At 66.9% G+C, this 56,803-nt stretch carries 50 protein-coding genes, 1 tRNA gene and 2 pseudogenes (1 of these 53 cut by a window edge); 28 read left to right on the forward strand and 25 right to left on the reverse strand.

The genetic code is table 11. The features are described 5' to 3' along the window. A partial coding sequence (locus tag V8324_RS11070) for a transposase (RefSeq protein WP_336419995.1) occupies positions 1-382 on the reverse strand: 382 nt, incomplete at its 3' end. A gap of 274 nt (positions 383-656) precedes the next feature. Between V8324_RS11070 and V8324_RS11075 the strand changes: the two genes are divergently transcribed. The 3 genes and pseudogenes from V8324_RS11075 to V8324_RS11085 all read left to right on the forward strand — a co-directional run bounded on the left by V8324_RS11075 (position 657) and on the right by V8324_RS11085 (position 2,080). Further along, positions 657-730 (forward strand) — tRNA-Arg (locus V8324_RS11075). Positions 731-935: 205 nt separating this feature from the next. Then, a pseudogene (locus tag V8324_RS11080) lies at positions 936-1,413 on the forward strand (hypothetical protein); the annotation flags it as partial. 37 nt (positions 1,414-1,450) lie between these two features. Next, the gene (locus tag V8324_RS11085; protein ID WP_336420053.1) at positions 1,451-2,080 is read left to right on the forward strand and encodes an IS630 family transposase; all 630 of its coding nucleotides are present in this window, start codon (positions 1,451-1,453) and stop codon (positions 2,078-2,080) included. Positions 2,081-2,408: 328 nt separating this feature from the next. Here V8324_RS11085 and V8324_RS11090 read toward each other — a convergent pair whose 3' ends face one another. Beyond that, positions 2,409-4,613 (reverse strand): tetratricopeptide repeat protein, encoded by a 2,205-nt coding sequence (locus tag V8324_RS11090; protein ID WP_336419996.1) that lies wholly within the window; start codon positions 4,611-4,613, stop codon positions 2,409-2,411. A 227-nt stretch (positions 4,614-4,840) separates the two neighbouring features. Here V8324_RS11090 and V8324_RS11095 point away from each other — a divergent pair, with 227 nt between their 5' ends. After that, on the forward strand, positions 4,841-5,857 hold the full coding sequence (locus tag V8324_RS11095; RefSeq protein WP_336419997.1) for a VPLPA-CTERM sorting domain-containing protein: 1,017 nt from the start codon (positions 4,841-4,843) through the stop codon (positions 5,855-5,857). A gap of 495 nt (positions 5,858-6,352) precedes the next feature. Here V8324_RS11095 and V8324_RS11100 read toward each other — a convergent pair whose 3' ends face one another. The 3 genes from V8324_RS11100 to V8324_RS11110 all read right to left on the reverse strand — a co-directional run bounded on the left by V8324_RS11100 (position 6,353) and on the right by V8324_RS11110 (position 10,875). Further along, complete coding sequence (locus V8324_RS11100; RefSeq protein ID WP_336419998.1) at positions 6,353-7,603, reverse strand: OpgC family protein; 1,251 nt, start codon at positions 7,601-7,603, stop codon at positions 6,353-6,355. Between the two features lie 36 nt (positions 7,604-7,639). Then, on the reverse strand, positions 7,640-9,016 hold the full coding sequence (locus V8324_RS11105) for a tetratricopeptide repeat protein (RefSeq protein ID WP_336419999.1): 1,377 nt from the start codon (positions 9,014-9,016) through the stop codon (positions 7,640-7,642). Positions 9,017-9,255: 239 nt separating this feature from the next. Further along, positions 9,256-10,875, reverse strand: coding sequence for a thiamine pyrophosphate-binding protein (locus V8324_RS11110; RefSeq protein WP_336420054.1), 1,620 nt, complete (start codon positions 10,873-10,875; stop codon positions 9,256-9,258). A 218-nt stretch (positions 10,876-11,093) separates the two neighbouring features. Between V8324_RS11110 and V8324_RS11115 the strand changes: the two genes are divergently transcribed. The 6 genes from V8324_RS11115 (at position 11,094) to V8324_RS11140 (ending at position 14,925) form a co-directional block, all read left to right on the forward strand. Further along, complete coding sequence (locus tag V8324_RS11115; protein ID WP_336420000.1) at positions 11,094-11,705, forward strand: ribonuclease D; 612 nt, start codon at positions 11,094-11,096, stop codon at positions 11,703-11,705. Between the two features lie 2 nt (positions 11,706-11,707). After that, positions 11,708-12,334, forward strand: coding sequence for a hypothetical protein (locus tag V8324_RS11120; protein ID WP_336420001.1), 627 nt, complete (start codon positions 11,708-11,710; stop codon positions 12,332-12,334). Positions 12,335-12,339: 5 nt separating this feature from the next. Beyond that, the gene (gene lptA, locus V8324_RS11125; protein WP_442970515.1) at positions 12,340-12,846 is read left to right on the forward strand and encodes a lipopolysaccharide transport periplasmic protein LptA; all 507 of its coding nucleotides are present in this window, start codon (positions 12,340-12,342) and stop codon (positions 12,844-12,846) included. Beyond that, the gene (gene lptB, locus V8324_RS11130) at positions 12,843-13,607 is read left to right on the forward strand and encodes an LPS export ABC transporter ATP-binding protein (RefSeq protein WP_336420002.1); all 765 of its coding nucleotides are present in this window, start codon (positions 12,843-12,845) and stop codon (positions 13,605-13,607) included. The genes lptA and lptB overlap by 4 nt, the downstream gene beginning before the upstream one ends. A gap of 239 nt (positions 13,608-13,846) precedes the next feature. After that, positions 13,847-14,410 (forward strand): ribosome hibernation-promoting factor, HPF/YfiA family, encoded by a 564-nt coding sequence (gene hpf / locus V8324_RS11135; RefSeq protein WP_336420003.1) that lies wholly within the window; start codon positions 13,847-13,849, stop codon positions 14,408-14,410. 62 nt (positions 14,411-14,472) lie between these two features. Further along, complete coding sequence (locus tag V8324_RS11140) at positions 14,473-14,925, forward strand: PTS sugar transporter subunit IIA (protein WP_336420004.1); 453 nt, start codon at positions 14,473-14,475, stop codon at positions 14,923-14,925. Between the two features lie 16 nt (positions 14,926-14,941). Here the strand turns inward: V8324_RS11140 and V8324_RS11145 are convergent, their stop codons facing one another. The 5 genes and pseudogenes from V8324_RS11145 to V8324_RS11165 all read right to left on the reverse strand — a co-directional run bounded on the left by V8324_RS11145 (position 14,942) and on the right by V8324_RS11165 (position 20,463). Next, positions 14,942-16,369 carry a sulfotransferase family 2 domain-containing protein gene (locus tag V8324_RS11145; RefSeq protein WP_336420005.1) on the reverse strand — a complete coding sequence of 476 codons (1,428 nt, stop codon included), beginning with the start codon at positions 16,367-16,369 and terminating at the stop codon, positions 14,942-14,944. Between the two features lie 3 nt (positions 16,370-16,372). Beyond that, positions 16,373-18,079 carry a DUF5927 domain-containing protein gene (locus V8324_RS11150; RefSeq protein ID WP_336420006.1) on the reverse strand — a complete coding sequence of 569 codons (1,707 nt, stop codon included), beginning with the start codon at positions 18,077-18,079 and terminating at the stop codon, positions 16,373-16,375. 16 nt (positions 18,080-18,095) lie between these two features. After that, positions 18,096-19,086: pseudogene (locus tag V8324_RS11155) on the reverse strand (glycosyltransferase family 2 protein). 134 nt (positions 19,087-19,220) lie between these two features. Continuing rightward, positions 19,221-19,772, reverse strand: coding sequence for an ActR/PrrA/RegA family redox response regulator transcription factor (locus V8324_RS11160; RefSeq protein ID WP_336420007.1), 552 nt, complete (start codon positions 19,770-19,772; stop codon positions 19,221-19,223). Positions 19,773-19,839: 67 nt separating this feature from the next. After that, positions 19,840-20,463 (reverse strand): SCO family protein, encoded by a 624-nt coding sequence (locus tag V8324_RS11165; protein ID WP_336420008.1) that lies wholly within the window; start codon positions 20,461-20,463, stop codon positions 19,840-19,842. Positions 20,464-20,552: 89 nt separating this feature from the next. On the opposite strand from V8324_RS11165, the gene regB reads away from it, so the two are divergent. The 10 genes from regB to hslU all read left to right on the forward strand — a co-directional run bounded on the left by regB (position 20,553) and on the right by hslU (position 34,355). Beyond that, complete coding sequence (regB, locus tag V8324_RS11170; RefSeq protein ID WP_336420009.1) at positions 20,553-21,914, forward strand: sensor histidine kinase RegB; 1,362 nt, start codon at positions 20,553-20,555, stop codon at positions 21,912-21,914. Positions 21,915-22,010: 96 nt separating this feature from the next. Continuing rightward, positions 22,011-23,528 carry a PAS-domain containing protein gene (locus tag V8324_RS11175; RefSeq protein ID WP_442970516.1) on the forward strand — a complete coding sequence of 506 codons (1,518 nt, stop codon included), beginning with the start codon at positions 22,011-22,013 and terminating at the stop codon, positions 23,526-23,528. Between the two features lie 41 nt (positions 23,529-23,569). Beyond that, positions 23,570-24,040, forward strand: a complete 471-nt coding sequence (gene tsaE, locus V8324_RS11180) for a tRNA (adenosine(37)-N6)-threonylcarbamoyltransferase complex ATPase subunit type 1 TsaE (RefSeq protein ID WP_336420010.1) — start codon at positions 23,570-23,572, stop codon at positions 24,038-24,040. Continuing rightward, positions 24,033-25,043: an aminoglycoside phosphotransferase family protein gene (locus tag V8324_RS11185; protein ID WP_336420011.1), complete on the forward strand. Its 1,011-nt coding sequence runs from the start codon at positions 24,033-24,035 to the stop codon at positions 25,041-25,043. Before tsaE ends, V8324_RS11185 begins: the two co-directional genes overlap by 8 nt. Next, the gene (locus V8324_RS11190) at positions 25,031-25,717 is read left to right on the forward strand and encodes a nucleotidyltransferase family protein (RefSeq protein WP_336420012.1); all 687 of its coding nucleotides are present in this window, start codon (positions 25,031-25,033) and stop codon (positions 25,715-25,717) included. Before V8324_RS11185 ends, V8324_RS11190 begins: the two co-directional genes overlap by 13 nt. After that, a complete protein-coding gene (gene addB / locus V8324_RS11195) occupies positions 25,710-28,649 on the forward strand; it encodes a double-strand break repair protein AddB (RefSeq protein ID WP_336420013.1) in 2,940 nt (979 codons plus the stop codon). The genes V8324_RS11190 and addB overlap by 8 nt, the downstream gene beginning before the upstream one ends. Continuing rightward, complete coding sequence (addA, locus tag V8324_RS11200) at positions 28,646-32,017, forward strand: double-strand break repair helicase AddA (protein ID WP_336420014.1); 3,372 nt, start codon at positions 28,646-28,648, stop codon at positions 32,015-32,017. The genes addB and addA overlap by 4 nt, the downstream gene beginning before the upstream one ends. Positions 32,018-32,074: 57 nt before the next feature. After that, complete coding sequence (gene trxA / locus V8324_RS11205) at positions 32,075-32,395, forward strand: thioredoxin (protein ID WP_336420015.1); 321 nt, start codon at positions 32,075-32,077, stop codon at positions 32,393-32,395. Between the two features lie 107 nt (positions 32,396-32,502). Then, positions 32,503-33,057, forward strand: coding sequence for an ATP-dependent protease subunit HslV (hslV, locus tag V8324_RS11210; RefSeq protein WP_336420016.1), 555 nt, complete (start codon positions 32,503-32,505; stop codon positions 33,055-33,057). After that, complete coding sequence (hslU, locus tag V8324_RS11215; RefSeq protein ID WP_336420017.1) at positions 33,054-34,355, forward strand: ATP-dependent protease ATPase subunit HslU; 1,302 nt, start codon at positions 33,054-33,056, stop codon at positions 34,353-34,355. Before hslV ends, hslU begins: the two co-directional genes overlap by 4 nt. Positions 34,356-34,376: 21 nt before the next feature. Here hslU and V8324_RS11220 read toward each other — a convergent pair whose 3' ends face one another. From V8324_RS11220 to V8324_RS11270, 11 genes are all read right to left on the reverse strand, one after another. Next, a complete protein-coding gene (locus V8324_RS11220) occupies positions 34,377-35,546 on the reverse strand; it encodes an acetate/propionate family kinase (protein ID WP_336420018.1) in 1,170 nt (389 codons plus the stop codon). Beyond that, the gene (locus V8324_RS11225; RefSeq protein WP_336420019.1) at positions 35,546-36,964 is read right to left on the reverse strand and encodes a bifunctional enoyl-CoA hydratase/phosphate acetyltransferase; all 1,419 of its coding nucleotides are present in this window, start codon (positions 36,962-36,964) and stop codon (positions 35,546-35,548) included. Before V8324_RS11225 ends, V8324_RS11220 begins: the two co-directional genes overlap by 1 nt. Further along, positions 36,951-37,712 carry an enoyl-ACP reductase FabI gene (gene fabI / locus V8324_RS11230; RefSeq protein WP_442970518.1) on the reverse strand — a complete coding sequence of 254 codons (762 nt, stop codon included), beginning with the start codon at positions 37,710-37,712 and terminating at the stop codon, positions 36,951-36,953. The genes V8324_RS11225 and fabI overlap by 14 nt, the downstream gene beginning before the upstream one ends. A 9-nt stretch (positions 37,713-37,721) precedes the next feature. Beyond that, complete coding sequence (locus V8324_RS11235; protein WP_336420020.1) at positions 37,722-39,458, reverse strand: PHA/PHB synthase family protein; 1,737 nt, start codon at positions 39,456-39,458, stop codon at positions 37,722-37,724. A 201-nt stretch (positions 39,459-39,659) separates the two neighbouring features. Beyond that, complete coding sequence (locus tag V8324_RS11240; protein WP_336420021.1) at positions 39,660-40,292, reverse strand: ABC-type transport auxiliary lipoprotein family protein; 633 nt, start codon at positions 40,290-40,292, stop codon at positions 39,660-39,662. Continuing rightward, positions 40,289-42,028 (reverse strand): MlaD family protein, encoded by a 1,740-nt coding sequence (locus V8324_RS11245; protein WP_336420022.1) that lies wholly within the window; start codon positions 42,026-42,028, stop codon positions 40,289-40,291. The genes V8324_RS11240 and V8324_RS11245 overlap by 4 nt, the downstream gene beginning before the upstream one ends. Positions 42,029-42,032: 4 nt before the next feature. Then, positions 42,033-42,812 (reverse strand): ABC transporter ATP-binding protein, encoded by a 780-nt coding sequence (locus V8324_RS11250; RefSeq protein WP_336420023.1) that lies wholly within the window; start codon positions 42,810-42,812, stop codon positions 42,033-42,035. Next, on the reverse strand, positions 42,812-43,945 hold the full coding sequence (locus V8324_RS11255; RefSeq protein ID WP_336420024.1) for an ABC transporter permease: 1,134 nt from the start codon (positions 43,943-43,945) through the stop codon (positions 42,812-42,814). Before V8324_RS11255 ends, V8324_RS11250 begins: the two co-directional genes overlap by 1 nt. Positions 43,946-44,052: 107 nt before the next feature. Next, entirely contained in the window at positions 44,053-44,622 is a 570-nt protein-coding gene (locus V8324_RS11260) for a pyridoxamine 5'-phosphate oxidase family protein (protein WP_336420025.1), read from the reverse strand. Between the two features lie 85 nt (positions 44,623-44,707). Beyond that, positions 44,708-44,911 carry a hypothetical protein gene (locus V8324_RS11265; RefSeq protein ID WP_336420026.1) on the reverse strand — a complete coding sequence of 68 codons (204 nt, stop codon included), beginning with the start codon at positions 44,909-44,911 and terminating at the stop codon, positions 44,708-44,710. Beyond that, entirely contained in the window at positions 44,908-45,033 is a 126-nt protein-coding gene (locus V8324_RS11270; protein WP_336420027.1) for a hypothetical protein, read from the reverse strand. Before V8324_RS11270 ends, V8324_RS11265 begins: the two co-directional genes overlap by 4 nt. A gap of 280 nt (positions 45,034-45,313) precedes the next feature. Here V8324_RS11270 and V8324_RS11275 point away from each other — a divergent pair, with 280 nt between their 5' ends. The 3 genes from V8324_RS11275 to V8324_RS11285 all read left to right on the forward strand — a co-directional run bounded on the left by V8324_RS11275 (position 45,314) and on the right by V8324_RS11285 (position 48,595). Beyond that, a complete protein-coding gene (locus V8324_RS11275; protein ID WP_336420028.1) occupies positions 45,314-46,630 on the forward strand; it encodes an MFS transporter in 1,317 nt (438 codons plus the stop codon). A 158-nt stretch (positions 46,631-46,788) separates the two neighbouring features. Then, positions 46,789-47,280: an Lrp/AsnC family transcriptional regulator gene (locus tag V8324_RS11280; protein ID WP_336420029.1), complete on the forward strand. Its 492-nt coding sequence runs from the start codon at positions 46,789-46,791 to the stop codon at positions 47,278-47,280. A gap of 172 nt (positions 47,281-47,452) precedes the next feature. Continuing rightward, positions 47,453-48,595, forward strand: a complete 1,143-nt coding sequence (locus V8324_RS11285) for a glycine cleavage T C-terminal barrel domain-containing protein (RefSeq protein WP_336420030.1) — start codon at positions 47,453-47,455, stop codon at positions 48,593-48,595. A gap of 86 nt (positions 48,596-48,681) precedes the next feature. On the opposite strand, the gene V8324_RS11290 is transcribed toward V8324_RS11285, so the two are convergent. Together V8324_RS11290 and V8324_RS11295 are read right to left on the reverse strand one after the other, a co-directional pair. After that, the gene (locus V8324_RS11290) at positions 48,682-48,843 is read right to left on the reverse strand and encodes a hypothetical protein (RefSeq protein WP_336420031.1); all 162 of its coding nucleotides are present in this window, start codon (positions 48,841-48,843) and stop codon (positions 48,682-48,684) included. A gap of 118 nt (positions 48,844-48,961) precedes the next feature. Continuing rightward, complete coding sequence (locus V8324_RS11295; RefSeq protein ID WP_336420032.1) at positions 48,962-49,222, reverse strand: hypothetical protein; 261 nt, start codon at positions 49,220-49,222, stop codon at positions 48,962-48,964. Positions 49,223-49,678: 456 nt separating this feature from the next. Here V8324_RS11295 and V8324_RS11300 point away from each other — a divergent pair, with 456 nt between their 5' ends. From V8324_RS11300 to V8324_RS11310, 3 genes are all read left to right on the forward strand, one after another. Beyond that, on the forward strand, positions 49,679-50,659 hold the full coding sequence (locus V8324_RS11300; RefSeq protein ID WP_336420033.1) for an ABC transporter substrate-binding protein: 981 nt from the start codon (positions 49,679-49,681) through the stop codon (positions 50,657-50,659). A gap of 99 nt (positions 50,660-50,758) precedes the next feature. Next, positions 50,759-51,790 (forward strand): ABC transporter permease, encoded by a 1,032-nt coding sequence (locus V8324_RS11305; RefSeq protein WP_336420034.1) that lies wholly within the window; start codon positions 50,759-50,761, stop codon positions 51,788-51,790. Between the two features lie 3 nt (positions 51,791-51,793). Beyond that, a complete protein-coding gene (locus tag V8324_RS11310) occupies positions 51,794-52,867 on the forward strand; it encodes a quaternary amine ABC transporter ATP-binding protein (RefSeq protein WP_336420035.1) in 1,074 nt (357 codons plus the stop codon). A gap of 369 nt (positions 52,868-53,236) precedes the next feature. On the opposite strand, the gene V8324_RS11315 is transcribed toward V8324_RS11310, so the two are convergent. Next, on the reverse strand, positions 53,237-53,635 hold the full coding sequence (locus tag V8324_RS11315) for a hypothetical protein (protein WP_336420036.1): 399 nt from the start codon (positions 53,633-53,635) through the stop codon (positions 53,237-53,239). A gap of 326 nt (positions 53,636-53,961) precedes the next feature. Between V8324_RS11315 and V8324_RS11320 the strand changes: the two genes are divergently transcribed. Beyond that, positions 53,962-54,684 (forward strand): hypothetical protein, encoded by a 723-nt coding sequence (locus tag V8324_RS11320; protein WP_336420037.1) that lies wholly within the window; start codon positions 53,962-53,964, stop codon positions 54,682-54,684. Here V8324_RS11320 and V8324_RS11325 read toward each other — a convergent pair. Next, entirely contained in the window at positions 54,666-55,571 is a 906-nt protein-coding gene (locus V8324_RS11325; RefSeq protein ID WP_336420038.1) for a LysR family transcriptional regulator, read from the reverse strand. The two genes, V8324_RS11320 and V8324_RS11325, sit on opposite strands and share 19 nt — an antisense overlap. 137 nt (positions 55,572-55,708) lie before the next feature. Between V8324_RS11325 and V8324_RS11330 the strand changes: the two genes are divergently transcribed. Beyond that, a protein-coding gene (locus V8324_RS11330; RefSeq protein WP_336420039.1) for an NAD(P)/FAD-dependent oxidoreductase crosses the window boundary here: on the forward strand, positions 55,709-56,803 show its 5' portion. 228 nt of this gene lie beyond the right edge of the window; only the first 1,095 of its 1,323 coding nucleotides appear in the window; it begins with the start codon at positions 55,709-55,711; its stop codon lies beyond the right edge, outside the window.

Below are 56,803 nucleotides of genomic sequence, written 5' to 3' on the forward strand. Positions count from 1 at the left end.
TCTGAACAAAACCGGCGCAGGTCTTGCGGATCGCGGCACCGTTGTCGCGCCGGAAATCGGCAATCGTCTTGTGGTCCGGGATCAGCCGGCCCATCGCCCACATCACCTCGACGTTGCGCCCGGCCTCCCGCTCCAGCGCGCGGCTGGACGGGACGCGGTTCAGATACCCGTAAATGAAAAGCTGCAGAAGGACTGACGGGTGATATCCCGGCCGTCCCGTCCGCGCATGCGACGCACGTGCGAAACCAAGATCAGCCAGATCAAGCTCGTCCACGAACAGATCAACAACCCTGACAAGACTGTCCCCGTCAATCCAGTCTTGCACACGGTCCGGAAACAGCGTGACCTGATCCCGATCCACCCCTTCAATGAAACCCGACATGGAATGCCCCCGCTATCGCAGAAAGCCTACCACATCTTGGTGTTTTTACACAGCCTCGGCACATTCGAGACATTCCGCCGGAGCGCGGCATCGCTGCGGCGTTATGATAACAACGGACGGCACGCTGGCACTCGCGGTCGGCAGCTCAAACGATGATTGATGGCTGCGAGCTTGGCGTCTTGCCAGTAACCCTCGCTTCTCCCCTGCCAGAAGGACTTTTCCTTCTGTTTTTAACTTCCAAGCCCCATGTCTTGATGGTACCAAAAACGCTCGTGGCCCGGTAGCTCAGCTGGATAGAGCAGTAGCCTTCTAAGCTTCTGGTCGGGGGTTCAAGTCCTCCCCGGGTCGCAATTGTAAGTATATGTATCAGATACTTGGGTGCAGCGGCCCACGATGTTCCTGAGACGGAATCGGCCCAGAACGCCCCCAGCCCTTCCGGCTTATGTGGTTCACCTTGACACTGGCGGCAGCTTGCAATGAATCTGAGGCTGACAAAAGGTCGGGTGTATCCAAGGGACTTGATATCGTTCCGTTAGCGTCGTGACCCCGCCCATTCTGTGTAACTTCTTCGCGTGTCCGAGAGAAGAAACGCCGGAGCCGCGAGGGGTTCCGTGCCGCTGTCGCATGCGCCGGGTCACGCCCGGGTGGATTTCGGCGAGGCACTCGGCGTGATCACTCGCCATTGTGCTCGAACCACTGGCGCAAAATGGCTCGGCGTCGAATGCAAGCTGCACTATGTCGCGATGGTCGCAATTGGGAGCGCCCTTGGTCCGGGCGACAATGGCGACGCCGCACTCGGATGCGTTTTTCATCAAGGCCTACCCTGCCGAGACGACAGAAGCGAAGCGTTCCGTGACGGCCACAACTCCGCGTTTGCCTTCTTCGGCGGCGTGCCCCAGTCGATTTTGTACGACAACACCACGATCGCGGTGGCGAAGATCTGCGGCGACGGCAAACGTGAGCGGACCCGAACCTTTGCCGAGTTGCAGTCGCATTGCCTGTTCGAAGACCGGTTCGGCCGTCCGGGCAAAGCCCCACGATATCGGTGACCCGCCGGACCGGGCCGTGGTGCTCTGCGTCACGCTAGGGGCATGCGTCCAGGATGACGCGAAATCCCGGATCCAGGCGCTGGATCGTACCCAGCCGGGCTTGCCGCTAAGGAAAGGGCGCGCGGCCACGTCGTGTCGGAGACACGCTTCCAGCGTGATGATGACCCATGATTACAAGCGCAACGGCACGGCCACACTGTTCGCGGTGCTCGACGTGAAATCGGGCATGGTCATCGGCGATTGCATGTCGCGCCCCCGAGCCGAGAAGTTCCTGATATTCCTGCGCAATATCGACAAGGCCGTGCCCGCGCGTCGCGATGTGCATCTGTTGCCCGATAACTACGCCGCCCACAACACGCCCGAGGTGAAGGCCTGGCTGGACAAGCACCCGCGCTTCAGGATGCACTTCACGCCCACCAGCGCCTCGTGGCTGAACCTTGTGGAGCGCGTATTTGCCGAGATCACGTCCAGGCGCATCCGACGCGGCGGCTGTTCCAGCGTCGGCTATCTGGAAGTCGCGATCCACGACTACCTCGCCCGGCGCGACGAGAAGCCCAAACCCTTCGAGTGGACCAAGAGCGCAGAAGACATCCTCGACCGACAGCGCCGCGCACTCGACGCACTAGATGAAATCCGTGGAAACAGGTAGCAAGTGTCAGACCCGGATCACTAGCGGCGCGTGTCCGTCATCTGCGTCGCCACCCGGGCGATTATCCCGGTCGCGTCGAGCGCTTCTCGCAGAAGCACTGCGCGAGGATCGCCGGTCAGGCGCTCGGCCCAAGTCTCGATCCAAAGATAGGGATTGAACCCGGCGGTGACGTTTCACCGATGCATGCGCCCGAAGCTGCTGGCGGATTGCGGTGTGCCAGCTTGAGACGACGGCGCTTTCAGGCGCATGCAACTTTCCGCGATCGATCCGGACGAAGAAACCGGGGCGAACCAACCCTGTCGGCAAAAAGTAGCCGTTCTTCGCGCGTTCATGGGCTTTGCCTTGTACCGCGCATGGCGTCAGCGTCTTTGAAGTCGGGGTCGAGACCCGCTGCCCGCTGCAATTCAGCGCGGCCTTCTTCCAGCGCCCCTCGCTCCACCAGGATGCGCCCCATACGATAGGCCGTTCGCGCCTCGTGTGGTTCGGTCTCTACCAGCGCGCGGTAGACGGCCTCGGCCTCATCGAAATCGCCGTTGTGGAAGAACGCCCAGCCCAAGGTATGGCGAACCTGTGCCACGTCAGGCGCGAGCTCCGCGGCCTGCGCTGCAAGGGTGACGGCCCGTCCGGGCGCATCCGTCATGAGAAGCGCGGCGAGGTTGTTGAGCGCGAGCCAATGCGTTGGATGCAGCGCCACCGCGCGTTCATATGCATCGACAGCGGTTGTCGTGTCGCCTTCGGCCTCGGCAATCCGCGCAAGCCAGACAAGGTCCTGCGGCACGGGACGTTCGGCGGCAGCCAGACGTTCGGCGCGGCGGCGCGCATCGGTCATATTGCCAGTCCGATAGGCAATCATCATCGCGCCGCGTTCGAGATCAGGACGTCCCGGTTCCAGGGCCAGTGCCTGAGTGAACGCGGCGGACCCCAGGTCATAAAGCTTCAAGGCGCCGTAGAGCCGCCCGAGCCGGGCAAGGGGGGCGACGGCATCTGGATAGGTCTCTTGCGCCGCTTCGAGGACATCCCGCGCGCGATCGAACTCTCTCGCCTCCAGGAGCTGATCGGCGATCGCGATGGCCGGGCCGGATGTCGGCGCCCCGTCTAGCGCCGCTCGGACCGCCGAGAAATCATCCTGCATGAGCGCTGAGCGCGCGCGCAGCAGGCGGACGGGGTCACTGTCCGGGGCAAGTCCGGCAAGGGCGTCGGAAATTTGCTCGGGACGGCCGGCCGCTAACAGCGCTCGGGCCAGCCGCAGCTTTGCATCGCCAGCCTGGCCGCCGTCGCCCGCTGCGGCGACAGCGTCGCGGAAGTGGCGCACGCTGCCCTCGGCATCTCCGGCAGCGTGCGCAAGCTCGCCAAGGCGCATATGCACGCTCGGGTCGTCTGGATCCAGGTCACGCGCCGCGGTCAGGGCCGCGCGCGCTGCGCCAAGTTCAGCGCGACGTTGCTCCGCGGTGGCCAGAGCCAGAAGGGCACGCATCGGGCTGTCGCTCTGCGCCGCCGCCCGCGCAAGCGTCTCGGCTGCGTCGTCATACGCGTCGGCCACGATCTGCATGCGTCCCAGCATGAGCAGCGCCTCGGCATCGTTCGGGTGCGCCGATGCAAACTCCGACAAAAGCGCCAGCGCAGCCTCGACATCGCCGGCAATCGCGATCGCCTGGGCCAATTCCACGCGCGGGTCCAGCCTGCCATCTGCCGCGGGTTCGAGCGTGGATATGGCATCGACCAGCGCGGCGCGCGCGCCTTCCGCATTGCCGGCTGCGGCGTGCGCGTTGGCCAGCCCTTGATGCGCCCGCCAATTGCCCGGATCCTGTCCGATGGCGCGCGCATAAGCGGCACGTGCTTGCTGGATATCTCCGAGCGTCAGCAGGATATCCCCCTGGATGATATAAGGTTCCGCGTTGAATGAATAGAGATCACCGGCTTCGCCAAGCGCCTCGATCGCGCCGCTCGCATCGCCCAGATTGGCAAGGGTCAGCCCCAGCAGATGCCATCCTTCGGCCGAAAGGGGATCTCGCGTGATGGCCTCCCGCGCCAGCCTTTCAGCCGTTTTGAGATCGTCGGAAAGCAGCGCCTGCCGGCCAGCTTGCAAGGTTTCGCCAAGAACGGATCCGGGTCCGGGATCGAACGGGCCTTTCAGCGTGTCGGTCGGCGGCGCGGGCGTGAACAATTCCTGAAGATCTAGGGTGGTCGCGCCGCTCGCGGTCGGCCAACCGGTCGACAGAGCAAGGGTGAGATACAGGAGAACGAAACGGCCGGGGAGGTGGGTCATTGCCTTGGCTCCGCACTTTCGAAGAACAAGCCCTTGATACCGGCGACCGTACTCCGTGTCCAGAAAATCGCTTTTCATTAGGGGTGATTCGTCGATCTCACGGATCATGTATCGAAGCGACGTTGAAGTGAGTTTTACTATTTTAGAAACAATAGTATTCAAAAATAAAAAAAGATAATTTTTATGAAACAGTCTTATTGTTTCTTTGGAAATGGTTAATATCGTGGTATCAAAGACTCGCTTGTATGAAATCCGGGGGCTGAACATTCGCTGAGGCGGTGCAAGAAATACTTATAAATCATCGCGGTGAATGTCGACGGAGTTGTCGAGCGATATTTGAAATAACTCCAAGAGGGAACACACCGATGCTCCGAACGTCTACATATCTCATCACGACCGCAGCAGTCGCTTTTGCTTTCGGCGGAACGGCCTATGCCGACTCGATCGATCCCACCACGTTCTCGGCAGACCTGGATGTCGGTGAAAGCGTCACGTTGCGCAAGACCGTCACGGTTGATGAGACCGGTCCGACCGATGCCACGCTCGATACCTTCTTCCTGATCGACACATCCGGATCGATGGGAGGGGTCATTGGTGCGGCAAAGCTTGCTGCCGATGACATCTTTACCGAGTTGAGGACAACGTTCGGCTCCGATGTGGCGGGCGGTGTCGGCGCGTATTCTGAAAACGCGGGCCTGCCCGGGGACACATGCGTTGGCTTCTGTGTCGGTGGCACCATCACCCCGCCGGGATCGGTTCTCAACCGGGATATCACAACGGTCGAGTCCGATGTGACGAATGCGATCGGTGACATCACCCTCAGCAACCCGGATGGGGGTGGGGATTTCCCTGAAAACGCAATCGATGCGATCAAGCTTGTTTCGGATAACGCGTCCTGGCGGACAGGATCCAACCGGTTCCTTTTCACCTTCTCCGATGCCAGCGTGAAGGGCCTCGACTTCACATCCACGGACGCGATCAGCGCGCTTCAGGCCGAGAGCATCAATCTTGTCGCGCTAAGTTTCTCCGGTGCGTCCCATAGTGGCAGCATGGCGTCGACATTCGGAAGCGACGTCGACCTGACGACCTTTCTGTCGGGGACGAGTGCTGCAGATATCGTGGCGGATATCTCTGCCGGGATCTCGGCCGGCTTCGAGGAATACAGCACCGTGACGGTCGGCGACCTTGGCGGCGGTGATCCAGAGATCGGCGTGTCGGTGACCTGTGTTTCAGCAGATATCGGCATCTGCATCGGTGCCGATGCCGAGGGTGAATATGATCGCTCGGAAACACGGAACTTCGAGTTCGACGTGACCTTCACGCGAAACGCCGACGGGGACACGGTCTTCCCGACATTCGCGCTGCTCGACGGTGGCATCGTCGCGCGTGAGATCGACACCTTCGACTCGACGACGGCACCGATCCCGCTTCCGGCTGCGGGCTGGATGATGGTCGCCGGCCTCGGCGCACTTGGCGCGCTGCGCCGCCGCCGCCGCGCGGCCAAAGCCTGACCGGGTAGGGCATACGCCCTTTCATACCCGAACGCCCTGAAGGGCCTCGGACTGGTGCCGGGGCCCGTCAGGTCGCTTTGCAGGATCCGCACCGCAACGGGTTCACATTTCGAGCTCATGTCGTCCTGCGCGCTCTCCGCGCAAGCGATCTCCGCGCCGCCTTGGCACCACGGGCCGGTCCGGCGACAGCGCTTCGCGGAGAAACCCGGTCTCTCTGCCGATCCGGATCGACAAGGAGATGGCCTGGCCCGCTCCAAGCGATGACCGCTGCGGGCGACCGCCGGTCACCTCCGACAATACCGTTCAGTTCCGCATGTCGATGGCGGCTTGTCAGGCGTGCCAAGGTCTCAGACGCCGGCGCAGAAGCATCTCTGCCCGGTGCTCAGAGATCGAGCACGATGTCCTGCGTGAGGGGGAGGACGTCGCTGTCCATGGCTGGCAGGGCGGCAAACGGGCCACGCCCTCGGATGACCGCATCGGCGGGGGCGGGGCGGGTTATCTCGGGGCGCCGCGCCAGGGCTGCGACTTGAACCACGCCACGCTGTAGGCCACCACGATCAGTGCGGTGAAGCCTACGAGGTTCGCCAGCGTCATGGTCCATGTCGTGCGCCCGACTTGGTCCATCACGAAGCCCGAAAACCGCGCGAAGACCATGGAAAAGACGAACACCGCCAGCGATTGCTGCCCGACCTTCAGAATCATCGCCAGCAACGTCTCCCAGGCCCGCACCAGCACGCCCGTGCCGACGGCCCGCAGCCGCGCGCCGCCGTCGCCCGCCGCGACCCAGCACAGGTAGGCCAGCGCCAGGAAATGCACGTAGCGCAGGATTCCGAAATCGGACTTGAAGAAAAGACCCCGGTTGGCGATCCGCCACTCGATGACGGCCTCGCGGATACCGGGGGCGTAGGGGCCGAAAATCTCGCGCATGCCGATATGCGACAGCGGGATCATGGCGATCACGATGACGGCGGAGACGACGACCAGCGCGGTGTTGACGGGCGGTTTCGGCAGCCAGCCGCGCATGAACGCGAAGCCGGTGAAGAAGATCAGTTGCCAGCCGAACGGGTTGAAGAACCACTCACGGTCCGACCAAGGCTCTGCGGGGAAGGCGAGATGCAGCGCGCCGAGGCCGAATTGTTCCAGCAGCGCGCCCTGCGCGAAGATCCAGATCAGCCCGACCGCCCCGGCGACGGCCCACAGGCCGAGGCGGCTCAGCGCCATCATCAGCGGCATCATCGCGAGGATCACCAGGTACATCGGCAGGATGTCGAAGTAGTTGGGCACGTAGGTCAGCGTGAACAGCCCCACCAGAAGCGGGCCGGGATCCTCGAAGAACTTCCACAGGTTCAGCGTGCCGATATAGGTGGTCTCGAAGGTGCCGAACTGGTCGAACGCCGACAGCATCGCGGCGATCACGAAGAACATGCCGAGATGCGCCCAGTAGACCTGCCAGACGCGGAACGCCACGCGCCCGGTGCCGATCCGCCACCCGGCGCGGTCGAAGCTGCGGCCAAAGGCGATGGCCGAGGCCATGCCCGAGCAGAAGACGAAGATCTCGGTTGCATCGGAAAACCCGAAACGCGCCGGGATCCAGCTGGTAAAGAAATTGTCCGGCGTATGCGCGCAGAGGATGATGAACATCGCCAGCCCGCGAAAGAAATCCAGCCGGATATCGCGGGTCGTGGCGGCGGCCGCCGCCGGCGCGCCGCGGCCTTGGGTGATGGCGGGATCGGCGGCACTTGTCATCGCGGCGCGCACTCCTTCTGGCGGCGGTCGCCGGGGTTACTCGGCAGGCAGGCTTTGCGCCGTCTTCCAGTTCCCGCGCGAGGACGAGATGAGATCCAGCCGCGTCGCGGCGAAGGTGTCGAGGGTGCCGGCGCGCTGATGCGAGCGCTCGCGCAGCATCGTCTCGGCCTCGTCGAGGAAGCCCGAGCGGATGCCCGCATCGATGGTCAGCCGCTCGAACACGTCGCGCTGCGCGTGGCTGCCGCCGATGCTCTGCATCGACCGCCGCGCCTGCGCGAGGTTGAGATACGCACCGCGGTAGTCGCCCGCGCCGAACGCCTCGAGCCCGGTCGCCGCCGCGAGACCCGGATGCGCCATGCGCGCCGTCATCTCGTCCGCGTCGCCGCGTTTGGCGTCGCGATGCAACCGCGAGATCATGCGCCCGACCGCCGCATTGCGGTCGCCGCCGATCAGCGCCAGCAGGTAGTGCAGATCGGCGAAGATCAGGCAGGCATCTTCGGTGCGCCGTTCGGCGATATCGGCCAGTTCCTCCCATCGTTGGCCCACGTCGAAGCCCTCCAGTTCCAGGCGCATCAGCAGCGAAGTGGCGTTCGAGATGTCGCGGAAATCATCGGTGTGATCGCGGCGGATCTCGGTGTCGTAAAGGTCGAACACTGCGCCTATCTGGCGCTGGTCGAGATGCATCAGCGCCTTGTGCCACCAGACATGGTAGCGGAAGTTGTTGCAATGCGCCCAGGCCGCTTCGCGCCCCTCCAGCCAGTCGAGGCCACCGCGCGAATCGGCCGTCATGTCATAGACATGCGCCACCGCGTGCAGGCCCCACGCGTCGTCGCCGGCGAGGCTGAGCGCTAGGCGCCCCGCGGTCTCGGCGCGGCCGTACTCGCCGGTTTCCTCCAGCGCGAAGGCGTGACAGCCCAGCAGGTAGCCGCGCGCCGGGTTCTGAGCGTCATAGGCGGGCAACAGCGCCTCGACCGAGGACCGCATGCCGTGCCGGTCGCCCAGGATGAAGCGCGTGGCGTGGCCGATCTTCATCGCCAGCGCGTCCTCGGGCCAGCGCGCAAGGATCTCTTCCAGCGCACGCACGCACTCCGACGGCCGCCCGTCCAGCCACGCGCCAAGCGCGCGGACATAGCCCATCTCGCGCGGCAGGGGCGCGCCCTGCCTGGCCGCGACGCTGGCCGTCTGGTAGGCCTCGCGCGCGGTTTCGGTCATCTCGGCGCGGCCCAGCATCAGGCAGAAGAGGCCCTTCACGGCATGGGCCATGGCAAACTCCGGCGCCTCGCGCAGGACCGCGCTTAGGTGGTCGGGCACGCTGGCCCCGTGGGCAAGAAAGCCAAGCACCATGCGGTCCCACGCCGCGGCAGCCGCGGGCGAGGACACCGAAATCTCGTACCCGAATTGGTCGTTGCGCATGGCCTTGATATCCTCTTGCCGGTCTGACCCCGATATGGGTGCTGCTGCTTTATCACACCAGCCAAGATCCGGGGGCGCCGATCACCAACAGTTTATCGGCACATTAGCGAATGTGAGGGCCGGGCGGCAGGGCCCGTCGCTCGCATCGACGCCCCGATCGGCGCAAACCTGCCCAAATGGTCAATATTGCCCATGGTTGCGGCACGCGTCCCGCGTCGCGGCCCTTCATGGGCATCGCCTCAGATACGGGCGTCGTAGGAGCCGCGGTCGATGTCCGCCGCGATCACGGTAAAGGTGTCGGCGGCCTGCGCGGCGGTGAGCGCCGCGCGCAGCTCGGCGCGGTTGGTCACGCGCACGCCGTGCCCGCCGAAAGCGCGCCCGATGGCGGCGAAATCGTGACGGGCGAAATCGACGCCAAGATTGGTCATCTGGCGTTCGCGCTGCTTCTTCTCGATCAGCGCGAGGCTGGCATCGACGAAGACCACGAAGATCACCGGCAGGCCAAGTTCGGCCAGCGTCGAAAGCTCGCCCACCACCATCAGGAAACCGGCATCGCCGGAAAAGCAGGCGACGGTCGCGCCGGGGGTGGCAAGCTTGGCGCCGATCGCCAGCGGCACGGCGCAGCCCATCGTGCAAAGCGCGGTGGATTGCAGCAGGGTACGGGCTGCGTGGGTGGTCCACATCTGCGACAGCAGGATCCGGTGCGCGCCGCTGTCGACGGTGGCGATGGTGTCCGCGGGCAGCACCGCGCGCGCCTCGGCGATCACGCCGGCCGCGCCCCAGTCATCGCTCGGTGGAAAGGCCCGCGCCAACGCCGCGCGCGCGGCGTCGATCTCGCCTGCTGTCCACGTGTCGCGCGGTGCGGCACCCTCGGCAATGGCCGCCAGCGCGGGGCCGCAGGGGCCGACGATGTTCAGCGTCGCCTGGTGCATGTACTGGTGATTGGGCACGGCGGCGATGTCGATGACGTTCACAGCCGCGGGATCCCAGATCTCGCGCCATCCGGGGCGCATCTCTATGGGGTCGTAGCCGACGCAGAGCACCAGGTCGGCTTGGCTCACGAAGGGCACGAGGATGCCGTCGGCCAGCGGCGACAGCCCCGCCCCGCCAAGCGCCAGCGCATGCGTTTCTGGCAGGATCCCCTTGGCCTTGTAGGTGGTGATGACGGGGATGCCGAACCGCTCGGCCACGTTGCGGATCGTGGCGCCCGCACCCTCGTTCACCGCATCGAGACCGACGATCATCACCGGGCGCACAGCATTATCCAGCCAGCCCCGCGCGCGGCCGAGCGTGGCCGTGTCAGGCACCATGGGGGACGCCTCGGGGCGGCGGCGCAGGCGGGGCAGGGTGACGGGCGTGTCGGCGACCGAAATCGGCACGTCGATATGCACCGGGCCGGGGCGGCCTTCGGTGGCGAAGCCCACGGCCTTGTCGGCGATGATGTCGCAGCCTTCGGCGGTCAGCCGGAATGTCGCCTTGGTGATCGGCGCAAGCACCGCCTCGTGATCGAGGATCTGGTGGGTGTAGGTCAGCGCCTCGTCGGCCTCGACGCAGCCCGAAAGCACGATCAGCGGTACGCGGTCCTGATGCGCGTTGGCGATGGCGTTGACGCCGTTCAGCACCCCCGGCCCCAGCGTGGCGATGAGGATGCCGGGCGCACCGGTGCGGTGCCACACGCCCTCGGCCATGAAGGCGGCGGCGTTCTCGTGGCGGGTCAGCGTCACCGCGATGCCGGCGCGGGACAGCGCGTCCATCACCGTCAGGACCTCGCCGCCGGGCATCCCGAAGGCGTGCCGGCAGCCGGCCTCGAACAGCCGCCGCGCAAGGTGATCGGCGGCGCGGATCCCGGTCTGGGTCAGTGGCGATTTCACCGGCAAGGTCTCCTGTCACACGTCACCTTCGGTTTGTGGCCGAGGCGCGCGGCCTGCGCAAGCGGCTTTGCCGGCCGTTAACGCGCCCGCGCGGCATGTAACGCGCCCGCGCGGCATGGGCTGGATTTCCCGCGCGGCACGGAATAGATCGGGTCACGTCCCGTGCAGGACAGACCGGCGACCGGCGGCCGAGGAAAGGATACCCGATGACCAACACGCTCTATCAGACCGATCTGCCCGATGGGCTGGATCTCGGCCCCGTCGTCGCCATCGATTGCGAGACCATGGGCCTCAACCCGCATCGCGACCGGCTCTGCGTGGTGCAGCTTTCGGGCGGCGACGGCCATGCGCATCTCGTGCAGATCGGCAAGGGCCAGACCCGCGCGCCCAACCTCGAACGGCTGCTGACCGACGGCTCGGTGCTCAAGGTTTTTCATTTCGGCCGCTTCGACATCGCAGCGATGTACAATGCCTTCGGCGCGCTCGCAGCCCCGGTCTACTGCACCAAGATCGCCAGCAAGCTGATCCGCACCTACACCGACCGGCACGGGCTGAAATACCTGCTGAGCGAACTGGTGGGCGTCGATGTCTCCAAGCAGCAGCAGACCTCGGACTGGGGCGCCGAGGCGCTCAGCCCGGCGCAGATCGAGTACGCGGCGTCGGACGTGCTTTACCTGCACCGGCTGCGCGAGGCGCTCGACGCGCGGCTGCTGCGCGAGGGGCGCATGGACATGGCGCAGGCCTGTTTCGAGTTCCTGCCGACGCGCGCGCGGCTCGATCTGGCGGGCTGGCCCGAGATCGACATCTTCGCGCATTGAGCATGGCGGGCGCGGACAACATCCATTCGCGGGTGGTGGCGGGGATGAAGGTCCTGCTGCCGCTGGTCGCGCTGGGGCTGTTGTCCACGCTTTTCCTGATCTCGAACACCGTCGATCCGTCGCAAAGCGTGTCGACCTCGGACATCGACCTGGAAAAGCGCGCGCGCGAGCTGGGCGCGACCAATCCCAGCTTTGCCGGCGTCACCCGGCAGGGCGACGAGATCCGCTTCGACGCGCGGATCGTGCGGCCCGATCCCGACACGCCCAAACGGCTGACCGCCGACCGGGTCGAGGCGCAGTTCCGGCTGGACGCGGGCACGCGGGTCGACGTGACCGCCCGCGCGGCCGAGTTCGACCAGGACGCGCTGACAGCCCAGCTGCATGGCGATGTGCGGATGACCACCTCGACCGGCTACGTGATCGAGACCGCGCGGCTGATCTCGCGGCTCGACGCGCTGCACGTGCTCAGCCCCGGGACGGTGACCGCGACCGGCCCGCTGGGCGAGCTGACGGCGGGGCGGATGCTGTTGCACAACGCCGCGCGGGACGCGGTCGGCGACGGCGCGGCGGAATTGCTTTTCAGCGCCGGGGTGAAGCTGGTATATCGACCGAAGGCTGTGGGGGATTGAGTTTCGTGGTGATAGTCAGGGTGTTCGTGGCCGGTCTGGTGCTGGCCTGTCTGCCGCTGGACGTGGCGGCACAGGAGGGGCAGGGCGCGCAGGTGGGCTTCGGCCCCACCGCGCAGGACCGCGACCAGCCGGTCGAGGTCACGTCCGACAGCCTCAATGTCGACCAGACCGACAACACCGCGGTGTTCGAGGGCGACGTCGTGATCTCGCAAGGTGCCATGCGGCTGTCGGCGCCGCGGGTGCTGGTCGTCTACCTTCCCGATCGCAGCGGCATCCGCCGCCTCGAGGCGACCGGTGGCGTGACCCTTGTCAGCGGCGACGACGCGGCCGAGGCGGCGCGCGCCGATTACGACATCACCACCGGGATGATCGAGCTGCGCGGCGACGTGCTGCTGGTGCAGGGCAGCAACGCCATCACCGGCGACACCATGCTGGTCGACACACAGGCCGGCACGGCGCGCGTGACCGGCCGCGTGCGCACGGTGCTGCAACCCGGCGGCGATGATCGATGACGCAGACCGACACGGCGGATGCGGCCGATGCCGGCGCGTCCGGCCTGCGGGTCGCGCATCTGCGCAAGAGCTACAAGAAACACGTGGTCATCCGCGACGTTTCGCTGTCGCTGGCGCGCGGCGAGGTGGTGGCATTGCTGGGGCCCAACGGGTCCGGCAAGACGACGACCTTCTACGCCATCGCCGGGCTGATTCACCCCGAGGGCGGGCAGATCTACATCGACGACCGCGAGGTCAGCGCCCTGCCGATGTATCGCCGCGCCCGTCTGGGCATCGGCTACCTGCCGCAGGAGATGTCGATCTTTCGCGGGCTTTCGGTCGAGGACAACATCAAGGCGATCCTCGACATCACGGAAACCGGGCGCAAGCGCCGGCGCGAACGGCTCGAACAGCTGCTGTCGGAATTCTCGATCGAACATCTCCGCCGTGCGCCCGCGATGGCGCTGTCGGGCGGCGAGCGGCGGCGCGTCGAGATCGCGCGCTGCCTGGCGGCCAATCCCCGATACCTGCTTCTGGACGAGCCCTTTGCCGGGGTCGATCCGATTTCCGTCATGGATATCAGGCACCTGGTCGCCGATCTGAAGAAACGCGGCATCGGTGTGCTGATCACCGATCACAACGTGCGCGAGACGCTCGAGATCGTGGACCGCGCCTATATCCTGCATGACGGGACGGTTCTGATGTCGGGCAGCCCGCGCGACGTGGTCGAGAACGAGGCGGTGCGCCGCGTCTACCTGGGCGACAGTTTCCGGATTTCGTGACCGCCCGCGACCGATGCCGGCGGAGGCCGGTGTCGCAAACCGGATTGACAAAACCGCGCGAACGCGCGTCAATCATGCCATGATACCCGGCGCCGCGCGCTGTCGTTGGACGGCTCGGCTCAACCATGGGGTGTATTGCGGCGCCGCGAAATCGTGTCATATGTCAGCGTCCGGGGGTCGATCCGTATGTCGGCCCGCGGGTCGCGCGGACCCTTGGTCTGTCAATAGAAGGAGACGAGATGCGTTATCAAATCAGCGGAAAGCAGATCGACATCGGCGAGGCCCTCCAGACGCATGTCCGCGAGGAGCTGGGCAACGTCATCGCGAAATACGCCGAACGCCCGACCGATGCCAATGTCGTGTTTTCGAAAAGCGCCAGCGAATACACTTGCGAGGCGATTGTGCATCTCTCCACCGGGCTGACGGCGCAGGCCAGCGCCAGATCGCACGAGATCTACGCCGCCTTCGACGGCTGCTGTGAAAAGATGGAAAAACAGCTGCGCCGTTACAAACGCCGTCTCAAGGACCATCACCGCGATCGGTCAGAGCCGGTTGAACTCTTCGGAGCATCCTCCTATATCCTCGCCGCCAACGGTACGGAGACGGAATCGGAACCCGACAGCCTGCAGCCGATCATCGTGGCCGAGATGGAGACGAAGGTGCCGTCGCTTTCGGTCGGCGAGGCGGTGATGCAGATGGAACTGGCGGGCGCCCCGCTTCTGGTTTTCCGCAAGGAAGGCAAGGAAACGGTCAATGTCGTGTATCGCCGCGAAGACGGCAATATCGGCTGGATTGATCCGTGATGGACACATTCTGACAGGCGGGCATCCCGTCTGCTCTGGTTGCGCGAGAATTGGATCGACCCATGATGCTGAAGCCCGAGGCGGTGCGCGTGATTGCGGGCACCTCCAGCAAGAAACGTCTGATGCAGGAGCTTGGGATGATCGCCGAGGCCGCCTACGGCGTCTCGCGCAGAGAGGCCGTCGAGGCGCTGCTCGAGCGCGAAGCGCTCGGTCCCACCGGCGTGGGCCACGGCGTGGCCCTGCCGCATGCGCGCCTCAAGGGACTCGACCAGGTGGTGGGCGCGCTGACATTGCTGGAAAAACCGATCGATTTCGACGCGGTCGACCGCCAGCCGGTTGACCTCGCCTTCGCACTTTTTGCGCCGATCGATGCGGGGGCAGCGCATCTCAAGGCGCTGGCGCTGGTCTCGCGCACGCTGCGCGACCCGTCGCTTTGCGCCAAGATGCGGGCCAACCGCGACCCCGCGACCCTGCACACCATCGTCACCGAGGCGAAGGCGGCGCAGGCCGCCTGAGCCCCCGGGGCCGCTCTCAGGCCCAGTCGCCGAACCCGAACATCCGGTAATCGCGCCGATAGGCCGCGCGCGCATGGCGCTCGATCTCGGCATCGTAGATATCCGCCAGCGCGAAAGGATGGCCGGGCTGCGCCGCCGCAACCACGGGCGGCGCGGCACGGCCCACCTGCCGCGCCAGCGACGGCAGCGCTTCGGGCAAATCCGTCTCGCGCAGGATCAGGTCGGGCGCGCCGAACTGCGCCATGCCCTCCACCGCGGCGGCTTGGCTGCACCAATGCGCATCGACGCGGATCGCGGTCTGCCCCGAAAGATTGGCCTTTAGAAACCGCAGGAACCCCAGGAAAGCCGCGCGGTGCGCCGCCGCGTCGTAGCCCGCGTCCGGCAGGCTGCCGGGCAGTGGCAGCTTGTGGAAATTGCGCAAGGTGCGGCGGATGTCGCGGTAGCATCCCGGGCCCTTCACGAGGATCTTGTCGCAGAACGCCGCATGCGCGCGCGCCACCGGGTGGCGCAGCACGGTGAACCGGCGGTGCCCGCGGCTGTGCGCCAGCCAGTCGCGCAGCGCTTTTCGGTCCAGTCGCGTGCGCAGCGCGTCCTCGGGCACACCGTCAAGGGCCGCCAGCCATGCGCGCAGCGCGTCCTCCGGCCCCGACCGGATCGGCATGTAGAGAAGCGGCACGTGCGCGGCGGCCACGAATCCCGGCACCGCGGCGCCGCGGCGCGGCTCGAAATCCGGGCTGCGCGTCAGATCATAGGGATCGCACCGCGCCAGCGCCAGCGCCATCTCGTCGAAATTCGCGACCTTGGTCTCCAGCGGGTCCGGGTTCTGCACCTTCAGCGACGCGTCCAGCGCGTCCAGCCGCGACCCGCAGCCCAGGTGGCGCGCCAGCCCGTTGATCACCTCGAGGCATTGCAGATCCTCGTAAGCCAGCTGGAACGCCGTCTGCCCGCTGGTCTGAAGCCGGTGACGCAAGGTGGCCTGAAAGCCTTTCAGGCGCGCAACATGGGCCTCGAATTCCGCCGCATCAAAGGTGATCGCCGTCTCGCGGCGGCGCTTCACGTTGGTCAGTTTCCACTGCCCGGTGGCCTGCGCGATCTTCTTCGACACGTAGCTGTCGAGCGGATTGCGCGTCAGCACGATCTTGGCGCAGCGCGGATCGTCGAGCACGGCGTTCAGCACCCTCGGGTCGTGATCGTGAAAGAACCGGAACCCGCAGATCCCCGGCCCGTGATGCCTGATCGCCGCAAGCAGGCGTGCGGGGTCGGCGTCACGTTCAGGCAGCGTCAGGCCCAGAAGCTCGCTCCGGTTGGGATAGCCGATGAAATGCGGGTTGAACGCCTCGCCGTGGCAGGTGATCCCCTCGAGCGCGTTGAGGTTGCTTTCGAGGAAGTTCGACCCGGTGCGCATCTCGGCGAAGATAACGAAACAGTCGAACCCGCCCGCCATGCGCTAGGACCGCACCAGGTAGGGTCTGGGGGTGTCGCGCAGCGCCGCCTTGGGGCCGTCCCCGACCGGGAAATCGCCCATCAGATGCGGATGCATGCCCTCGTTGCGCAGGTTCTGCAGGAACTGCCCGAAGCCCGCCAGATCGGCCATGCGCGGCGCCTCGACCAGCGCATGCGGATCGTCGCGCCCGATCTCGCCCAGGATGGTCTGCAGCGGCTCGACCGGGGCCTCGATGAAATCCGCCATGGTCCAGATGCGCACGCGGGCCTTGGTCCAGGGCGACCGCAGCACCTCCAGATGCCGGCTCTCTATGCGTTGCAGCCGCGCGGCCTCGCGCCGGATGTCGCCGAAATCGGCGTTCGACGTGAAAAGCGGCACCGCCCAGGCCCCCGAGACGACCGAGACCTGCGCGTTGGGATCCTTGGCGATCTCCCACTCGATCTCGTCGATATGGTCGCGCGGCCCCATCTGGAAGCCCTGCCGCGTGCCGCGGGTGTTCCAGATCAGGTTGGCCAGGAAGGCCCGCTTGTCGTAGTCGCGCAAGGCGGCGCTGTCGGAAATCGCGCCGCTGGTCACCGGGCGCCGGTCGGTGAACTCGGCCCGGTCTGGCGCGAAGAGATGGCCATGCACCTGCATTCCCGTCATCCGCGCCAGCCACGCCTCGAAATCCTCGAAGAGGTCGCCGAACCCCTCGAAGACCGAATAGGGGGCCGCGGTCGGCGCGCCGCCGCGCCCCGCGACCGGAAAGCGGCTTTGCATGTAAAGCCCGGGACGGCCGTGGCGGCGGCGCTCGACCGCCTTGGCGAAGATCCGGTCGATCTTGCCGGGATCGGGTTCGGTGCGCGTCATCGCGCCGGCCCGGTCGGTCAGGAACGCATCGTAAAGCTTGTCGGCGAAGGGCCAGATCTTGCGCGCCACGAAACAGTCCGACCGGCGCAGCAATTGCAGGTGATCGTCGTAGAAAAGGTGCGGCTTGCCCTGGTAGTCGAATTTCGACAGCGTCAGCGAGCGGCTTTCGATACGGCGCGCATGGCGCCGCGCCAGCGTCTGGAAATAGCTTTCATCGGGGATCCAGACACGCCGGAAATAGCGCTCATGCGCGCGCCTGTCGGGCGCGTCGAGGATCGCCGAGAGCGTCGCCCGGGTCAGGCACCACCATTGGCTGCCCATGTGCGGCACGATGCCCTCGGGCAGCCGCCGCCGCACGCGCAGGCGGCGTTGCAGCGCCACGTATGTGTCGAACAGCCACCGGTGCCGGCGCCACGCGAACGGGAAGCGCAGTGTGAAACGCTCAAGATCGAGGCCGCCGATGGTCCACGGCACGTCGGCTGTCGTGGCGCTTTCGATGAAATCGGTCTGCGGGCGGGCGTCGAGATACGCGACCAGTTCAAGCACCGGGCGCAGCGGCAGGCACGACCCCGAGGCGAGATAGACGTGCCGCACGCCGGCAAACTCGCGCAGCAGGATCGCGCAAGCGCCCTGCGTGGCGGCGACGATGCCCCATGTCCCCCATTCGCAGCGATGCCGCGGGGCAAAGCGCAGGTCAGGCAGATCCGCCAGCGCCGCCTTGAAGGCGTCATGCGCCGCGCGCGGCACCGCGCGGTCGACATGGATCACCACCGGACAGCCCGCGGCGGCCCAGTGCCGCGCCACCTGTTCGGCCCGCCCGAAGGCGGTATGCACCAGCATCACGATGCCCAATGTGCTCATCCGTCCCGTGCCCCGATCATGCCCAGTTGCCCTTCGACATCAGCCCGAGGATCTCGAGCTGTCGCCAGTTCATGTATCTTTCCGACCATTTGCACCACAGGTCGGGGCTTCGCTCGCGCGCAAGGCCGGCATAGGCGCGGTATTCGACGCTGCCCGCGTAATGCTCGCCGCGGGTCAGTTCTTCGGCGGCCTTTGCCGTGAACGTGTCGAGGAACTTGGCGTGCAGCAGGATGCCGCTGGTCTTCTCGCCCCCCCCACGCGTCATGCGTCAGGTTCAGCCCGCGCGGCAGCAGCATGTGGGTCGAGCTGTCATAGGCATAGCGCCGGTGCCATTTCACCAGCGGCGTCTTGTTGAGCGCCGGCGCCCGTTTCGGCGCGTCGGGAAAGAACATGCGGGCGCGCGGTCCGCCCTGGATCCAGAGGTTGCCGTAAAGCGGGTTCTTCTCGATCATGTAATTGCCCGGATCGAACCATGCGGCGATCTCCAGCGGGTCCTGGCCGGCGCGGTAGGGTACCGCGTCGATCGGCCCCTTGGGATACATGTCCAGAAGCATTGCCCCGAAGGACCTGACCCGGCTGGTATCCAGCCAGTCGGTCAGCGCCCGTATGGGGCGCGTGTCGCAGAACGGATAGACGAAGAACTCGTCGGCATCCACGACCAGCGTCCAGTGGCCGTGCCCGTAGCGACCCTGCAGCCAGTTGAGCCAGTCGATGCCGAAGCGCGCGCGCCTGTAGCTGGCCCGCGTCGACCACAGCGAGACGTCGGGCTGGGATGCGAGGAATTCCGCGCTGCCATCGCCGCTGTCATTGTCGACGATCAGGAAATGCGCGATCCCGAGCTCGCGGTAGTAGTGCAGGAACCACGGCAGGCGTACCTGCTCGTCGCGCAGCGTCGCGAAAAGCAGCACGTCACCCGGTCGGATCAGGTCCGTGCGGTCGGCGATGGCGCGCAACGAGACCTGTTTGCGAAAGGCGCGGATGCGAGCCCGTTTGCGCCGCCACCGCATTCGGTATGATTGCCACGCCCCCAATGAATTCAACCCCTGTTCGTTCTTGCCGGCCTCTTACACAATATCCGGGGTAGGTTAACAAGCACTTTGCGCGCACCGACCGGGGGATCAGCGGCGCAGGCGGGCGGCGGTCAATTCGGCGAGCGCTTGGCGAGGATGCGTTGCAGCGTGCGGCGGTGCATGTTCAGCCTGCGGGCGGTTTCGCTGACATTGCGGTCGCACAACTCGTAGACCCGCTGGATGTGTTCCCAGCGGACGCGATCCGCGCTCATCGGGTTGTCGGGCGGCGGCGGCAGATCGGCGCCGTTCGCCAGCAGCGCGTTGATGATGTCGTTGGCATCCGCCGGTTTCGACAGGTAATCCGTAGCCCCGATCTTGACTGCCGCCACCGCCGTGGCGATGGCGCCGTAGCCGGTCAGCACGACGATACGGCTGTCGGGGCGCCTCTCGCGGATGACTTCCACCACGTCTAGGCCGTTGCCATCCTCGAGCCGCAGGTCGCAGACCGCGTAGGCGGGCGCGCGGGCTGTCGCGCTGGCGCGGCCGCCGGCGACGGAATCGGCGGTTTCGACTTCGAACCCGCGCTTCTCCATGGCCTTGGCCAGACGCTTGAGGAACGACTCGTCGTCATCGACCAGCAGAAGGGTCCGGTCCTCACCGATATCGAGCATGTCCTCGGGCATCCGCAGTCCTCCTGTTTATCGCGGTTGACGGTGAATTAGCGCATCCCCGGGGCCCGTCAAAGCGAAGTCAGGCGGCGTCCACGAAACATTGCACGCGGTCGGCCATTTGCTCGGCGCTCACGTCGCGGCGGAAGAACTCCACGAACCCGTGCCCGGGCAGCGCGAGGTAGGTCATGGTCGAGTGATCGACGAGGTAATACTCCTCGTCGCCCTCGGATTTCTGCGCCTGGTAATAGGTGCGGTACGCCTTTGACGCGGCGCGCACCTGCTCGGGGCTGCCGGTCAGCCCGACCATCCTTGGATGCAGGTAGTCGGTGAATTCGGCCAGCACCTCGGGCGTGTCGCGTTCCGGGTCGACCGAGATGAAGACCGGCTTCACGATCTCGCCGCGGTCTTCCAGGATATCGACGGCCTCGGCGTTCCGCGCCGCATCGAGCGGGCAGACATCCGGACAGAACGTGTAGCCGAAATAGATCAGCGTCGGCTTGTCGATGACATCCTTCTCGGTCACCGTCTCGCCGGTTTCGCTGACCAGCTCGAACGGCCCGCCGATCGCGGCACTGCCACCGGCGACGTTCGACGTCCGGCACTCGACGAAGCGATCCTCGGCCTCGCCACCGGTCATGACATAGGCCACGGCGCCCCCTCCGATCACGAGCACGGCGGCGAGAAGGGCGGTCAGGCGGGTCATGGCGAGATCCTTGAGTTTTGCAAAAACGGGTTCATGTTATGTCCAACCTAGCATACCGGACTTGGCCCGCAATGGACATGCACGCAGATATGACCGACCCCGATCGCGGTCTCTACAGGATGCGCGTGCGGGGCAACTGGATCCGCCTGCGGACCCTCGTATTGCTGCGTTGGTGGGCGATCATCGGGCAGGCGAGCGCGCTCATGGTGGCCGACAGGGTCTACGGTCTCGACCTGGAAATGGGTCTGTGTTTCCTGGTGATCGGCGTTTCGGTGACCTCGAACATCGCGGCCGGTTTCATCTTCGCCGAAAACAAGCGCCTGTCGGAACAGGACACGTTTCTTGTCGTGCTGTTCGACATGCTGCAACTGGGGCTGCTGCTCTATCTAACCGGGGGGCTCAACAACCCGTTCTCGATCCTAATCGTGGGGCCGGTGACGGTCTCGGCCTCGGCGCTGTCCGGGCGGTCCACGGCATTCCTCGGGGTGATGGCGATCGTCATGGTGACGCTGATGATGCAGTTCTACCTGCCGCTGCGCACCGAGGATGGCCGCGTTCTGCAGGTGCCGGACGTGTTCCGCTTCGGCACCTGGGTGGCGATCGTCATCGCGGTCAGCTTCCTCGGCGTCTACGCGCGCTGGATCGTCCAGGAGATGCGCGCGATGTCCGACGCCCTGCAGGCGACACAGATGGCGCTGGCCCGCGAGCAGAAGCTGACCGATCTGGGCGGCGTGGTGGCGGCGGCGGCGCACGAGCTGGGCTCGCCGCTGGCCACCATAAAGCTGACCAGCGCGGAATTGGCCGAGGATCTCGACGATCGCCCCGACCTGCGCGACGACGCGCTGCTGATCCGCGAACAGGCGGACCGGTGCCGCGATATCCTGAACTCGATGGGGCGGGCGGGCAAGGACGACCTGCACCTGCGCCGTACGCCGCTCGACGCGCTGTTGCACGAGGCCGCGGAGCCGCATGTGGATCGCGGCAAGCACATCCGGTTCGAGCATGCCGATGGCGGCGCGGACAGCGGCGCGCACCCCACCGTGCTGCGCCGCCCCGAGATCATTCACGGGCTGCGCAACCTCATCCAGAACGCGGTCGATTTCGCGTGCGAGACCGTCTGGATCGAAAGCCGCTGGACCGAACGCGCGATCATCCTGCGGATCATGGATGACGGGCACGGGTTCCCGTCGGACATGCTGGGCCGGATCGGCGATCCGTTCATCCGGCGGCGCGCACCCGCCGCGGACCCGAGACGCCCCGATTACGAGGGGATGGGGCTTGGCCTCTTCATCGCCAAGGCGCTGCTCGAGCGGTCCGGCGCCGACCTGACCTTCGCCAACGGCGCCGACAGCGTTCGCACCGGCGCGGTGGTCGAGGTAGTCTGGCCGCGCTCCGCGCTCGAGGTGCAGGGCGGCCCGGCGCTTGGCGAGAACCAGCCGTTTCGTGGCTGATCCGGCACGCCGTTTTTCGTTAAGCCCGTGTTAATCAGTTTGCCTCACCGTGGAGCGGGACTGCATCGGTGAGGTGGCTCCGTGCCGGACATGACGTTGACGGAATTCACGATACTGGCGGGGGTGGCGTTGCTGCTCTCGGTGGCGGTGATCTGGATCCTCGGCGTGCTGCCAGCGGGGCGCAATACCGCGCCGACGGTCGCGCGCCCCGGGGACTGTCATTTCCTCTTTCGCGGCGCGCGGCTTGTCGATCACGACGCGGGCGATGTTTTCGCCGCTGATGCGGGCGATCCTGCGGCGACGGACTGGGACCGCGTGCGCGACTGGCTCGGTTTCCGCTTTGCCGACCTGCCCCCATCGCCCGGGGATATCGCGCCGGGCGAGACGCGGGATTTCGCCAGCCATCTGCCGGATGACGCCGCGCGGCTCGAGGCGCATGCGACCCATGCCACGCTGCGGCTGCGTCTCTGCGAGGACACGCCGCCCTCGGCGGCCCGTCTCAACAAGATCCGGCGCGCCGGTCACACGGCCGACGCGACGCTTCGGGCGGTGCACCGGGCCCCTTACCCCGTCTGGATCAAGGATGCGGCCGGGCACATGCTCTGGCAGAACGCCGCTGCGCTGGCGCTGCCCGACGCCGACAAGGCGCGGCTGACCGCCAATCTGACGCCGCCCGATCCGGGCGAGACGGCGACCGGCCGCGTCGCGGTGCCTGTCTGCGGAGACACCGAGGCGGCGACGTGGTTCGACGTGACCGTCAAGCGCATGGGCGGGCGCACGGGCGACGGGCAGGTGATCTTTGCCAACGACATCTCGGCGCTTGTCGCTGCGGAGAATGCGCAGCGCAGCTTCGTCAACACCCTGGGCAAGACCTTCGCCGATCTGCCCACCGGGCTCGCGGTCTTCGACCGCGCCAAGACGCTCGCGATCTTCAACCCCGCGCTGATCGACCTCACGGGATTGCCGGTCGAATTCCTCAGTGCACGCCCCGAGATCGTGACCTTCTTCGACATGCTGCGTGACCGGCAGGTGATGCCGGAACCCAAGAACTATGCAAGCTGGCGCGGCCAGATCAACGAGATGGTCAGCGCCGCGCATGGCGGTCATTACCGAGAGATGTGGAGCCTTGCGAACGGCCGCAGCTATCGCGTGACCGGGCGCCCGCATCCCGACGGGGCGGTCGCGTTCCTTTTCGAGGACATCTCGTCGGAAATCTCCGAGACGCGCACCCATCGCGGCGAGATGGCGCTGCGCGACGCGCTTCTCGACACGCTCGATGCCGCGATCGCGGTGCTGTCGCAGGACCGCGGCCTGATCCTCTGCAACCGCGCGTTCCGGGATCTTCTGGGTGTGGATGCGGACGCGCCGTTGACCGAGATCTCTTTGGCGGATGTGACACAGGCATGCGGTGCGCGCTTTCCCGATCCCGCGCTCTGGTCGGACATCGCGCACCGGATCGCCTCGAACGCGCTGCGCGAGCCGATCGCCGACAGCATCGCGCCGGATGGCGCGGGGACGGGGCTCGATCTGCGGCTCGCGCCGCTGGGGCAGGGGCGCGCGATGCTGTCACTGCACCCGCACGAGACCGGGGCTCGACACCTCAAGACCGGCTGATCCCGGGTTGCGGGCCGGCGCGGCACGTGTAGTGTCTGGCCATGCCCGAACGCGTCCGCATCCTCGATCACCCCGACCGCACCTGCGCCTTCGCGCAGAGGCTCGCACCGCGTCTCGTGGCGGGTGATGTGCTGTTGCTGGGCGGTGGCGTGGGGGCGGGCAAGACGCATTTCGCGCGATGCCTGATCCGCGCGCAGCTCCCCGTGCCCGAGGATGTGCCCTCGCCCACCTATACGCTGGTACAAAGCTACCCCTGGCCCGAGTGCGAGATCTGGCACGCGGATCTCTACCGTCTGGGCGACCCCGCCGAGGTGATTGAACTGGGCCTTAGCGAGGCGTTCGAGACCGCGATCTGCCTTGTGGAATGGCCCGACCGGCTGGGCGACCTGGCGCCCGAAAAGGCGCTGTCGCTGGACCTTGCGCCCGGATCCGCGTACGAGACGCGCCACCTGACGCTGTCATGGTCGGATCCGCGCTGGACCGACCGGCTCGGGGGGCTTTGCGATGACTGATCGCGCACAGGCGATCGCCGGGTTCATCGCGGCCAATGGCTGGCAGGCGGCCACGACGCGGCCGCTGGCCGGCGACGCGTCGAACCGGCGCTACCTGCGCCTGCGGATGCCGGACGGCGCGCGGGCCGTCCTGATGGACGCGCCCGCCGACCGGGGCGAGGATGTCGCGCCCTTCGCCCGGATCGCGCGGCACCTGTCGGGGCTTGGCCTCAGCGCCCCGCGCATCCTCGCCGCCGACACCGCGCAGGGGTTCCTGCTGCTCGAGGACCTGGGTGACGCCCTGTTCGCGCGGGTGCTCGAGGCCGAGCCCGGCAAGGAAACGCCGCTTTACGAGGCGGCGACCGATGTACTGGTCGAGCTGCATCGCCATCCGCCCCCGGCCGGTCTGGACCCGTATTCGCCGCGCGTCATGGCCGACATGGCAGCCCTCGCCTTCGACTGGTATCTCGGTGGCGGCCCCGTGGCCGACAGCCCCGCCCGCGTCGCGTTCCATTCCGCGATGCACTCGCTGCTGGAGCGGCACGCGCCGCAAGCGGACGTGCTCATCCAGCGCGACTATCACGCCGAGAACCTGCTGTGGCTGCCCGACCGCGCCGGCGTGGCGCGCGTCGGGTTGCTGGATTTCCAGGACGCCATGCGCGGCCACCCCGCCTATGACCTCGTGTCGGTCCTGCAGGATGCGCGCCGCGACGTGCCACCCGCCATCGAGAGCGCGATGATCGACCGCTACGTGGCCGCAGCCGGTGTTGACGCGAAAGCCTTCATCACCGCCTATCACTGCCTCGGCGCGCAGAGGAACCTGCGCATCCTCGGGGTCTTCGCGCGCCTCTGCCTGCGCGATGGCAAGGCGCATTACGTCGATCTCATCCCGCGGGTCTGGGACCTGTTGCAGCGCGATCTCGCGCATCCGGCGTTGCAACGCATCGCCGCGATGGTCGCGGAAAGCCTGCCTGCGCCCGAGGCTCGCGTGTTGCAAGGGCTGAAAGAACGATGCACGACGTGACCTACCCGGTGATGCTGTTCGCGGCGGGGTTCGGCACGCGCATGGGGGCGTTGACCGCCAACCGCCCCAAGCCGCTGATCGAGGTCGCGGGCCGTGCGCTGATCGATCACGCGCTGGATCTAGTTGCAGCGTACGACCCGCCGCGCACGGTGGTCAACCTGCATTACCTGCCCGACCAGATCACCGCGCATCTGGCCGGGCGCGGCATCGCGTTCTCGCACGAGACGCCCGAAATCCTCGAGACCGGCGGCGGCCTGCGCGCCGCGCTTCCGCTTCTGGGAGCGGGGCCGGTCTTCACCATGAACACCGATGCCGTCTGGCGCGGGCCGAACCCGCTATGCCTGCTCTCGGGCGCGTGGCGGCCCGACGAGATGGACGCGCTGCTTCTCTGCATCCCCGCGGATCGCGCGGTGGGCCATTCGGGCGCCGGCGATTTCCGCATCGCCGCCGACGGGCGCGCGGCGCGCGGGCCGGGTCTGATCTATTCCGGCGTGCAGATCATCAAGCCCGCCCTGTTGCACGAGATCGAGCATCGGTCCTTTTCGATCAACGTCCTGTGGGACCGGATGCTGGCCGCCGGACGGCTGTCGGCCATGGCCTATCCGGGGCAGTGGTGCGATGTCGGGCGCCCCGAGGGGATCCGCGCGGCCGAGGCGATGCTCCGTGATGTTTGAGCCATCGGAGCGTCCGCGCGTCTTCGGCCTGCCGCCCGGTCTGGATTTCCCGCGCGCGCTGGTCGAGGGGCTGCGCGCGCGCCACGCCGGTCAGCCGCCAGAGGCTCTGGCGCGGGTCACCCTGATCGTCAACACCCGCCGGATGGGGCGGCGCATCCGCGATCTCTTCGACGCGGGCCCGCCCTGCCTTCTGCCGCGGATCAGCCTTGTCACCGATCTGGGCGAGATGTGGGATCTCGCGCATATCCCCGACCCGGTGCCGCGCCTGCGCCGGCGGCTGGAACTGGTGCAGCTGATCTCTCGGCTGCTCGACAGCCAGCCCGATCTGGCGCCGCGCAGCGCGATCTATCACCTAGCCGACAGCCTTGCCGGGCTGATGGACGAGATGCATGGCGAGGGGGTCGCGCCGCAGGTGATCGAGAATCTGGACGTGACCGACCAATCCGGTCACTGGGCGCGAATCAAGTCATTCCTCGGCATCGTGCGGCATTATTTCGAGGCCGATCCCGAAGCCCCGGATGTCGAGACGCGGCAGCGGCTGGTGATCGAGCGGCTGACGGGGCTCTGGGCCGAGGCGGCGCCGCAGGCCCCGATCATCGTCGCCGGATCGACGGGGTCGCGCGGGGCCACGCAGGTGCTGATGCAGGCGGTGGCGCGGCTGCCGCAGGGCGCGGTGGTCCTGCCGGGCTTCGATTTCGACGCGCCGGGCCATGTCTGGGATGCGCTCGGCGACCCGATGGTGTCCGAGGACCATCCGCAATACCGCTTCGTGCGCTTTGCCGAAGGGGCCGGTATTTCCGCGCGCGACGTACAGCCGTGGTCCGATGATCCCCCGCCAAGTCCGGCGCGCAACGCGCTGATCTCATTGGCCTTGCGGCCCGCCCCGGTCACCGACCAGTGGCTGCGCGACGGCCCTGCCTTGCGGCGGATCGGCGAGGCCATGGCGGATGTCACGCTGATCGAGGCGCACTCGACCCGGGCCGAGGCGCTGGCCATCGCCATGCGCCTGCGGGCTGCCGCCGAGGACGGGCAGACGGCGGCGCTGATCACGCCCGACCGCACGCTCAGCCGGCAGGTGACCGCCGCGCTCGACCGCTGGCACATCCTGCCCGATGACAGCGCCGGCCAGCCGCTGCACCTGTCGCCGCCGGGGCGGTTCCTGCGCCATGTCGCCGATCTCTTCCGCCAGCCGCTGAGCGCCGAGGCGCTTCTCACTCTGCTGAAACACCCGCTGACCCATCAGGGCGCGGCGCGCGGCGATCACCTGCGCCTGACGCGGGACCTGGAACTCGATCTGCGACGCTACGGCCCGCCCTATCCCACAGCCGAAAGCCTGCGCGCCTGGGCCTGGAAAAAGCGCGCCGGGTCCATGCTCGAGGAGTGGGTGGATTGGCTTTGCGAGTGTTTCACCGATCAGGCGCGGCCCGATGATCTTGCGCTCGACACCCGTGTTGCGGATCACCTTGCGCTGGCTGAACGCATTGCGCAGGGTTGTCGCGGCGCGGGCGCGGGCACGCTGTGGCAGAAGGAGGCCGGGCAGGACGCGCGCAAGGCGCTCGACGCCTTGCAGGCCGAGGCCGGGGCGGCCGGTTCGCTCAACGCGGCCGATTACGCCAGCCTGTTTCACAGCATCCTTGCCGCCGAGGAGGTCCGCACCCCGACCGAGCCGCATCCGAATATCCTGATCTGGGGCACGCTCGAGGCGCGGGTGCAGGGCGCCGATCTGCTGATCCTCGCCGGTCTCAACGAGGGCAGCTGGCCCGAGGCGCCTGCGCCGGACCCGTGGCTGAACCGGTCCCTGCGCCACCGGGCGGGGCTGCTCTTGCCCGAACGGCGGATCGGCCTCTCGGCGCATGATTTCCAGCAGGCGGTGGCGGCGAAAGAGGTCTGGCTGACACGCTCGGTCCGGTCCGACGATGCCGAAACGGTGGTGTCGCGCTGGCTCAACCGAGTGCAGAACCTGCTGGGCGGGCTGCCCGAGCAAGGGGGCAAGGCGGCGCTTGCCGCGATGCGCGACCGGGGCCGGGTCTGGCTGGACCGGGTGGCGGCGCTGGAGACCCCCGAGGAGGTGCCGCGCGCCCCGCGCCCCGCGCCGGCGCCGCCTGTCAATGCGCGCCCCGATCACCTGAGCGTCACGGAAATAAAGCGGCTGATCCGCGACCCCTATGCGATCTACGCGCGCCACGTGCTGCGGCTGCGCCCGCTCGATCCGTTGATGAAGGTGCCCGACGCATTGCTGCGCGGCACCGTGCTGCACGAGGTGCTCGAACGGTTCGTGAAGGCGTCCTGCGACGATCCCGGACGCGGTACGCGCGCCGCGCTGCTGTTGGAGGCCGCGGAGGTTCTGGACCGGCACGTGCCCTGGGCCGAGGCGCGCGCGTTGTGGCTGGCGCGGCTGGAGCGCGTAGCGGACTGGTTTATCGAGACCGAGGCGGAGCGCCGCCGGATCGCGCAGCCGCGCCATTTCGAGACCCGCGGCCGCGCCGAGATCCCCGAACTGGGCTTCGCGCTGTCGGCCAAGGCCGACCGGCTCGATCTCGACGCGCAGGGAGGGCTTTGCATCTACGACTACAAGACCGGCGCGCCGCCGACGGCGAAGGAACAGAAAAGCTTCGACAAGCAATTGCTGCTCGAGGCGGCGATGGCCGAACGTGGCGCGTTCGAGGGGCTTGGCCCGGTGCGGGTGCGACGCGCGACCTTCATCGGGCTTGGCGGGCCGAAAGAGGTCGACGCGCCGCTGGGTGACGAGCCCCCCGATCGCGTCTGGGCCGAGTTCAAGGAACTGATCGCGGCCTACCAGGCGCCCGAGAAGGGCTACGTCGCGCGCCGCGCGCCGCATAGCGCCGACGAGCGCGGCGATTACGATCAGCTGTCGCGGTTCCGCGAATGGGACATGACCGATCCGCCGGATGAGAGCGGGGTGGGGCGATGACCGCGCGCGATGCCGCCAGTCAGGCGCAGGTCGAGGCCGCGCGCCCGGACCTGTCGACCTGGCTGTCGGCCAATGCCGGGTCGGGCAAGACGCGGGTGCTGACCGACCGTGTGGCGCGGCTGCTACTGGACGGGGTGAACCCGCAGCACATACTGTGCCTGACCTACACAAAGGCCGCCGCCAGCGAGATGCAGAACCGGCTTTTCGACCGTCTCGGGGGGTGGGCGATGCTGGGCGACGCCGCGCTGCGCGATGCCCTGCGCGATCTGGGCCACGAGGGCATGATCAACGCAGGAATACTGCGCCGCGCCCGGCGTCTCTTCGCGCAGGCGATCGAGACGCCCGGCGGCTTGCGCATCCAGACGATTCACTCGTTCTGCGCCGCCCTGCTGCGCCGCTTCCCGCTCGAGGCCGGCGTGACGCCGCAATTTGCGGAGATGGAGGACCGCACCGCGCGCCTTCTGCGGTCCGAGATCGTCGAGGATCTGGCCTCCGGGCCGCAGGCCGGCGCGGTGCATGCGATGGCGCGGCACTATTCCGGCGACAGCTTCGACGCGCTGACGTCCGAGATCGCGCGCCACCGCGCCGCGTTCGCCCAAGGGGTCAGCGATGCCGATCTCGCAACGCTTTTCGGCCAGCCCGAGGGGGCCACGATGGCCGATATCGCGGCGCGCGTGTGTCTCGGCGACGAGGCCGCGCTGCTCGACCGGCTGATCGCGGCGCTGAAGGCCGGATCGTCCAATGACACCAAGGCCGCGGCAAAGCTGGCGGGCCTCGGCGCGCTGGATCAAGGCGCGCTGCCGGTGCTCGAGGATGTCTTCCTGACCGGGGCGAGCGCGAAAGCGCCGTTTTCGGCCAAGATCGGTACGTTTCCCACAAAAGCCACGCGCGAATCCCTGGGCGATGTGATCGACCGGATCGAGCAGTGGATGGCCCGCGTCGAAGAGGCCCGCGCCGCGCGCCTCGCCCTCGCCGCGATGCAGAAGACCCGCGCGCTGCATGATTTCGCGCAGGCCTTTTTGCCCGCTTACGCGCGCGCCAAGCAGCTGCGCGGCTGGCTGGATTTCGACGACCTGATCCTGTCCGCGCGCGATCTGCTGACCGATGGGCGCGTCGCGGCCTGGGTGCTTTACCGCCTCGATGGCGGCATCGACCACATCCTTGTCGACGAGGCGCAGGATACCAGCCCCGTGCAATGGCAGGTGATCGAGCGTCTGGCGCAGGAATTCACGTCCGGGCAGGGCGCGCGCCCCGACACGGCCCGCACGATCTTCGTTGTGGGCGACAAGAAGCAGTCGATCTATTCCTTCCAGGGCGCCGACCCGCGCGAATTCGACCGTATGCAGCGCGACTTCGCCGACCGGCTTGCCGCCACGGGTACGCCGCTGCAATCGCGGGTGCTGGCGTGGTCGTTCCGCTCGTCGCGCGCGATCCTGACCTGTGTCGATTGCTGTTTCGACGACAGCGCGGGTAGCGGCTTTGCGCCCGAGGAACGCCACAAGGCGTTCTTCGAGGCCATGTCCGGCCGGGTCGATCTGTGGCCGGTGGTTGAAAAACCCGACACCGAAGATCCGCCCGCCTGGCATCAGCCCGTCGATATCCGTGGCGCGTCCGATCCGGCGATCCTGCTGGCGCGCCGCGTGGCGGCCGAGATGCGCGCGATGCTCGACCGCGGCGAGATGATCCCCGACAATGACGCGTCGTCGGGATTCCGGCTCGTCACGGCCGGGGATTTCCTGATCCTCGTGCGCCGCCGCTCGGCCCTCTTTCACGAGATCATCCGCGAGTGCAAGGCTCAAGGCCTGCCGATCGCCGGGGCGGACCGGCTCAAGGTCGGTGCCGAACTCGCGGTGCGCGATCTCGGCGCATTGCTGGCGTTCCTGTCGACGCCCGAGGACGATCTGTCGCTGGCCACCGCGCTGAAATCGCCGCTTTTCGGCTGGTCCGAGGCGCAGCTTTACGACCTCGCGCAGGGCCGCGAGGAACGCTACCTGTGGCAGACCCTGCGTAACCGCCGGGCCGGGTTTCCCGCCGAGATGGCGGTGATCGACGATCTTTTCGACCACGTCGACTACCTACGCCCGTTCGAGCTGATCGAACGCATCCTCACGCGCCATGACGGGCGGCGTCATCTGCTGGCCCGGCTGGGGCGCGAGGCCGAGGACGGCATCGACGCGCTTCTGTCCCAGGCGATTGCCTACGAGCAGCGCGCCGTCGACAGCCTGACCGGGTTCCTGGTGTGGATGGAGACCGACGACCTCGAGATCAAGCGCCAGATGGACAGCGCCGGCGACCGCATCCGGGTGATGACGGTGCACGGCGCCAAGGGGTTGGAGGCGCCGGTGGTGATCCTGCCCGAAACCGGCCCATGGCGCGCCGCGCCCACGCCGCAGATCGTGACGGCGGGCGAGGTGCCTCTCTGGACCGGTCCGGCAACGGAGATGCCGGGGGTGATCGGTGATGCCATCGCAGCCGCGCGCGCCGCACAGGAGGCGGAACGCGACCGCCTCCTCTACGTTGCCATGACCCGCGCCGAGACCTGGTTGATCGTCGCAGCACATGGCGATCCGGGCCGGCCGGGCACGACCTGGTACGACAAGATCCGCCGCGGGATGGAAGGCGCGGGCGCCGCGGCGCATGACTTCGCCGACGGGCCCGGCCTGCGCCTGCAACACGGGGACTGGCCCGCGCCCGGAACGCGCGCGGAGGGTGCCGCGCCGACCGCGCCTGAAGCCTCCACCCTCGACCCGATCTTCGCCCAGCCCGCGCCGCCTGCACCCCCGCGCGCCACGACGCTCAGCCCGTCGGAACTGGGCGGTACCAAGGCGCTGCCGGGCGAGGACGGCCTTGACGAGGACGCCGCCAAGCGACGTGGCCGGCAGGTGCACCGCCTGCTGGAATTCCTGCCGCAGGTCCCCGCCGCCGAGTGGCCGGCCACCGCCGCGCGCCTGTTGTCCAATGGTGCCGATGCGGCCACGGGGGCGGAACTGGCGCTGCTGCTGGCCGAGGCGGAAAAGGTGCTGACCAAGCCCAGCCTCGCGCCGCTTTTCGCCGGCGACGCACTGACCGAGGTGTCGATCACCGCGGATCTAGGGGACCAGCGGCTGCATGGCACCATCGACCGGCTGATCGTCGGGCCCGATCACGTGCTGGCGGTGGATTTCAAGACCAACGCCATGGTGCCCGATGTCGTGGCCGACTGCCCCGAGGGCCTCTTGCGGCAGATGGGCGCCTATGCGCACGCGCTCGGCGCCCTTTACCCCGACCGGCGGATCGAGACGGCGCTTCTCTGGACCCGCACCGCGACGCTGATGCGGCTGCCGCACGCTTCCGTGACCGCGGCGCTCGAATCCGCCGGGATCGCTTGACGCGCCGCGCCCGGCTCCATACTTACAATCTGAACCCGAAACGCGAGGAGCACAGACATGGCCACCGTTGCCGTAACCGACGCCACATTCGACGCCGAAGTGAAGAATTCCGATGTCCCCGTCGTGGTGGATTTCTGGGCCGAATGGTGCGGTCCCTGCAAGCAGATCGGCCCGGCCCTCGAGGAACTGGCCAACGAGATGAACGGCCGGATCAAGGTCGCCAAGGTCGATGTCGACAGCAACCCCAACGCCGCCGCCTCGATGGGCGTGCGCGGCATCCCGGCGCTCTTCATCTTCAAGAATGGCGAGGTCGTGTCGAACCGCGCGGGCGCAGCCCCCAAGGCCGCGCTGCAAAGCTGGATCGAAGACAGCATCTGATCCGCGACAGCGATGCACGAGGGGGCTGGCGGATGCGCTCGGCCCCTTTTTTCCTTCCCGGCCCGCAGTCCACGCGCGCGCCCGCCACACCGAAAGGAGCCCCGAACATGAGCGATTTTCCCGGCTGGCACGGCACCACGATCATCGGTGTGCGCAGGGGCGGCGAGGTTGTCGTCGCGGGCGACGGGCAGGTCACCCTCAGCCAGACGATGATCAAGGGAAGCGCGCGCAAGGTGCGCAGGCTCAGCCCCGGCGGCTATGACGTTGTCGCGGGCTTTGCCGGATCGACCGCCGACGCGTTCAGCCTGCTGGAGCGGCTGGAGACCAAGCTCGAGGCGACACCCGGACAGTTGCAGCGCGCCTGCGTCGATCTCGCCAAGGAATGGCGCACCGACAAGTACCTGCAAAAGCTCGAGGCGATGCTGATCGTCACCGATGGCGACCAGCTATACGTCATCACCGGCGCCGGTGACGTGCTGGAACCCGAGCATGATGTCGCCGCCATCGGATCGGGCGGCAACTTCGCCCTCGCCGCCGCACGCGGGCTGTCAGACAAGACCGACCTCTCGGCCGAGGAGATCGCCCGCAAGGCCATGGCCATCGCCGCCGATATCTGCATCTACACCAACGGCAACCTGACGGTGGAGACCATTTCGAAATGACCGACCTGACCCCGCGCGAGATCGTCTCGGAGCTTGACCGCTTCATCATCGGCCAGAAAGAGGCCAAGCGCGCGACCGCCGTTGCCTTGCGCAGCCGCTGGCGGCGCAAGCAGCTTGCGGACGATCTGCGCGACGAGGTGTATCCCAAGAACATCCTGATGATCGGCCCCACCGGCGTCGGCAAGACCGAGATCAGCCGCCGTCTGGCCAAGCTGGCCCGTGCGCCCTTCATCAAGGTAGAGGCCACGAAATTCACCGAAGTTGGCTATGTCGGGCGCGATGTCGAACAGATCATCCGCGATCTGGTGGACAGCGCCATCACCCAGACCCGCGAGTGGATGCGCGAGGACGTCAAGGCCCGCGCCGAGGCCGCGGCGGAGGAACGCGTGATCACCGCCATCGCCGGCGAGGATGCCCGCGAGGGCACGCGCGAGATGTTCCGCAAGAAGCTGCGCGACGGGCAGCTCGACGACACGATGATCGATATCGAGGTCTCGGATACCTCGAACCCGTTGGGGGGCATGGAAATTCCCGGCCAGCCGGGCGCCCAGATGATGAACCTCGGCGATCTCTTCGGCAAGGCGTTCGGCGGGCGCACCACGACCAAGCGGGTCAGTGTCGCCGACAGCCACGACCTGCTGATCGGCGAAGAGGCCGACAAGCTTCTGGATGACGAGACGGTCAATCGCACCGCGCTTGAATCCGTGGAAGAGAACGGCATCGTGTTTCTCGACGAGATCGACAAGGTCTGCGCCAAGTCCGAGGCGCGCGGCGGCGAGGTGTCGCGCGAGGGCGTGCAGCGCGACCTGCTGCCGCTGATCGAGGGCACCACCGTCAGCACAAAGCATGGCGCGGTCAAGACCGATCATATCCTCTTCATCGCCTCGGGGGCGTTTCACACCGCCAAGCCGTCGGACCTGCTGCCCGAATTGCAGGGGCGTCTGCCCATCCGGGTAGAGTTGCGCGCCCTGACCGAGGTCGATTTCGTGCGCATCCTGACAGAGACCGACAACGCGCTGACGCGGCAATACAGCGCCCTGATGGCCACCGAGGAGGTCACCGTGACCTTCACCGAGGACGGCATTTCGGCGCTCGCGCGGATCGCCGCAGAGGTCAACCAGTCGGTCGAGAATATCGGCGCGCGCCGGCTTTACACGGTAATGGAGCGGGTCTTCGAAGAACTGAGCTTTACCGCGCCCGACCGCACCGGCGAGACGGTGACGGTGGATGCGGATTTCGTCGACGCGAACCTTGGCGAGCTGATGAAATCCACCGATCTCAGCCGCTACGTGCTATGATCGACGGGGTTTGAGGGGCGGTCAGCCCCTCATCTCCAGCAGCGCGCGCAGGATCACGCCCTCTTCATCGGTGGGGATCATCGCGGCGGTGACGCGGCTTTCGGATGTGGAAATCCGCGTCTCGTTGGCTGCATTCGCGTCTTCGTCGGGCGCCAGTCCCAGCCAGCCCAGCCCCGCCATGACCTTGGACCGGACCTCTGCCGACCGTTCGCCGATCCCGGCGGTGAAGACCAGCGCATCCAGCCCGCCAAGGGTTGCGGTCAGCGCGCCGATCTGGCGCTGGATCATGTGCACAAAAAGCGCCACGGCCTCGGCCGCCTCGGGCGCGTCGCTGCCCAGAAGGTCGCGCATGTCCGAACTGATCCCCGACACGCCCAGCAGGCCGCTTTCGCGGCCGAGCAGGTGTTCCAGTGCATCGGCGTCCATCCCCTTTTCGCGCATCAGGTGGAGCAGCACGCCGGGGTCGATCTGCCCGCAGCGCGTGCCCATCATCAGCCCGTCCAGCGCCGTGAACCCCATCGTGGTGTCCAGGCTTTGCCCGCGCCGCATGGCGCACAGGCTGGCGCCGCTGCCCAGATGGGCGACGATCACGCGGCCTTTCGCCATGGTCGGCCCCAAGACCTCGGGCAGTCGGGCCGCGATATGCTGGTAGGACAACCCGTGAAAGCCGTAGCGCAGGATGCCCTCGTCCGACAGCGCCCGCGGCAGCGCGAAAAGCTGCGCGTGGCGCGGGCGGCTGCGGTGGAACGCGGTGTCGAAACAGGCGATCTGCGGACAGTCGGGCCAGCGCGCGGCGACCGCCCGAATGCCCATGATGTTGTAGGGCTGGTGCCCGGGCGCCAGCGGGCACAGCGCGTCGAGCCGGGTCAGGACGGCGTCGGTGATCCGCGCCGGCGCGTCAAAATCCTGTCCGCCATGCACCACGCGGTGCCCCGCGCCCACCAGGTCCAGCGGACCCAGGCGGGCGTCGAGCGTGGCCAGCAGCCAGTCGATCAGCGCGCCCATGTCGCTGCCCCGGCCCGGATCGGGATGCAGGGTCTGGCGGTCATTGCCGGTCTTCAGCGTCAGGTCGGGCGTGCGGCCCACCCCTTCGATCGCGCCGTGGGCGATGCGGTCGTGGCCGGTGGCGTCGTGCAGGGCGAACTTGACGCTGGAAGAGCCGGTATTCAGGATCAGCACCACACCTGCCATCAGGCGGGCACCTTCGCATCCGCCGCCGCCAATAGCCGCGCCAGCGCCGCCGAGGCAAGCCGCGCGGCGACGCTGTCGGAGCGGCTGGTCAGCATGATCGGCACCCGCGCGCCGAGGGCCACGCCCGCGGCCTCGGCATCGGCCAGATGGATGAGCTGTTTCGAGATCATGTTCGCGCTTTCGAGGTTCGGCGCGACCAGGATATCGGCCAGGCCCGCCACGTCCGAGGTGATGCCCTTGGCCTTGACCGCCTCGGGCGAGATCGCGTTGTCGAAGGCCAGCGGCCCGTCGACCAGCCCGCCGGTGATCTGACCGCGGTCGTGCATCTTGCAGATCGAGGCGGCCAGCAGCGTCGAGGGCAGCTTCGAGGTCACAGTCTCGACCGCCGACAGGATCGCGGCGCGGGGCGTCTCGATCCCGAGCGCGATGGCCAGATCCAGCGCATTCTGCACGATATCGGCGAGCGTGGGAAGATCCGGCGCGATGTTGATCGCCGCATCGGTGATGAAGAGAAGCCGCTCGTGATCCGGCACGTCGAGCGCAAAGACGTGGCTGAGCCGCCGTTCGGTGCGCAGCCCCGCGTCGCGATCGAGGACGGCCTCGAGCAACTCGTCGGTGTGCAGCTTGCCCTTCATCAGCGCCTCTGCCCGGCCCTCGCGCACCAGCGCCACCGCGGCCTCGGCGGCGCCGTGGCTGTGGGCCGCGTCGATGATGCGGTCGGTCTCCAGCGTCACCCCGGCATCCGAGGCCGTGGCCTCGATCTTGGCGCGGGGGCCGACCCAGAACGGCTCGATCAGGCCGGCCTGCTGCGCCTGGATCGCGCCCAGCAGGCTGAGGCTGTCGCAGGGATGCACCACCGCCGTCGGCATGGGGGGCAGTTCGTGCGCCTGTTCGACAAGCGCGTTGAACCGCGCGCCGGGCTTGTGCATCCGCACCGTCGGCAGGGTCGCGGTCGCGCGGCTGATCTTGTGGCGCGGCGCCAGCACCTCGGCGCGGCCGTCGATCACCACCGCGCCATGCTGGTTGCGGCACAGGCAATCGAGGGTCACCTTGCCGCTGTCGCGGTCGATCTCGGCCACCGTGACGCGCACGGTGACGCTGTCGCCGATGGCCACCGGGCGTTTGAAATGCAGCGACTGGTCGGTGTAGATCGTGCCAGGTCCCGGCAGGCGCGTGCCCAGCACCGCCGAGATCAGCGCGCCGCCCCACATGCCATGTGCCACGACGTGGTGAAACTGGGTATCGTCGGCATAGTCCGCGTCCAGATGCGCGGGGTTCACGTCGCCCGACATCACCGCGAAAAGCTCGATATCCTCCTGGGCCAGCACCCGCACCATCTCGGCGCTGTCGCCGATTCCCAGCTCGTCCAGCGTGCGGTTCTCGATCCGATCGGGGGTGGTGTCGTCAGATTCGGGCATGCCGGCCTCCGTCGATATAGCAGATGCTGCCGGTGACGCCCGACGCCCGGTCCGAGGCGAGGAACGCCGCCGTCTCTCCGACCTCGTCGATGGTGACCAGCCGCTTCTGCGCCGCGTGCTCTCGGGCATCCTGCATGAGCGCGTCGAAATGCTCGATCCCCGAGGCCGCGCGCGTGGCGATGGGGCCGGGCGACAGGACGTTGGCACGGATCCCCTGCGGGCCCAGTTCGGTCGCGACCTCGCGGGTGACCGCTTCGAGCGCGGCCTTGACCGGCCCCATGATGTTGTAATTGTCCACGACCTTCTCGGCGCCGTAATAGCTGACAGTCAGCAGGCTGCCGCCATCCAGCATCAACGGCTCGGCCTTGCGCACGAGGCGCGGGAAGGAATGACACGAGATGTCCATCGCCTGCGCGAACCCGTCGGCCGAGCAATCGACAACCCGGCCGTGCAGATCCTCCTTGGGGCAGTAGGCGACCGAATGCAGCAGGAAATCGAGCCGCCCCCAGCGTTGCGCGATGGTGTCGAAGACCGCGTCGATCTGCGATGGCACCGACAGGTCGAGTGGCATCAGTTCGGCCGCGCCCACTTCATCGGCCACCGGCTGCACATGCGGCAGCGCGCGGTCGTTCACGTAGGTCATTGCTAGCGTCGCGCCCTCGCGGGCGAAGGCCCGCGCGCAGCCCGTCGCGATCGAGTGCTCGTTGGCCACGCCAACGACAAGTCCGATCCGGTTTTCCAGTATCATGGCCTCTCCTCACATCTGAAAGACATATTGTCCGGGCGCCGCGTCCAGCACCGGGTATCCCGCCTCGGGCCGGCCGGTCGGCGGCGGGGCCGTGCGCGCGCCCGAGCGGGCCTGCAGCCAGTCGGCCCAGCCCAGCCACCACGACCCCTCGGTCACCGGGGTCGCGTCGCACCACGCCTCGTGATCGAGGTAACGCCCGGCATGCGGCGTCGTCGCCATCCGGTAGTGCCGGTGCCGGTGGCCCGGTTCCGAGATGATGCCGGCATTGTGCCCGCCATTGGTCAGCACGAAGGTGATGTCGGCATCCGTCAGGTGGTGGATCTTGTAGACCGAAGTCCACGGCGCGACATGGTCCTTCTCGGTGCCCACGGCGCAGATCGGCAGGTCGAGATCGCTGAGCGACACGGTTTTCCCGTCGATCCGGTATTTCCCGTGCGACAGCCGGTTTTCCAGGAACAGGCCGCGCAGGTATTCCGAATGCATCCTGTAGGGCATCCGCGTCGTGTCGGCATTCCAGGCCATCATGTCGTTGGGCTCGGCCCGCTCGCCCATCATCTTTTCGTGGATCAGCCGCGACCAGACCAGATCGTTCGAGCGCAGCATGGTGAACGCCCCGGCCATCTGGTTGCCGTCGAGATAGCCCTGCTGCGCCATCAGATCCTCGAGCAGCGCCACCTGCGCCTCGGACACGAACAGCGCCAGTTCGCCCGGCTCCGAGAAATCCACCTGGGCGGCCAGCAGCGTCATCGACGCAAGCCTGTCGTCGCCCTCGCGCTTCATCGCCGCTGCCTGGATCGCCAGAAGCGTGCCGCCAAGGCAATAGCCCGTGGCATGGATGCGGCGCGACCCGGTGATCGCCTCGATGGCGTCCAGCGCCATGCGCGGGCCCTGGTCGAGATAGTCCTGCATCCCCAGATCGCGGTCCTCGGCGCCGGGATTGCGCCACGAGATCATGAACACGGTATACCCCTGATCGACCAGCCAGGACACCATGGAATTATGCGCCGAGAGATCGAGGATGTAGTATTTCATGATCCATGCCGGCACGATCAGGACGGGTTCGGGATGTACGTTTTCGGTGGTCGGAGTGTACTGGATCAGCTCGGCCAGATGGCTGCGGGCGACGACCTTTCCGGGGGTCGCGGCAAGGCCGGCGCCGACGGTCAGCTCGGGCGGGGTCTGCGGCTCGGCGGTTCCGGGTGTGACCCGGCCGGCGACATCCGCGGCGGTGTTCATCAGCCCCTGCACCACGCTTGCGCCGTGGGTGTCGCGCGCCCGGGTCAGCACCTCGGGGTTGAGATGCGGGAAATTCGTCGGCGACACGGTGTCGAGCGCCTGGCGCACCGCGAAGCTCAGCGCGGCCTCGTTGCCCGGCATCATGCCGCGCACGCCGGTGGTGGCCGATTGCCACCAGTCCTCGGTCAAGAGGAAACTGTCGCGCATCACCGAATAGGGCGGCGTGTCCCAAAGCTCTGACGAAAAGCGGCGGTCATCCGTGACCGGCAGCGCGGTGTCGGGCTCGAACAGGCGGGCCGCGACGAGGCCCGGCGCGCGCATGGCCTTTTCCGACAGCGTGGCCTGCTTGCCGGGGGCGGTGCCGAGATGCACGGCCCAGTCCGCCATTGCCGACCACAGCGTCGAGGGCGCCATCCCGCCGGTGGTCTTGCCGATCGCCATGCGCGCCATGCGGTCGAGGAAATCTGCATATGCAGAGTGGATGTCATTCGATTGCGCCGGGTCGGCCATAGGTCACCTGCGATTGCCTGATCTTTGCTGCGTACCCTACAGATGTAACGGCAATGATGCACGTGCAGAAAACGCTTCGCAGGCGCAGCAATTTTCCCGTGCCGCATTCTTGCGCGCAAGTTCCATGCGCGCGGGGGCTCTCTTGTCCGGCGATGGTCGGCAGGCGGCGATGTCCGATCACCCAAGCCGGCGGTCGCAGGCTCAGCCGGCGACGCGCAGGCCCATGCGGCCCAAGGCCCAGACCGTCAACTCGCGCAGCGCGCGGGTGGTGACCGCGTCGAGGCCGGCGACCACCTCTGCGGTGTCGGTCGACGGCACGGTGGTGCGGGCCTGTACGGTGCGGCTGCCGAGGATCGCCATGTCGTCGCCGCGCACCAGCTGTGCCGACAGCCGGAACCGCGCGGTGACCGTTTCGCCGTCATCTCCCAGTTCGACATGGAAATCCGTCAGCTCGGAGATCAGCGTGTAATCGGCGGTGCCGCCAAGCGGCCGGCGCCCGACATAGCGCAGCCCGCCGGTATCCTCGAAACCGCGCACCATCAGCGTGGTCAGCATCACCGGCGCAGCGTCGGTCCAGCGGGCCTGCGGCAGATACGCCGCCTGGAACGGGGCGGGCCGGATCATGATCCGGTCGGTATCGAGCGCGCCGCTGGTGGTCGGTGTCTCGATCACAAGGTCGCGCTGCAGGCGGCCCTGCACGGCGGGGATCTCGGCGGGCGCGCGCAGCTCGTAGGCCTGCAGCGGCGTGGTGGCGTCGCCGATCGCGGTGATCGCCGCGCAGCCGCTCAGCATCATGGCGGCGAGCAGGGGCAGGGCGCGGCGTTTGGGGATCATCTTCGGAACTCCGGTGTCTGGCGGTTGAGGAAGAACCGCGCGGGGTCACGCTCGATCTGCCGGGCGATGCGTTCGAGAGTGTCGATGAGGGCGCGGGTCTCGCCCGCCAGCCTTGTGTATTGCGGCAGGCCCGACCCCGTGAACTCCTGCACCGACGGGCCCGCCTGCGCGACCAACTGGCCGACCTCCTCGAAGGCGCGGTTGGCCGTCTCGGCGGCGTCGCGCAGATCGGCGGTGATGCCGGGTATGTCGTCGGAAACCTGCGCAATGGCGCCATCCAGCCGCTGCATCACGCGGCGCAGATCGCCGGTGATCGCCTCGACATCCTCGTTCATGACCCTGTCGGCGCTGGAAAACGCGCGTTCGGCGGCCTCCAGGCTGCGTTCGCCGGTGACCAGCGCCTGATCGATCGCCGCCAGTGTCTGGTTGGCGTTGGCGAAGGTCTCTGTCACCTGTTGCATGGTCGTCGCGGCATCGTCGGCCAGCCCGTCGATCTTGCCGGTCGCATCGGTCAAGCGCGTGCCGACCTCTGCGACGACGCGGTTCACGGTCCCCGTCGCCTCGCGGATATCCGAGACGATGGCCGGCAGATCAGTTTCGGCCACGCTGTTCACGGCGGCGACCGCGCGGTCGGCGTTCTCGATCATCGTCCGCGTCTCGGAGACCAGCGCGCTGCCATCCTTGGTGATCAGGTCGTCGAAGGACAGGCTTGCCGCCTCGATCGTGTCCATCGTGCCGATCAGCCGGTCGATGGCCTGATCCGTCGCGCGCAAGGTGCCCTCGGCCTCTGTCAGGCGCTGCGTGGCGGCGCTGCCGGCGGCCGAGAATTCGCGCACCATGCCGCGCGCGTCGGTCACCAGGGTTTCGGTCTGTTCGCGCACGAACTGCGTCGTCGCCACCAGGTCCTGCGACAGCGACTGCAACTCGCCGGTCATGAACGTCTCGGCCGCGTCGAGCGCGCCGCGCCCGCTTTGCAACGCGTCATCGGCCACGTCGAGCGATGTCTCGATCCGGCCCGAGAGCGAGGTCAGCGCGCCGAGCGTGGTGTCGAGATTGTCCAGCGTGTCCTCGACCGCGATGACCACCGGGTCGAGCTTGCCGGTGAAGCTTGCGATGTCGTCGGTGGCGGTGGCGATGGTCCGGCTGACGCCCGAGAACTCGGTCAGGGCCTGCGAGAGGTCCCCCGAGGAGGCGGCGAGATTGTCGAGGATCTGCTGCACCTTCTGCTGGTTCTCCTCGTTCAGCAACTGGCCCACGTTCTCCAGCACCGAGACCGCCTCCTCGATGATCCGCGGGGCGTCTTCCGTCAGGCTTTGCAGGACCGACCGGCCGGCCTCGATCCTGGGGATCGCGCCCTCCTCCTCTGCGGTCAGCAGCGGCGAGCCCGGATCGCCCGAGGTGATGCCGACATAGGACACGCCCGTCACGCCCATGGATTCGATGGTCGCGACGCTGGTGGTCCGCACCGGGGTGTTGCCCTGCACCTCGAGACGCACCAGCACCGTGCCGTCGCGTTCCGGCGCCAGCCGCACATCCACGACCTGGCCGACCGGCAGCCCCGAAAACCGCACCTCGGAGGCGCGCGACAGCCCCGAGACGGACGAGAACCGCACATCGTAATAATCGAACTGGCGGTCGAGCTCGTACTGCGCGAACCATAGCAGGAAGCCGAGAATCCCGAAGAACCCCGCCAATGCGAAAGCCCCGATCAGCACGTAATTTGCACGTGTTTCCATGTCGTCAGTCGGTCCTGTCCTTGGCGTCGATCGCGGCGCGGGCCCTCGGGCCGTGAAAATACTCATGCACCCACGGGTGATCGACGTCCAGCATCTCGGACATGGTCCCGGTGACAAGCACGCGTTTCTCGGCCAGAACTGCAATCCTGTCACAGGTCGCATGCAGCGTATCGAGGTCATGCGTGACGAGAAACACCGTCAGCCCAAGCTGCTGCGACAATCCCCGGATCAGCGTGTCGAAATCCGACGCCCCGATGGGGTCGAGCCCCGCGGTCGGCTCGTCGAGAAAGACGATTTCCGGATCCAGCGCCAGCGCCCGCGCCAGCCCGGCGCGTTTGCGCATGCCGCCCGACAGCTCGGACGGGTAGTTGTCGCCGGCGATCCATGGCAGGCCCGACATCGAGATCTTGAGATCGGCGAGCGCGTGGCGCAGCTCCGGCGTCAGGTCGGGGATCGCCCGCAGCGGCACCTCGACATTCTCGCGCACCGTCAGCGACGAGAAAAGGGCGCCATCCTGGAACATCACCCCGTTGCGGCTGTCGAGGGCGATCCGCGTTTCCTCGTCGGCGGCCAGCGCGTCGATGCCGAACATCTCGATATGGCCCGCCTTTGGCTGCAACAGCCCGACGATGCTGCGCAGAAGCACCGATTTGCCGGTCCCGGACCCGCCGACGACGCCCAGAACCTCGCCGCGCCACACATCGAGATCGAGGTTGTCATGCACGACATTGCGGCCGAACTGGTTGCGCAGGCCGTGCACGGATATGATCGCCTCGCGGTCCATCACACCCCCATCTGCGCGAAGAAGATCGAGAACAGCGCATCCGCGACGATCACCGCGAAGATCGCCGTGACCACCGCGCTGGATGTCATCCGGCCCAGGGATTCCGCGTTGCTGCCGACCTTCATTCCCGCATGGCAGCCCACCACGCCGATGATGATGGCAAAGACCGGCGCCTTGACCATGCCGACGATCACGTGGCTGATATCGGTGCCCTCGACCAGCCGCGTGCGGAACATCGCCGGCGAGATGTCGAGCTCGATCCACGACATGATCGCGCCGCCGAGCAGCCCGGTGATGTTGGCGATCAGCCCGAGGATCGGCAGCATCAGCAGCAGCGCGAGGATGCGCGGCACGAACAGCGCCATCGCCGGGTCGATGCCGAGGGTGCGCATCGCGTCGATCTCCTCGCGCATCTTCATAGAGCCGATGGCGGCGGTGAAGGCCGAGGCGGTGCGCCCGGCGACGATGATCGCGGTCAGCAGGATGCCCAGCTCGCGCAGGATCGAGATGGCGATCAGGTCCACGACAAAGACCTCGGCCCCGAACTGGCGCAGCTGGGCCGAGCCCTGGAAGGCCAGAACGACGCCGATCAGGAACGCCATCAGCGCCACGATCGGCACCGCGCGCAGCCCGACCTCCTGGCAGTGATGCACCAATGCGGTCAGGCGGAACTGGCGCGGGTGAATGAAAGACCGGCCAAGCCGGGCAAGGAAAATCCCCAGGTAGCCCGTCAGCTCCAGCGCGAAGGCGCCGCCACCCGCGACGCCGCGCCCGACAGTCTCCAGCCGGTCGGTCCAGGTCGGCGGGGTCACCTCGGTCTCGGGGATGTCGGGCAGGGCGGCGGCGACCGTCTTCAGCAGGTCGGCATGCGAGGGATCGATTCCGTGCAGGGCGGCGTCATGACCCGCGTCCTCCAGCCGTCGTCGCAGCGTGGCGATGGCCCACGCGCCCGCGGTATCCAGTTTCGTGACGCCCGACAGGTCGATGCGGGTGGGTGCTGCGGTCAGCGCGTCGAGCCTGGGCTGAAGCCGCGCCAGCGTCTCGACTGTCAGGATGCCCGAGAGTGCCAGATCGCGACCGTCATCGCGGTCCGTGGCCGTCACCTCCGCTGAGGCTGATCCGGTGTCAGGCATCTACCCTCGATAATCCTCGGCGGACGATTGCGCCGCAGTCTGACGAGGTCAGCGGGGAAAAACAAGACGCTATGCGGCGGGTGGCAACATCCGGACCGGCCGAGAGGTCAGGGGGCCAGCCACTGGCCCGCCCAACCGTCGCCGCGCACGAACCGCGCGCGCCGGTAATCGGGGCCGAGATGCAGCGCGTCAATGGCGCGCACCGACAGGCGCAGCACGGCGAACGCGGCCTGCTCGGGCCGTTTGTCATAGGCCAGATCGTCGGGGATAGGCTGGCCGGGCGCGGGCGTGCTGCCATAGGCGGTGCGCGAGGGCGCGGGCACGCGCTCCCAGATCCCGGTGGCATCCGCACCCGACAGGATCGCGACCCCGGCCTCGATCCGCGTTTGCAGATGCGCCGAGGCGTCCCAGACATGCAGCGCGGCCAATGGATTTTCGCGCAGTTCCGCCACCTTGGCAGAGTGCAGGTCAGTGTGGATGTCGAGCGTCGCGGCCTCTTTGTCGGCGGCCCGCAACACGACCGTGCGGGCCTGCGGCAGGCCATCCGCGCGGACGGTTGCAAGCGTCGGGTGGCGCGCGGGCGCATGGCGGTCATGCACGCCGCGCAGCAGTCGCGTCCAGACCTGCGCATGCAGTTCGCCAAGATCGACGGCCCATGCGGGCGCTTCACGGGTCATGGCGGGCCTTTCCGGTGTGCCTGCCGTTTCGGTATGCGTGGGCAGGCGATGAGGATGCTTGGGCGCCGGGCGCGCCCTTGCCGCGCTAGACCGTCGACGGGTCGGTCGCCTTGGGGTCCGAGGGCGCGGCGCGCGGCACATCGTCGAGCCCGCCCGTGCCGGTCCGCGTGCACAACCGCCCGCGTTGCACCGCCTGCGCCACCGTGCAGGCCGCGAGAGCCGCCGTGACACCGAACAACACGCCGCCGGCCGTGTGAAGGGCTGCGCTTTTTGCCAATCTGAAGATCATTTGCGGTCCTCCATCGCCATGGCCCCGTGCGCCGCGAGCGCGAGCCCGGCGCCGAGCGTCAGGCCGATGGCCAGCCCGGTAAGTGTCGCCTTGGTGGCGATGCCTGCGTGAATCAGTCCCATGATGCCTCCGTCATATCCAGTCGTTCCCAGGGAGATAGCCGTCGGCCTCGCAGGGTCCAGAAGATCGTGCGGGACGGCCATGCCCGTCCCCGGCCTGGCTGCCCGAAATGGTGGCGCGCGCGCATCGAATCCGCGGTTTTTCCGGTCTGCGTTTGAACGCCGCGTTGACGCGGGCCACCCGGCTTGTCGTTAATGCGGCGCAGCGGCGTGCCAGCAGGCCGCGATACGTGCAGGTCGAAACCGAGGGTGGCGCGACCTCGATCCGGGAAAGGACCCCGCCATGATCAAAACTCTCGCCGGGGTCTGGGCGCTTCTGCTCGGCATCGTGCTCATCATGCTGGGCAACGGCATGCATTTCACCCTGATCGGCCTGCGCGGCGGGATAGAGAACTTTTCGGCCGCCGAGCTGTCGGTCGTGACCTCGGGCTATTTCCTCGGCTTCCTGTCGGGCGCGCGGATCACGCCGATCATGATCCGGCGGGTGGGGCACCTGCGGGTCTTCGCGGCGCTCGGCAGTTTCATGTCGGCGGGGCTGATCGCCTTTCCCCTGCTGACCGAGCCATGGGCCTGGACCGTTCTGCGCATTCTCATCGGGTTCTGCATGTCGGGCATCTACGTCGCCGCCGAAAGCTGGCTCAACGCCGCGTCCACCAACGAGACGCGCGGCAAGGTGCTGTCGGCCTACATGATCGCGCAGACGCTGGGGATCATCGGCGCGCAGGGCCTGCTGAACCTCGGGGATGCGGCGACCTCGGTCCTGTTCATCGGGGCCTCGATCCTGGTGTCGATCTCGTTCGCGCCGATCCTGCTGTCGGCCGTCCCGGTGCCCGCGACGGACGTGGCACGGCCGATGTCGCTCTTGAAGCTGTTCCGCGGCTCGCCTCTGGGGACGGTGGGGATCTTCCTGCTGGGCGGCATCTACGCGACGCAATCGGGGATGGGCGCGGTCTTCGGGTCGCAGATCGGCCTGTCGGTCGCGCAGATCTCGCTGTTCGTGGCGATGCTCTTCGCCGGGGCGCTTTTGATGCAGTATCCCATCGGCTGGCTGTCGGATTGCATGGACCGACGCAAGCTGATCTTCGGGGCGTCACTGCTCGGTGCGGTGTCCTGCGGGCTTGGCTGGCTGGCCCGGGACGGGTTGCCGTCCTTCATCCCGTCGGACGGTCTGTGGCCGCTGATGGCGGCGGCGTTCTTTGCCGGCGGCGTGACGACGCCGCTTTACGCGCTGTTTCTGGCCTATACCAACGACGCGCTCGACCCCGAGGACATGCCGGCGGCGTCCGGCGGGCTGGTCTTCACCTTCGGCCTCGGCGCGATCTTCGGGCCGCTCGCCACCGGCTGGGCGATGGAGAGGCTGGGCCCGTTCGCGTTCTGGCTGGTGCTCGGGGCGACCTTCGGCGCGGTCTCGCTTTACGCGCTCTACCGCATGACGCAGCGCGCCACCGCGCCGGTGAGCGAGACGGACAGCTATCTGGGCGTCGTGCCCACAAGCTCGGTCGTGGCGGTCGAAGCGGCGGGGGCCTGGGCCGCCGACAAGGCGGAAGCCGAGGCAGAGGCGGAAGCAGAGGCAGAGGCAGAGGCCGAGCGGCAGGCGTGACCTGCAGCCCGGTCGCGGACCTGCCACGCGACGGCCGGTGACGCGATCGACGTCAAACTGGTCGTGCCGAACCGCCTTGACCGACCGTCGCCGCGCTACACTCTCTTGACGAGACGTGATCGAGCGGAGGCGGTAACGGCAGTGACCCAGGCGGCGGCATGAAGCGATCCGGGCTCGACGCGACGGATATCCGTATCCTCAGTGCCGTCCAGAAACACGGCCAGCTGAGCAAGACGCGACTGGCCGAGATCGTCAACCTGTCGCCCACGCCATGCTGGGCGCGTCTCGACCGGCTGAAGGCGGCGGGGTTCATCCGCGGCTATCATGCCAATATCGCGCTCGAACGGATCGCCGATTTCACGCGGGTGGTGGTGACGGTTTCGCTGACCCACCACCGCAGGGCCGATTTCGACAGGTTCGAATCCTGGATCGTGCATGTCGACGAGATCACCGATTGCGTCGCCACCGGCGGCGGCATGGATTACGTGCTGACCATCTACGTGCGCAGCCTCGCCGCGTTCGAGACGATGATGGCCTCGCTGCTGGATGCCGATCTGGGCATCGACCGGTACGTGACCTATTTCACGACCCGCACCGTGAAGGCCGCGCAACCCGACCTTGCAAAACTCGTCGCCCCCTCGCGCGAGTGACCGGCCCGCCCCGCGCCTGTCGGAACGGGCTGCACATGCCTGATTATTGGTCTGATCGGGCTGTGTTCCGGCCCCGATTCGGACCGCAAGGGTTAACGCGATTTGTTATCGTGCGCCTCGAGAACGGATCGCGGCCGACGGGGCCGCCGACCGTGACAGGAGGGGGAACGACATGACACACGCGGATGACTTCGGCTTCGGCACGCAGATACGCAAATCGCCTTATTTCGACGCCACGGTCCGCTGGGGCGCGCAGGGTTTCTCGGTCTACAACCACATGTATATCCCGCGCGATTTCGGCGATCCGGAACAGAATTTCTGGAACCTCGTGAACACCGCGATCCTGTGCGACGTGGGCGTCGAGCGTCAGGTCGAGATCACCGGACCGGATGCCGCGCGCTTCGTGCAGATGCTGACGCCGCGCGATCTGTCGAAAATGGCCGTGGGTCAGTGCAAATACGTGCTGATCACCAATGCGCAGGGCGGCATCCTCAACGATCCGATCTGCCTGCGGCTGGCCGAGGATCACTTCTGGCTGTCACTGGCCGACAGCGATATTTTGCTCTGGGCGCAAGGCGTGGCGGTGCATTCCGGCATGGATGTCACGATCCGCGAGCCGGACGTGTCGCCGTTGCAGTTGCAGGGTCCGAAATCGGGCGAGATCATGCGCGCGCTCTTCGGCGACGAGATCATGGAACTGCGCTATTACTGGCTGCGCGAGATCGAACTCGACGGCATCCCGCTGATCGTGTCGCGCACCGGCTGGTCGAGCGAGCTGGGCTACGAGATCTACCTGCGCGACGCCGCCTGGGGCGATGCCCTGTGGGAGCGGATCATGACCGCGGGCCTGCCTTTCGGGCTGAAACCCGGCCACACCTCGACCATCCGGCGGATCGAGGGCGGGATGCTGTCCTATCACGCGGATGCCGACAGTGACACCAATCCTTACGAACTGGGGCTCGACCGGCTGGTGAACCTCGACATCGAGACCGATTTCATCGGCAAGTTCGCGTTGCAGCGCATCCGCGACACTGGCATCAGCCGCAAGCAGGTCGGCCTGATCATCGGGGGCGAGCCGCTGAAGGGGCCGAACACGCGCTTCTGGCAGATCAATCATGGCGGCGCGTTCGTCGGCAAGGTCACCTCGGCGGTCTATTCGCCCCGGCTGCAGCAGAACATCGCGCTGGCGATGGTCGATATCGCGCATGCCGAACTGGGGACAGAGTTCGAGGTGTTCACGCAGTCCGGCGCGACCCGCGCGACGGTGGTGCAGCGGCCCTTCTACGACCCCAAGAAGCAGCTTGCCGTGGCCTGAGCGCAGGCGCGCCTTTACATGACACAAAAAAATGCGACCGCGGAGCCCGCGGTCGCATTTTACGTTCCACCATTGGCTGGCCGAAGTCAGACGCGTCTGGCGCGCAGGCGCTGTTCTGCGCCGTTACGCGACAGGGCCGATTTCGGCTCGTCGCTGTCTTTCATCTTCTCTAGTCCGCGAATGCTGAGATACGCGAAGGCCATCACACCGCTGAGAGTACCGATTGCGAGAATTCCGATGAGTTCCATAACCGTCTCCTTTCATTTGTACAGGGGTTTACGCCACCCTGCGACGACTGGATGAGTCTTCGTCGAAAAAATATTAGAGAAACCAATATCTTGTATACATTCGGGTACTGAAGCTGCGTCACCGCGCGATCACGATCACCGCCAGCCAGAACACCAATATGCCGATCCAGCCGAACTGGGCCGCGAAAAATCCTGCCAGAACAAGGCCGAGGAAGACGCCGCTGGTGATCGCCGCCTGCTGGCTGACCGGTCGCGCCGCGAGGGCGTCGTCCACCTCGTGCAGGCTGCGGCCCGGCCAGAGCCCGGCGATCAGGGTCGACGCGCCGCGACGACACAGCGTCCCGCCCCGAAACAGAACTTGCCGAACAACGTGCGACATGAGATTCCCGCCTCCCCTCGGTGCGCCGCAGGATAATCGCGAGATGCGCAATGGGCAACTGCTGGACGCACTGCGCGTCCTTGAAACTGACATGTGCGACAGGCGACGATTTTCTCGCGCTCGTCCCTCAAGCCGACGCACCAAGAGCGGGCCGCGTGCGTGTCGCGTCGCAGCCGCCGGTTGAAACGGCACAGGTTTGACATCCGTGGCCTGAAAACGGGTCCGCTGCGGCGTCGGTCCGGATGCGGGGGTTGATCTTTATCTTCGCCGCGGCTAAGTATTTTCCCATGGGACAAGACCCAACATTCACGTCGTCGACCGACGGCAACTTCCGTGTGTACGTTTCGTCCAAGCAGCGTGACTGGCGTCGGGTTCCCCGGCGCCGTGACCATGCCGGATGGCGTTTCCATGCACGAAAGGCCTTGGTGTGACGCGGAAAATCGAAAGGAAATGACCATGAGAAAACTGTCCTTGTATCTTGCAGCCACCGCGCTTGCGGCGCCGGTCGCGGCGCATGCGCAATCGGGGGATTGCGGAGAAGTTTCGATTACCGAAATGAATTGGGCGTCAGCGCAGGTGGTGACCAGCGTCGCCTCGTTCATCATGGAGCAGGGTTATGGCTGCAATGTCAGCGTGGTGCAGTCCGACACCGTGCCGGCCGTGACCTCTGTCGCGGAAAACGGCGAGCCGGACATCGTGACCGAGCTCTGGCTGAACTCGACAGGCGACGCGTACGAGCAGCTCAAGTCCGAAGGCAAGGTCGTCGAAGCGGGTCCCGTGCTCGATCCCGGCGGTGTCGAGGGCTGGTGGGTGCCCACCTACCTAGCCGAGGAACACCCCGAGGTGAAGACCATCGAGGGCATTCTCGATAACCCCGAGCTGGTCGGCGGGCGCTTCTACAACTGCCCCGAGGGTTGGGGCTGCCGCGTGGTCAGCGACAACCTGATCCGGGCGCTCAACCTCGAGGATCACGGCATCGAAGTGTTCGATGCAGGCTCCGGCCAGGTGCTCGCCTCTTCGATGGCGGATGCCGTGATGGAGGAAGAGCCGTGGTTCGGCTACTACTGGGGGCCGACCGTGCCGCTGGGCAAGTATGACATGACTAAGATCGACCTTGGCGAGGTCAAGCCCGAGGTGCATGCGCGCAACCAGAACGCGGACACCGACAATCCGGGCGTCTCCGACTTTCCGGCAGCGCCGATCGTGACGGCCGTGACCACGACGTTCCAGGAAGAGAACCCGGCCGTTTTCGAGCTGATGCAGAACCTGACGTTCAAGACCGACAACATGAGCGCGGTTCTGGCCTGGAAAGACGAGAACAACGCGTCGGCTGACGAGGCTGCGGTTTACTACCTGCAGAACTATCAGGATCAGTGGTCCGCGTGGTTGAGCGACGAGGCGCGTGGGAACCTTGCCTCGGTTCTCAACCAGGGTTAAAATTCCGATGAATGGCGGGGCCGATCACGGGTCGGCCCCGCCATTTTTTATTGCGCATCATGCCCTGCGACGCAGCGGCGCAAGGGGAGATTAGTCACCATGGCGACATATGATTTCGTGTTCCGGGCTCTCGGGCTCGAAGACTGGTGCTCGGCCTCCGAAGAGTCCGCGCCGATGTCGATGGAAGCGCTGACCGCGCAAGCCTCGGGCCAGGAGCAGACAACGACGATATGGGAGTTGCCATTTCCGTCGATGGACGCGCTGAACGAATCCTGTGCCGCGTTCCCGCAATCGCGCAACGTCACGCTTGGGCTGGAGCAGGGGTTCCTCAACGTCAAGGATTCGATGAGTTTCGTGCTCGACCCGCTGACGCAGCCGCTGTCATGGCTGCTTGAAGGCGCGCTATACGGCATCCTCAACACGCCGTGGTGGATCGTCATTCCGCTGTTGATGCTGATCGTGTGGTTCGTGTCGAAATCCTGGCGGCTTCTGGCCTTTGTCGCGATCAGTCTTGGCGGTCTCGCCTTCGTCGACTATTACAGCTACGCGATGCAGACGCTGGCGATCATCTTTGTCTGCGCTGTTCTCTGCGTCCTTTTAGGTGTGCCCATAGGCATCGCGATGTCGCGATCCGACAAGATGCGCGCCGGCACAATTCCCATTCTCGACATGCTGCAGACCTTGCCGCCCTTCGTGTATCTCATTCCGCTCATCTTCCTGTTCTCGGTGACGGAACCGAAGCTCTACGGGATCGCGATCATCCTTTACGCCATCGTGCCGGTCATCCGGCTGACCGATCTGGGCATCCGCATGGTGGACGAATCGGTGATCGAGGCGGCCGAGGCATTCGGCATGACCGACCGGCAGAAGCTCTACGGCGTGCAGATCCCGCTGGCGCTGCCCAACATCATGGCCGGGGTGAACCAGACGATCATGATGAGCCTCGCGATGGTGGTGATCGCCTCGCTGGTCTCGGCGCCGGGCCTTGGCGTGCTGGTGCTGCGCGGGATCAACAACCTCGAACTTGGCGTGGGCCTGGTGTCGGGGCTTGGCATCGTGCTCTTGGCGGTGATGCTGGACCGCACGACCAAGGCCGCGCTCAACCGCATCAACGCCGCGCAGAAAGGCTGACCCATGCTCAAGCCATCGGAAAAGACAACCAAGATCGCGATCCGAAACCTCTACAAGATCTTCGGCGAGGATCCGCAAAGCGTGCTCGAGCATGTAAAGAACGGCGTGGGCAAGGCGGATCTTCTGGAACATCACCAGCATGTCCTGGCGCTGAACAACATCAATGTCGAGGTCAAGGAAGGCGACATCACCGTGATGATGGGTCTTTCCGGGTCCGGCAAGTCGACGCTGATCCGGCACCTGAACCGCCTGATAGAGCCGACGGCCGGCGAGGTGGAGCTTGACGGAACCAACATCGTCGACCTCGACGAGGATCAGTTGCGCCAGCTGCGGCGCGAGAAGATGTCGATGGTGTTCCAGCATTTCGCGTTGCTGCCGCACCGCACGGTTCTGGAAAATGCCGGTATGGCGATGGCCGTGCGCGGTGTGGCCAAGGCCGAATTCGAGAGTACCGCGAACAAGTGGCTTGACCGGGTCGGCCTGAAAGGCGTGGGCGACCAGTATCCCTTCCAGCTGTCGGGTGGCATGCAGCAACGTGTCGGTATCGCCCGGGCACTCAGTTCCGATGCGCCGGTGATGCTGATGGACGAGGCGTTCTCGGCGCTCGATCCGCTGATCCGCACCGACATGCAGGATCTGCTGCTCGCCCTTCAGGACGAGCTGCAGAAGACCGTGGTCTTCATTTCGCACGATCTCGACGAGGCGCTGAAACTGGCCGACCATCTCGTGATCCTGAATGAAGGCTACGTCGTGCAGCAGGGCGAGCCGCAGGAAATCCTGATGTCGCCCAACGACGATTACATCGTCGACTTCATTTCCGACATCAACCGCGCGCGGGTGCTGCGCGTGCGCTCGGTGATGGAGGCGACCGAGACCATCCCCGACGAGGTCGCCGGCGAGGTGGATTACGACGACAACCTCGAATCGGTGATCGCGAAATCCGGGGGCGAGACGGGTCTGACCTTCGTCGTGACCCAGGACGGCAAGCAGGTCGGCGTGTTGAGGATGACCGATCTGGTCAAGGCGCTGGTGCCCACCTCCGCCTCCGATGACGGCCTGCGCGCCGGCGCCGCATGACGTCACGGATCGCGCCCGAGCCGCGGCGCCGGGGCAGGCGTGATCGTCACCAGCTTGGCACGGCCAAGATATCTCGCAGCCCCCAACTCTGAAGAAACGTGGCGTCGACTGCGAGGGAGTCGCGCAAGGCTACCTGAGATCAACGGTCACCGGTTCACCCACGTCTTCTCCGCCGCTCTCCGCCCCGACCGGACGGATGCGGGGAAGCGTATCGCGGCCGACAGGAGAGCCCCGACCGACCTCTTCTGCGCCCGTCATTACTTCTTGCATGATGCCAAGGCGTGTCAGCCATCACACATACGCCCAAGCCCATCAAGGCACGTCGTGCACCGCATGGCTCTGTCGCCGGACCCGTCTCTGTGGTCGGGGTCAGTTCTCTTCGGGCGGGTTCTGCACAGTACCCACAACCCAAAAGAAGATACCGGCAAACAGGCCCAGAATGCCCCAAGTGACCCCATTGGCGACGGCAAAGCGCACGGTTTGGCCAAATGCGACGCCCTCGGGGGACAAATTGATCAGGATGTAGAACAGAGGAACGGCAACAAGGCCGAAGCCGGCACCGCCGGCGCCTCCCAGAAGGGCCCAAGTCTTGTATGATTTCATGTTCACGTGCGTCTCCTGTTTTTCAGTTTCCGTAATCCGAATCTGGTCACGCTTTCCGCTCTTATCAAAGGCAGTGCCGCTGACTTCTTTTGATTCAAGAAAGCCTGGGCAGGCGGCCGGGTTCAGAATGATCGGCGTTCGGAGCCTTACGGGGTGGCGTGGCATCGAAAAGAAGTCACCGGGACATGATGTCGCGCCTGTCACAGTAACGGGCCCGCTTCGATCTCTCTGTCTGCAGTGGTCAGAGAACAGGGGTGCGGCCTCTGCGAGCATCGGCGCCGGTCCATGCCCGGATTGGGCTCGAAGGGGCTTGAACGCCATCATATGACCCTTTCCCTCAAGGATATCGGGCCAGCACCCGACAACCTGCCTGCACAGGCAAACATGTCTCAGGTGGTCATGCCAAGCGCGCGCCCGCCACACCTTGAACCTGCCGCGAAACCGCGCCACGGTCCGCCCCAATATCCATCCCGCGACAGTCGGAGGTTTTCATGTCACGCGTCCTCGCCGGTCTTGCCTTTCTGGCCGCCATCGCCTTCGCGGTCTCGCCGCTTTTGTCGAGCGGGTTCAACGGGTTCGCGGCGGACCAGTTTCCCGTGCCGCAGGACGACCCGCCGGTGCAGCCGGCGGGCTATGCCTTCGCGATCTGGGGGCCGATCTACCTGTGGCTGATCGCGGGCACCGGCTTCGGCCTTCTCAAGCGCGCCGAGGCCACCGACTGGCAGGCGGCCCGGCCGCCCCTGATCGTCAGCCTCGGCGTGGGCAGTTTCTGGATCGCCGTGGCCCAGGTCTCGGTGATCGGGGCGACGGTGATGATCTGGGTCATGCTCGCCGCGGCGCTGGTCGCCCTGCTGCGCGCCGGGCGCGGCGATCGCTGGCTGCAGCGCGAACCGCTGGGCGCCTATGCCGGCTGGCTGACGGCGGCATCGTCGGTTTCGGTGGGGCTGGTGCTGGCCGGCTACGGCCTGACCTCGCAGATCGTCGCGGCCTGCATCGCGCTCGTGCTGGCGCTGGCGATCGCGGCGGCGATGCAGCGCGCGCGCCCCGACAGCATCGCCTATCCGGGTGCTGTGATCTGGGCGCTGGTGGCGGTGATCGTGTCGAACCTCGCGCCGGTCAATCCGTGGGTGATCGGCCTCGCGGGCTTCGGCATCGCGTATCTCGGGATCATGGCGGCCCGCAACCTTGTGGGCGCTCAGCGCCAGTCGGCATAGCGCGGCATCTGTGCCGCCACCCCGTCGAGGAACAACTCGGCGGACGGGTGCGGCGCGCCCAACCGCGAGGTGATCACGCTGAACCCGAAGGTCTCGACGATGTCCACCGGCCGGCTGATCCCGCCGCGCGCCTCGTGCTCGACGGCGGTGAACGCATCGACCAGCCCGACCCCGAGACCCCGCAGCGACAGCGCCGAGACCACCGAGGACAGCCGCGCCCGCGCCACGATCCGCGGCGGTGCAGGCATCGCCGCGAATAGCTGGTCCAGCATCGCGCCGCTGGTGGTGGTCGAGGAATAGCCGATCACCGCCCGGTCCGACAGATCCTCCAGCCCGATCCGCGCGCGGCCCGCCAGCGGATCGTTCGGGCGCATGATGCAGCGGATCGGCACGCGCTCATGCGCGAGCAGCCGGATCTCGGCGGTTTCCATCACCGGCGCGACGAAGCCCAGCACGACCTGCCGGCTGGCGACCATGTGAATGACCGATTGCGTCGAGAATGACAGGATCTCGAGGTCGATCTCGCCCAGATCGCCACGCGCCTCGAGATCGGCGGCGACATCCGGGATCAGCGTCATCGACAGCACCGGCATGCCCGCGATGCGCAGCCGCTCGCGTCGGCCGCGGCCGATCTCGCGCGCGGCGACCTCGATTTCCGACAGGCCGACAAAGGCGCGCTCGACCTCCGAAGCCAGCGCATGCGCGGCCTCGGTGGGGCTGACGCGGTTGCCGACGCGGTCGAACAGCAACAGCCCGGTCTGTGCCTCCAGATCGCGGATCAGGCGGCTGGCCGCGGGCTGGCTGATCGACAGCCGCGCCGCCGCGCCGGACACCGAGCCCGCCCGCATCACGGCGATGAACGCCTCGAGGGCCCGCTGGCTGAGCATGGGCATCCATAACATAATCGGATACTTGAAGTGAAAGATTTTATTTGAATTATCGCGCGGCTTGCCGAAAACTCGTTAACGGACGGGGGCATGCCGGCAGCGGCGCCGCCCCCGCTTCGCGCCCCGCAGGAGAGACCATGTCAGAGCCGTCCCCGTTCGAGGCATCCCCCGAGGCGCTGCCCGCCCGCGCCGATGTCGTGATCATCGGTGGCGGCGTGGCCGGCGTGGGCGCGGCGCTGGCGCTGGCCGAGCGCGGCGTGTCGGTGCTCTTGTGCGAGAAGGGGCGCGTCGCGGCCGAACAATCCTCGCGCAACTGGGGCTGGATCCGCCGGCAGGGCCGCGACCCGCGCGAATTGCCGCTGATGACCGAAAGCATGGCGCTGTGGCGGCGCTACGCGGGCGCGCTCGACACCGATATCGGCTTTCGCCAGACCGGCTGCACCTATCTGTGCACGACCCCCGCCGAGGCGGCCGAGCGCGAGGCGTGGCTGGTGCATGCCCGCGACCACGACATCCCCTCGCGCATGCTGTCGCGCGCCGAGATCTCGGGCCTTCTGGATACGCGGGACAGCGGCATGCACGGCGCGATCAGCACGCCCGATGATTGCCTCGCGGAACCGTCGCTCGCCGTGCCGGCGCTGGCGCGCCACGCGCAGTCGCTGGGCGCCACCATCTTCGAGGGCACGGCGGTGCGCACCCTGATGCGCATCGGTGGCCGCGTCAGCGGCGTGATGACCGAGCACGGGCCGGTGGCCTGCGACGCGGTGATCCTCGCCGGCGGCGCGTGGTCGCGGCCGTTTCTCGAGAATGCGGGCATCGCGCTGCCGCAGCTTGCCGTGCGCTCCTCGGCGCTGCGTACCGGGCCGGCGCGCGCCAATGCCGCCCCGCCTGCCGGGATGATCGGCGCCGGCGGCGCCTCGATCCGGCCGCGCCGCGACGGTGGTTATACCGTCGGGCGCGCGGGGGCGGCGCGGCTTGATCTCGTCCCGGCGGCGTTCCGGCATCTCTTCGCCTTCCTGCCGATGCTGCAGAAACGCTGGCGCATCGTCGATCTGGGGCTGGGGCGGTCGTTCTTCGGGCCGCTGGGCCACCACCGCTGGCGCGAGGACGAGGTCACCCCGTTCGAGCAGATGCGTATCCTCGACCCCGCCCCGGACGCGCGCCTGCTGACTGATGTCTGGCAAAAGGCGCAGGCGCTCTACCCGCAGCTTTCCGGGGCCGAAAAGGTGCAG

It is taken from the genome of Roseovarius sp. D22-M7, assembly GCF_037083785.1.
Classification (GTDB): domain Bacteria; phylum Pseudomonadota; class Alphaproteobacteria; order Rhodobacterales; family Rhodobacteraceae; genus Roseovarius.

What these genes read in the sequence shown, in the direction of transcription:
- trxA (WP_336420015.1), top strand. Translation starts at nt 32,075, where the DNA reads ATGGCCACCGTTGCCGTAACCGACGCCACATTCGACGCCGAAGTGAAG.
- hslU (WP_336420017.1), top strand. Translation starts at nt 33,054, where the DNA reads ATGACCGACCTGACCCCGCGCGAGATCGTCTCGGAGCTTGACCGCTTC.
- V8324_RS11260 (WP_336420025.1), bottom strand. Translation starts at nt 44,622, where the DNA reads ATGACCCGTGAAGCGCCCGCATGGGCCGTCGATCTTGGCGAACTGCAT.
- V8324_RS11185 (WP_336420011.1), top strand. Translation starts at nt 24,033, where the DNA reads ATGACTGATCGCGCACAGGCGATCGCCGGGTTCATCGCGGCCAATGGC.
- hpf (WP_336420003.1), top strand. Translation starts at nt 13,847, where the DNA reads ATGCGTTATCAAATCAGCGGAAAGCAGATCGACATCGGCGAGGCCCTC.
- V8324_RS11140 (WP_336420004.1), top strand. Translation starts at nt 14,473, where the DNA reads ATGATGCTGAAGCCCGAGGCGGTGCGCGTGATTGCGGGCACCTCCAGC.
- V8324_RS11325 (WP_336420038.1), bottom strand. Translation starts at nt 55,571, where the DNA reads ATGCTCAGCCAGCGGGCCCTCGAGGCGTTCATCGCCGTGATGCGGGCG.
- V8324_RS11160 (WP_336420007.1), bottom strand. Translation starts at nt 19,772, where the DNA reads ATGCCCGAGGACATGCTCGATATCGGTGAGGACCGGACCCTTCTGCTG.
- V8324_RS11310 (WP_336420035.1), top strand. Translation starts at nt 51,794, where the DNA reads ATGCTCAAGCCATCGGAAAAGACAACCAAGATCGCGATCCGAAACCTC.
- V8324_RS11150 (WP_336420006.1), bottom strand. Translation starts at nt 18,079, where the DNA reads ATGAGCACATTGGGCATCGTGATGCTGGTGCATACCGCCTTCGGGCGG.
- fabI (WP_442970518.1), bottom strand. Translation starts at nt 37,712, where the DNA reads ATGATACTGGAAAACCGGATCGGACTTGTCGTTGGCGTGGCCAACGAG.
- V8324_RS11305 (WP_336420034.1), top strand. Translation starts at nt 50,759, where the DNA reads ATGGCGACATATGATTTCGTGTTCCGGGCTCTCGGGCTCGAAGACTGG.
- V8324_RS11270 (WP_336420027.1), bottom strand. Translation starts at nt 45,033, where the DNA reads ATGGGACTGATTCACGCAGGCATCGCCACCAAGGCGACACTTACCGGG.
- V8324_RS11100 (WP_336419998.1), bottom strand. Translation starts at nt 7,603, where the DNA reads ATGACAAGTGCCGCCGATCCCGCCATCACCCAAGGCCGCGGCGCGCCG.
- tsaE (WP_336420010.1), top strand. Translation starts at nt 23,570, where the DNA reads ATGCCCGAACGCGTCCGCATCCTCGATCACCCCGACCGCACCTGCGCC.
- lptB (WP_336420002.1), top strand. Translation starts at nt 12,843, where the DNA reads ATGACGCAGACCGACACGGCGGATGCGGCCGATGCCGGCGCGTCCGGC.
- V8324_RS11320 (WP_336420037.1), top strand. Translation starts at nt 53,962, where the DNA reads ATGTCACGCGTCCTCGCCGGTCTTGCCTTTCTGGCCGCCATCGCCTTC.
- V8324_RS11285 (WP_336420030.1), top strand. Translation starts at nt 47,453, where the DNA reads ATGACACACGCGGATGACTTCGGCTTCGGCACGCAGATACGCAAATCG.
- V8324_RS11105 (WP_336419999.1), bottom strand. Translation starts at nt 9,016, where the DNA reads ATGCGCAACGACCAATTCGGGTACGAGATTTCGGTGTCCTCGCCCGCG.
- addB (WP_336420013.1), top strand. Translation starts at nt 25,710, where the DNA reads ATGTTTGAGCCATCGGAGCGTCCGCGCGTCTTCGGCCTGCCGCCCGGT.
- V8324_RS11250 (WP_336420023.1), bottom strand. Translation starts at nt 42,812, where the DNA reads ATGGACCGCGAGGCGATCATATCCGTGCACGGCCTGCGCAACCAGTTC.
- V8324_RS11240 (WP_336420021.1), bottom strand. Translation starts at nt 40,292, where the DNA reads ATGATCCCCAAACGCCGCGCCCTGCCCCTGCTCGCCGCCATGATGCTG.
- V8324_RS11315 (WP_336420036.1), bottom strand. Translation starts at nt 53,635, where the DNA reads ATGCCACGCCACCCCGTAAGGCTCCGAACGCCGATCATTCTGAACCCG.
- V8324_RS11255 (WP_336420024.1), bottom strand. Translation starts at nt 43,945, where the DNA reads ATGCCTGACACCGGATCAGCCTCAGCGGAGGTGACGGCCACGGACCGC.
- V8324_RS11280 (WP_336420029.1), top strand. Translation starts at nt 46,789, where the DNA reads ATGAAGCGATCCGGGCTCGACGCGACGGATATCCGTATCCTCAGTGCC.
- V8324_RS11120 (WP_336420001.1), top strand. Translation starts at nt 11,708, where the DNA reads ATGGCGGGCGCGGACAACATCCATTCGCGGGTGGTGGCGGGGATGAAG.
- V8324_RS11165 (WP_336420008.1), bottom strand. Translation starts at nt 20,463, where the DNA reads ATGACCCGCCTGACCGCCCTTCTCGCCGCCGTGCTCGTGATCGGAGGG.
- V8324_RS11115 (WP_336420000.1), top strand. Translation starts at nt 11,094, where the DNA reads ATGACCAACACGCTCTATCAGACCGATCTGCCCGATGGGCTGGATCTC.
- V8324_RS11300 (WP_336420033.1), top strand. Translation starts at nt 49,679, where the DNA reads ATGAGAAAACTGTCCTTGTATCTTGCAGCCACCGCGCTTGCGGCGCCG.
- V8324_RS11275 (WP_336420028.1), top strand. Translation starts at nt 45,314, where the DNA reads ATGATCAAAACTCTCGCCGGGGTCTGGGCGCTTCTGCTCGGCATCGTG.
- V8324_RS11090 (WP_336419996.1), bottom strand. Translation starts at nt 4,613, where the DNA reads ATGTTCAGCCCCCGGATTTCATACAAGCGAGTCTTTGATACCACGATA.
- hslV (WP_336420016.1), top strand. Translation starts at nt 32,503, where the DNA reads ATGAGCGATTTTCCCGGCTGGCACGGCACCACGATCATCGGTGTGCGC.
- addA (WP_336420014.1), top strand. Translation starts at nt 28,646, where the DNA reads ATGACCGCGCGCGATGCCGCCAGTCAGGCGCAGGTCGAGGCCGCGCGC.
- V8324_RS11245 (WP_336420022.1), bottom strand. Translation starts at nt 42,028, where the DNA reads ATGGAAACACGTGCAAATTACGTGCTGATCGGGGCTTTCGCATTGGCG.
- V8324_RS11220 (WP_336420018.1), bottom strand. Translation starts at nt 35,546, where the DNA reads ATGGCAGGTGTGGTGCTGATCCTGAATACCGGCTCTTCCAGCGTCAAG.
- V8324_RS11295 (WP_336420032.1), bottom strand. Translation starts at nt 49,222, where the DNA reads ATGTCGCACGTTGTTCGGCAAGTTCTGTTTCGGGGCGGGACGCTGTGT.
- V8324_RS11145 (WP_336420005.1), bottom strand. Translation starts at nt 16,369, where the DNA reads ATGGCGGGCGGGTTCGACTGTTTCGTTATCTTCGCCGAGATGCGCACC.
- V8324_RS11190 (WP_336420012.1), top strand. Translation starts at nt 25,031, where the DNA reads ATGCACGACGTGACCTACCCGGTGATGCTGTTCGCGGCGGGGTTCGGC.
- V8324_RS11290 (WP_336420031.1), bottom strand. Translation starts at nt 48,843, where the DNA reads ATGGAACTCATCGGAATTCTCGCAATCGGTACTCTCAGCGGTGTGATG.
- regB (WP_336420009.1), top strand. Translation starts at nt 20,553, where the DNA reads ATGACCGACCCCGATCGCGGTCTCTACAGGATGCGCGTGCGGGGCAAC.
- V8324_RS11235 (WP_336420020.1), bottom strand. Translation starts at nt 39,458, where the DNA reads ATGGCCGACCCGGCGCAATCGAATGACATCCACTCTGCATATGCAGAT.
- V8324_RS11225 (WP_336420019.1), bottom strand. Translation starts at nt 36,964, where the DNA reads ATGCCCGAATCTGACGACACCACCCCCGATCGGATCGAGAACCGCACG.
- V8324_RS11265 (WP_336420026.1), bottom strand. Translation starts at nt 44,911, where the DNA reads ATGATCTTCAGATTGGCAAAAAGCGCAGCCCTTCACACGGCCGGCGGC.